Source organism: Enterococcus sp. DIV0436a, assembly GCF_051711605.1.
GTDB classification, from domain to species: domain Bacteria; phylum Bacillota; class Bacilli; order Lactobacillales; family Enterococcaceae; genus Enterococcus_B; species Enterococcus_B faecium.
In genome coordinates, this window is sequence record NZ_JBIONA010000001.1 from 2225001 (window position 1) to 2282671 (window position 57671).

A 57671-nucleotide genomic window follows, 5' to 3' on the forward strand; every position below is an offset into this window, starting at 1 on the left:
TTCAGTTCTCTGCGTCTACCTCGAATGTGCTATGTATTCACACAATCGTAACATCCTATTAAAGATGTTGGGTTCCCCCATTCGGAAATCTCTGGATCATAGCTTACGTACAGCTCCCCAAAGCATATCGGTGTTAGTCCCGTCCTTCATCGGCTCCTAGTGCCAAGGCATCCACCGTGCGCCCTTATTCACTTAACCTTATCAACCTTACGGTTGGGTTTTGATCCTTCTTCTAGCGATAGAAGTTAGATCAAGAAAATAAGCAATTGAACTTATTAAAAAACTCTATCCAGCTCACAAATCAGCCTGTACGGTAAAAAGATCGATCGTCTCATAAAATCAAAGATTTTATGGCCGTCCGCCTATTTTGCTTCAGGCTAAACAATTTGTTCAGCTTTCAAATTCAACGCGGTGTTCTCGGTTTGTATTACTTACATTTACTTCAAATATCCAGTTTTCAATGAACAAAAGTGTTTGAGAGTAAACCTCTCAAAACTGAACAAAGTAAAAACAAATTGTGTAGTCTCCGTAATATTCCTTAGAAAGGAGGTGATCCAGCCGCACCTTCCGATACGGCTACCTTGTTACGACTTCACCCCAATCATCTATCCCACCTTAGGCGGCTGGCTCCAAAAGGTTACCTCACCGACTTCGGGTGTTACAAACTCTCGTGGTGTGACGGGCGGTGTGTACAAGGCCCGGGAACGTATTCACCGCGGCGTGCTGATCCGCGATTACTAGCGATTCCGGCTTCATGCAGGCGAGTTGCAGCCTGCAATCCGAACTGAGAGAAGCTTTAAGAGATTAGCTTAGCCTCGCGACTTCGCAACTCGTTGTACTTCCCATTGTAGCACGTGTGTAGCCCAGGTCATAAGGGGCATGATGATTTGACGTCATCCCCACCTTCCTCCGGTTTGTCACCGGCAGTCTTGCTAGAGTGCCCAACTGAATGATGGCAACTAACAATAAGGGTTGCGCTCGTTGCGGGACTTAACCCAACATCTCACGACACGAGCTGACGACAACCATGCACCACCTGTCACTTTGCCCCCGAAGGGGAAGCTCTATCTCTAGAGTGGTCAAAGGATGTCAAGACCTGGTAAGGTTCTTCGCGTTGCTTCGAATTAAACCACATGCTCCACCGCTTGTGCGGGCCCCCGTCAATTCCTTTGAGTTTCAACCTTGCGGTCGTACTCCCCAGGCGGAGTGCTTAATGCGTTAGCTGCAGCACTGAAGGGCGGAAACCCTCCAACACTTAGCACTCATCGTTTACGGCGTGGACTACCAGGGTATCTAATCCTGTTTGCTCCCCACGCTTTCGAGCCTCAGCGTCAGTTACAGACCAGAGAGCCGCCTTCGCCACTGGTGTTCCTCCATATATCTACGCATTTCACCGCTACACATGGAATTCCACTCTCCTCTTCTGCACTCAAGTCTCCCAGTTTCCAATGACCCTCCCCGGTTGAGCCGGGGGCTTTCACATCAGACTTAAGAAACCGCCTGCGCTCGCTTTACGCCCAATAAATCCGGACAACGCTTGCCACCTACGTATTACCGCGGCTGCTGGCACGTAGTTAGCCGTGGCTTTCTGGTTAGATACCGTCAAGGGATGAACAGTTACTCTCATCCTTGTTCTTCTCTAACAACAGAGTTTTACGATCCGAAAACCTTCTTCACTCACGCGGCGTTGCTCGGTCAGACTTTCGTCCATTGCCGAAGATTCCCTACTGCTGCCTCCCGTAGGAGTTTGGGCCGTGTCTCAGTCCCAATGTGGCCGATCACCCTCTCAGGTCGGCTATGCATCGTGGCCTTGGTGAGCCGTTACCTCACCAACTAGCTAATGCACCGCGGGTCCATCCATCAGCGACACCCGAAAGCGCCTTTCAAATCAAAACCATGCGGTTTCGATTGTTATACGGTATTAGCACCTGTTTCCAAGTGTTATCCCCTTCTGATGGGCAGGTTACCCACGTGTTACTCACCCGTTCGCCACTCTTCTTTTTCCGGTGGAGCAAGCTCCGGTGGAAAAAGAAGCGTTCGACTTGCATGTATTAGGCACGCCGCCAGCGTTCGTCCTGAGCCAGGATCAAACTCTCATAAAAAGTTCGAACAATCTTGCGATTGTTAAGCTCAATTTGTTTGCTAGCATATTGCTTGCTTGTTAAAAATGTTTGTTGTCTTGAATTGAATCAAGACGCCCTACACATTTGGTTTATCTTACTTTGTTCAGTTTTCAAAGGTCTACTTCATCGGGAGTATTTCCCGATTCGTTTTTGGCTGCCGTAGCAACTTTTATATCATATCAGAGAGACAAGCGATTGTCAACTCTTTTTTAAAAGTTTTTTTCGATTTCGTTTTTCGAAATCTTTCAGCAACTCATTTATCATAACTTATCGTTTGTTATTTGTCAAGAACTTTTTTGAAGTTTTTTTCGATAGAATCAAGCTTCGCAAGTGGTTCTTTTTTAACGACTCAGTTATCTTATCATGTCGTTAGTAACATGTCAATAACTATTTTTTAAATTTTTTAGAAATGTGATATAACATCCACTTCAGAATCAACGCTGTTAAATTTATCATGTATTTCTTCCTTGGTCAACTATAAATTAAGCATTACTTTGTGAAATGATTTTTCGATCAATTATTATTATTCGTTATACAACCGTTTTCAACATATTTTGAAAATAAAATGCACTAAAAAACTATCTTTAGCAGAACATTTCATTGTATTTTTTGGACCAAACAATAAAAAAAGAAGTTTGAAAAAAATTCAAACTTCTTTGTTCGCTTAATCTGTATTTTAGAAGAAAGGCACTCCCTCTACTTCGTAAGTTCCAAGAACAGAGCGCATTTGACCTGGTTCTTCCCAAATATATCCTTCGCCTAATTCTTCTCTTTGATTCTTTTGTTCAGTTTCAAAGACAAACAACGGAACATTTTCCTCTTTAATATGTGTATTTGTCAATTCCATCAAACTAATCTTGCTAACATCGATATGAACTATTTCTTTTAAGAAATTAAGTATATTCGCTAAACCAGTCTTTCCTTCAGAAAGTTCCGCTAACGCAAATTCCAACTTGTCATCAATTGAATGGACCAAAAATTTTTTAGTACCATCCTCCAAATGCAACATAATTGTACCAGCAACTCTTTTGCTTGCCAAAATTTCCACCTCGATCAACTTGTTCTATGGCTTACATAAAAATTCTAGCACATTTTCAGAAAAAATACACTTTTTATTTCTTATTTTCTTTCCGTTCTAGTTCAGATAATGCTTCTTCTATCCAAATAGGTAACTGCTCCGCAATAGTGGTAAATCCGATCTTACGATTTTTATTCGTGAAATACCTTTTTCTGCGATATGGAACAGCTGGATTTGTTTTTTCTAACGTTCTTAAAGATAAACTGATTTTTTTGGAATATTCATCAATGTCGATGATCTGAACTGTTACTGGCTGTCCGACTTTTAACAATGAATGGATATTTTTCGTATAACCGGATTGTACTTCTGAAACATGAATAAGTCCTTGCGTCTCGTTATCAAGAGAAACGAATGCGCCATAAGGCTGTATCCCTGTCACTTTTCCTTCAATTATTTGTCCAATTTTATAAGTCATCTACTTCCCTCTCTTCGCATTTATCATTATACTGTAAATAGCTCAAAAAAAGAAGCGACGAAAATGACTGGAGGTCTTAAGATGATCGAATTTGATAAACAGATTTCAAGAAAAGATACAGAAAGTGTAAAATGGGACGCAATTGCTGAGACATATCAAATGGATGACTTACTTCCTTTGTGGGTAGCAGATATGGACTTCTTGTCTCCCGGTGGGGTAGCTAAAGCGTTTAGTGAATACATCAAACATGGAATCTTTGGTTATGCCACTCTGTCTGATAAACTATATCAGGCTATCATTCATTGGGAACGCCAACACCATGCTGTGGAGTTGACGAAAGAAAATATCGTTTTTACAAGTGGTGTGTTAACTAGTTTAGCTGCAGCAGTACAAACTTTTACAAAACCAGGCGATTCTATTTTGATTCATGACCCAGTTTATCCTCCATTTTCCTCTATTATAGAAACAAATCAACGTCACATCGTTCGAAGCTCTTTGCTAGAAAAAAATAATCATTTCATCATGGACTTGTCTGACATGGAGAAAAAAATCGAAGAAAACAATGTAAAAGCAATGATTTTATGCAATCCTCACAATCCTGGAGGGCGTGTTTGGAGCAAAGAAGAATTGAAACAGTTAAGCGAATTGTGTTTAAAACATCAAGTGATTCTGTTTAGTGACGAGATCCATCAAGATTTAACTTTATTCGATCATACATTTACTTCCATGCTAACGATTGATCCTAATTTAGATGATCTACTAGTTGCTTTTACTTCCGCAACCAAGACTTTCAATCTAGCTGCAATCAAAAATTCAATGGTATTTATCAAAAATCCAGAGATGAAAGCTGATTTTGAAAAACATTTAGTGATGAACCAACAGCACGAAATCAACACTTTTGGACTGATTGGAACCCAAGCGGCTTATGAGACGGGTGGAGAATGGTTAAGCCAACTGATTCCTTATCTAGAAAAAAATGTTCAAACAGTTAATCAGTTTTTTGAACAGTATCTTCCGAAAGTGAGAATAATGAACCCTGAAGGAACTTACTTAATGTGGTTAGATTTTACCGCCTATATTTCAGACGACCAAGAATTGGAGAACACTCTTGTTCGGAAAGGAAAAGTCGTATTAAATCCTGGCATCACGTTTGGTCCTTCCGGTCATGGGCATATGCGCTTGAATATTGCTTGTCCAGAAGAAACTTTACTGGAAGGACTTAATCGAATCAAGTATGCTTTAGAGACAATCGATTAAATCATTTATTCAAAATAAAAGGACGAGACCTTACTAGGTTTCGTCCTTTTTCATAATTACTCCGTACCATACCAAACTATTCTGAAATTTCAATTGTTTCAATCACTACATCATGTACAGGTCGGTCTTGTGGACCACGTTGTACATTTGCGATTTCATCTACTGTGTCCATCCCTTCTAGTACATGTCCAAAGACTGTATGTCGGAAATCTAGCCAAGGAGTTCCGCCACCTTTATACGCTTCAATGATTTCTGATGGGAATCCAGCACCTTCTAGTTGTCCAAGCATATTAGCTGGCACATTTGTGTTATTTACAATAAAGAATTGGCTTCCGTTTGTGTTTGGACCTGAATTTGCCATAGATAAAGCTCCGCGAAGGTTGAACAGTTCACGACTGAATTCATCTTCAAAACTTTCGCCATAAATACTTTCGCCACCCATTCCTGTTCCAGTTGGATCGCCGCCTTGGATCATGAAATCAGGAATAACGCGGTGAAAAATCACGCCATCATAATAACCTTTTTTGGAAAGTTCAATGAAATTTTGAACCGTCTTCGGTGCTAGTTCAGGGAATAATTGAACAGTAATGTCACCACGGTTTGTTTTGATAACAGCTTTTGGTCCTTTTTCACTTTTTAAATCTAGTTGTGGGAATGCCATATTGTTTCCTCCTAATATTTGCATACTTCATAATAATAATAACATAATACCTAACCTCTCGTAAAAATACTAGATTTGTTTTCTTTTATTTTTCATCACTAGATACATTCTATAACTTACCGTTTCGATTTCGAATTCAAACATTTTTGAGAAGCATTCTCAATTAAATTCTGCTATAGTGTGAAAAGGGAGGAATTTTTATGGAAATCTATGACATTACAATCATCGGTGCAGGTCCTGTAGGGATGTTTGCCGCTTTTTACGCAGGAATGCGCCAAGCTAAAACAAAAATCATTGACAGTCTACCTCAACTTGGTGGTCAATTAGCAACTTTGTATCCCGAAAAATATATTTACGATATTCCTGGGTATCCAGCAATAAAAGCAAGTGAATTAATCGATCAATTAGAAAAACAATTAACTACTTTTAACCATACATTCCATTTAAAAGAAGAAGTTCTCTCGCTTACTCGTGAAGACGAAGTTATCGAGATTACTACAAATAAAGGCATCCATTATTCCAAAGCAGTCATTTTAGCTTTAGGAAATGGTTCATTCCAGCCAAGAAAATTGAATTTAGATAATGCTGAATCATTTGAAAACCACGGATTGGATTATTTCGTGAATGATTTGATGAAGTATGCTGGAAAAAAAGTCGCTATTGCTGGAGGTGGTGATTCTGCTATCGATTGGGCGTTGATGTTAGAGCCTATTGCAAGCGAAGTTTACTTGATTCATCGTCGCCCGGAATTTCGTGCGCACGAACATAGTGTATCACGCTTGAAATCTTCATCTGTCAACTTGCTTACTCCCTATCTCATCGATGGATTATCAGGCAATAATGGGGAACTGACAGATATCCGGTTAAAAAAAGTGAAAAGTGACGAGACGATTGATTTGATGATTGATTCTCTGATCGTCAATTATGGATTCTCTTCTAATTTAGAACATCTTTCTTCTTGGGGACTTGATAGTACCAGAAATGCCATTACTGTAAAATCAGATATGTCTACTTCTATTCCAGGCGTTTATGCAGCTGGTGACATCTGTACCTATGAAGGAAAAGTGAAACTGATTGCTACTGGGCTCGGTGAAGCACCTACTGCAGTGAACAACGCTTTACACTATATTAATCCAAAGGAACGAACTCAGCCTGGTCACAGCACAAGCTTATACGATAAAAATCTTCGTCCTAGTTGATTTTTTATATCTCTTTGCATTTCAAGTTAAACCCGAAAGCAGTTTCTTGCATTTTTTTCATGTTCCGTTAACATGAAATAGAGAAAGAAAAAATAAAGGGGGAGCAATAATATGGTCGTCAAAACTGAGACTTTAGAAGAAAAGGCAAGAGAACTATTGAAGGAACGTGGCGTAACTGTAGAAGATATCGCACAACTTGTCATGTTTTTACAAAAAGACTATATTTCTGATTTGACTTTGGCGGATTGTACTGAAAGTGTCAACAGCGTGCTAACAAAGCGTGAAGTACATAACGCCATTATCACTGGAATCCAATTAGATATATTAGCAGAAAAGAAAAAATTGATGAGTCCGTTGCAACATATTATCGAAGATGACGAAGGCCTTTACGGTATCGATGAGATCCTAGCCTTGTCAATCGTGAATGTTTACGGTACGATCGGCTTTACGAATTATGGTTATATCGACAAGGTGAAACCTGGTATTTTAAAAGAACTAAACAGCCACGATGGCGTTCATGTCCATACCTTCTTAGATGATATCGTCGGAGCGATCGCCGCTGCTGCTGCCAGTCGATTAGCACACAAAGAACCAGAAAAAAGAAGTCGCCTTACTCAATAATTCAACAAAAAAAGAAAGAAAACGTCTATTTAGACGAGTTCTTTCTTTTTTGTTTGTTTCAAGCTATTTTTTCCTAAGAAAAGAAAAACAGCAAAAAATAATTCTAATAATACAAAAAATAAGATAAAGCTATGCATGAAAAATTCTTCTGGAAGTACATTGATGATTGGATCAGTAACGGGATCGAATAACCAGTCATCGTTGTTGAAAAACGTTTCATGAAAAAGGATAAAAAAGCGATCAAATCCTATCATCATGAAAAAACCGAAAACAACTGGCAGTAACATGCCGATTTGAAACGGACGAATCAACCGCCAAAGCCGATCATTCTTTTGCAAATATTTGATAAACAAAATACTCGGGATCAAAGTGATGAAAAACACAGCATAATCCACTAAAAACAAAATTTTCACTTCATAAAAGTGATGGGCTCCGCTAGCAGAAACTGGGAAATCTGGCAAGCTGAGGATGGTTTTGAAGGGATTATTGAGATAATTCATTAGGTGATCAAAATTTTTCAGTAACGTCTCTTGATCTAAAGAAGTATAATCCAAAATTTGCAAATGTCCGATATCAAATACGTATAGTGGTCGAAAGTTGATCGTCACACCAACTGCCAGACTGATCAGTGTCAGAAATAGGCTGAACAATCCAGCATATTCCATCCACTGCCATCTCGAATTTTTCATATTAGAAGCTCCATTCATCCAGTGATTGTTTCACATAGGTAGCTGGGATAGGCAACCCAGGTACATCTTCTTCTTTTGTAAAACCTGATAAAACGAGCAAAGTATCTATATTATTGCGTATCCCAGCTTGGATATCTGTTTCATAGTTATCTCCAACCATGATTACTTCTTCTTTTTGCAGCCCTAATACTTCAACGGCTTTATCCATAATGATGGCTTCTGGTTTTCCGATGTAGATCGGCGGCGTTTGGGTTGCTGTCTCTACAAAAGAGATGACTGACCCTGCTCCAGGAAGAAGGCCGCGTTCAGTAGGTATATTCTTATCTGGGTTCGTTCCAATGAAAGTAGCACCTTTTTGAATAGCAAGTGTTGCTTTAACTACTTTTTCATAGGTCAGATAATTATCTAAGCCTACCACTACATAGTCAGGAGCCTCTTCTTCCCATGTAAATCCGGCAGCTAAAATCAAGTCAATCAATCCTGCTTCTCCGATAACATAGACTTTTTTCCCTTTTCCATCTGCTTTCATAAAATCGATTGTTGCCAAAGTAGCTGTGTAGACTGTCTCTGGAGCTACATGAATGTCAAACTCATCTGCTAGACGATTAGCTACTGTTTCTGGTGACTTAGTCGTGTTATTGGTAACAAACAAGAAAGGTAATTTTCTTTTTTGCAATTCTTCCACAAATCGTTTACCGGCCGGTATGGGTTGTGTCCCACGATAAATCGTTCCGTCTAAATCAATTAAATATCCTTTATAGTCCATTCATCCACTACTCTTCCCTTTTTCTTATCGTAAATGCTGTTTTTGTTTTTTCTACTTGTTTAGGTTGTTCTTGTTTTTTTACTTTTTCAGAGGTTTTTGCTGACTCTGTTTTTCGATTTTTAATAACCGGTTTTTTGCGATTAGATGCGACTGGTCCTTTTTTCTCATCGATATACGCACGATTATGGTTTTTTTTCTTTTTTCGGCGCTGAGTTGTCTTTTCTTTTTTACCGCCGATTCTCTCGATGACAAAATACGCACAACCAAAATTGCAATATTCGTAAAGATAGTCTTCCAAGGAATCGATTCGCTGATCTGGATGCGCCCGTCGATTATCCGCTTGGAAAAATCCTTTTAGGCGTAGTTGTTCATAACCCCAATCTCCTACGATATAATCATATCGGGCTAGTACATCACTGTAACGTTCTCCAAGCTTTTCTGCATTAAATCCTTCACGATAATCGGACACAAGCCGATAATGTCTTTCACCTATCAAAAAATTACTGTCATCTAACAGTGTCACTAGCTCGCCTTTGACTTTTTCTGCTTTAGGCTCCTCAACGATTTCTTCCAAAGCAGCTGTCAGTTCTTCGGTGACTGTTGTTTCCTGTTCAGCTGATGATTTTTTCTTAGCAATTTCTGTTTTATGCTCAACGTTCTGCTGTTCATTTTGTTTTGCAGACATGCGTTCACCACCTATCTTTTTTATTATACCTTGTTTTTATTTGATTGGGTAGTGAGCTTTCAAGTAATCTCCTACCACACTTCGGATAAATTCAGGGAACAAAAATTCATTTTTTCCAGCAATCTCAATCGTTGGAAAAAATGGAACAAACATCAAATGATCTACGGTAGTAAAAGTATAATTTTTATTCAGATCGATTGGCTTGTTCTTCCAAAAGACTTGATGGTTAATAGAATCATATGTGATTCCATTATAGACCATCTGCCCAAAAATCTTACCGCGAAATCCCATTCCCTTCATAGGATAGTTACGTAAAAAGTTACGATTTTTTTCTATTTCTAAAACTAAGCGGATCAGATCATTTCCACCCAATGTGACATTTAACAAGTGCATCGGATGCGGCAACGCAGTGTGAAGCTGATCCTGATTGACCCGCCCTTTTGGAATTTCAGTTAAAAACAGACCACTGTTTAATATTGCTGCTTCCGTCTTTCCTCGTTCTTTCACCGCCTCAAGGGCTACTTGGATAAACGAATGCTCATTGAAGATATCTAGACTCAGAGAAAATGGCAAATCTGCTACTTCTTTTTCTTTTAATAATTCATGCCCACGTTCTAGATAACTATTTATTTCTTGTTCATCTTCTGTAAAAGCTGTCATTGTTTCGGTAGGGATGGCTTTGGCTGAATGCTTAAGGATTTTTTTCTCTTCATCGATGGTTAAATGGACTTCACCGACATACTGCCCGTACTTTCCAGCGGCTGCTATTTGGACATCATTGATTACGTGACCTTCTCTGAATAAATGATGGGTGTGCGATCCTAAAATAACATCAATTGCTGGTATTTCTTTTGCAATTTGGAAATCATCCTGAATCCCGAGATGACTCATCAAAACTAAAACATCCACTTGTGAACGTAAATCTTCGACTAATTCTGGCAAAATATCATAAGGATTCCGTATGTCCCAGCCATTCGGATTATAAGTAAGCGGAAATGGAGCAGTAAATGCAATTAGTCCGATTTTCGTCTGGTGTTTCGTTGTAATGATTTTATATGGTTTCGTCCATGCCGGTGGCTGGAGCGTATTTTTATCGAATAAGTTATCCAGGATGATATCAAACTCAGCATGATCGTATAAATGATTCAACTCTTCTTTGGAATTTCCTACGCCTTCATTGTTTCCTATCGTCGCTGCATCATAACCAACTTCATTCATCAGCAAGATATTTTCCTGTCCATTCGTTGCTTCTGACAATGGATGCCAACGATCCACAAAATCACCTAGATCTACTGCAATCGTTGTCGTTTTTTCTTTCTTTTCGTTTTCTCGTTTACGTTGATCCAAAAACCTTCTGATCCTTGGCCAATTTTCTAAATGAGAATGCAGATCATTCGTATGTAAAATCACTATTTTTTCCATGTACCCTCTCGCCTCTCTTTATCTTTATCATACCATAGGCAGCTTTTTCTTCCATTGAAACAAGCTCTATTTCAGAGTTTTTCCTGCCTTGAAGCAAATTGTATAAGTACAATATTCGATAAATCAGTCTGGCTAAAAAATCAGGAACATTCATTTTTACAGTACTATAAAAATAAAAAAAACAGACCCGAAAGTCTGTTGTCGTTTCATTATAATCAGACACATGGCGGAACCTGCTTAGTGCTGCTTCCTTCCAGACCTGACACGCTTCACAAGCCCACCATTGTCCTAGCCTTTCGGCAAAGAATAGTATACCTTATTTTTCATTCGTTGACCAGTCTTTTTTTAATTTCTTTTTTCGCTGGCGGAGCTTTCGGAAAAAGTCAGTCAAAATCATCCCACATTCGTCTTCTAAAATGCCACCTTCTACATATGCTTGGTGGTTAAACCGCTCGTCCTCCAAAAGATTCATCAAGGTACCGGCTGTTCCGCCTTTTGGATCATACGCGCCGAAATAAACTTCTGCTACACGAGACAAAATCATCGCGCCGCTGCACATAGGACAAGGCTCTAAGGTAACAAAAAGTGCAGCATCTTCCAAGCGCCAGCTTCCCACTTTTTCACAGGCTTCCTTGATTGCAAGCATTTCTGCATGTGTAGTAGCATCTTGCGTGGTTTCTCTAAGGTTATATCCTCTTCCAATCACTTTTCCATCCAATACAACCACTGCTCCAATCGGAACTTCATGAAGCATTTCTGCTTTCTTTGCTTCTGCCAATGCAAGGCGCATCCATTTTTCTTTTTCTACTGCATCAAGATTTGTATTTACCAATTACCCTTCCCTGCCTTTGTTTTTTCTTGTTTTACTTTAGCATATGATAAAAAGGCTGTAACTAACTTTTTTTTCTATGGTAAAATAAATACAAGAGGTGAACAAGATGAAAATGGATAAATTACTTGCTCTTTACCCACAAGCACAGAAAAAAAACTCTCCAGCATCAGAAGCGGATATCCTTTCTTTTGCAATTGATGATGCTTTTATCTGGATCAAACAAGATTCATTATCTCAACAAGAAACCAGCCTTTTGAAAGCGTTATTCCCTGTAATCAACGATCAAAAAAAACACCCATGGTATCACTATCTTTTTAAAGATGCTTCTTGTGTTCAAGAAAAAAGCTTTCGTTTGATCCAGCTTCACGTCGAATCAAAAGGAGAATTCTTAAAAAAAGAATGGCAAGATACTATTTTGGAATTATTTCGCTATTCTGCTGATTTCTTTTTTTATACAGACACAGATGCGCTCTTAGTCGAACAAATAAACCGTGATTATCTTGATGCTACTGAAATCAACGGTATTTTTCTATCTTTAGATGCTGATTTTGATACGACAACGTCTGTATTCGTTGGTTCTTTCCATTCACCTGGCACCGACCTCGTCCCTTTGTTTGCTGAAGAAAGAAAAATTTTTTTAACAGAGCAAAACAATCTTTATACTCACAGCCGTACTTTTTCTATGCAAGATGTGGCTTTACATTACTATACAAAAGATACTGTAAAAGATAGTAAGTTGATCAAAAGTTACATAGAACTGATCAAACAAAATGAAATGGAAGTGATCATTCAAGAATTATGGAATGAATTAGGCAATGTCAGCTCTGCTGCAAAAACACTGTTTCTTCATCGTAATACTCTAAAATATCGAATCGAAAAATTTCAAGAACAGTCTGGTTTCAATCTAAAAAAAGCCAACGATTTACTGTTTTGCTATCTTTTATTGCTTCATGAACATAATTAAAGATAGATTAAAGGGGTTGTGACAATAATTTTGTCACAACCCCTTATTTCGAATGAATAGTGTTCAAAAGCTAGTTTCTCTTACATCATTTTTTCAACAAAATGCATTAGCCGGTCTTTTACATCTTCGGTTGAATCTTTGATTGAATCACCATAAACAGAGATTTTCTTTTTTCCTGATTTGATTTTTGCTAACATTCCCATCAAAGAATCCAAGTCACTATCTGAAAGACCATCTACGATTTCTAGTAATTTTTCATTTCCATCAAATTTGTCATAGACGAATTTTTTTACTTTCATCCGAGTAGTCATATGATGGATCTTTTCCATTACTTTTCCCGATACAACGACTGCTGTCGCTACACTGGCAGCGGCTGCTACGCTTAATCCGATTGTTACTTTTGTTGATGTTTTCATAAGTATCAGCTCCTTTTTATCTATCTCCATCATAGCATAGACAAAAAAATAAACGAACTAATCCACTCAGTGAAATCTCAATCCTTTAGGGAAAAAGTTCTTTACTGTTCCTTTTACTTGTTTCCCAAATCCGACAGGTATCTTATCTAATACTAGCAAAACCCATCCTTGATTCCCATCACGTTGAAATGTTTCTCCTGCTGTGTAAGATTGCCATTCCTTTTGAGTGATCGGCAAGCAAGGTATATTCTCTATCTTTTTTGTAGCAAGCGCTAATGCATAGCTAGGTTCAAATCGATTCTTTTTGAAATCTCCTAAATGCAAACCTGTACGTACGACTTTTAAACCATCGAGAGAAGGGGCTAACTCAGGAACTTCCCAAAGATGGTCGTTGAACACTAAAAGTCTTCCAGTAGCTTCATAATGAAAATCATTTGAAAACTCCGTCCAGAGTTTTTCCTGCTCTTTTGTCATTTGCACTTTACTTTTTTTTCGTGTCTTCTTTTCTTTATGCATCTGATTTTGTCCATGAAAAGTCAGCTTTGCAACAAAATGTCCTTCACCCTGATCTTTATGAGGCCATATACGTATTGTTTTTTCCAAACCAGCTACGCTTCCCCATTCAGAACGTCCTGAACTAACGGATTGAGTCAAAGGAATCTCCTCAATCGTTACTGGATAATTTTCTACAAGCCAGCTAATGATCTCTTCATTTTCTTCTGGTGCAAACGTACAAGTCGAATAAATCAGTTGTCCTTTATTTTTTAGCATTTTTATTGCTGAAGACAAAATCTCTTGCTGACGTTTTTGACAGTATAGCGGAGATTCTTCTGTCCACTCTTTTATTGCATTTGGATCTTTTCGGAACATTCCTTCTCCTGAACAAGGAGCATCAACCACGATCCGATCAAAAAAGCCCGAAAAATGAGGGACAAGTTCTGCGGGTGCATGATTTGTCACTATTGCGTTCGAAACTCCCCATCGTTCTATATTTTCTGATAAAATCTTCGCACGTTTCGGAAAGATCTCATTCGTCACTAATAACCCTTTCCCCTTCATTTGAGCAGCTAATTGGGTTGATTTACCACCGGGAGCCGCACACAAATCCAAAACTTTTTCACCGGGTTTTGCTGCAGCAGCTGTTCCAACGATCATTGCACTTGGTTCTTGGCTATATTCATACCCAGCTTGATGGAGGAAAGACTTTCCATTGACAGTGCCAAGAAATCCCTCATTGCTGTAGGGAGCGGGTTGTAATTCTTCGCTATGGTAAGTTTGGACCATGTCCAATCCTGCCGGTTTTAGTGGATTCCACCGAAATCCTTTTTTCACGCTTCCTTGTTCAAGCGCAGAAAAAAAATCGGATGCTTCTTCGCCTAAAAGAAGACGATATTTTTTGATAAATTGCTGTGGTAACGTTGTCGCTTCCTCCTTCATTCCAATGTTTCGTTAGACATTTTACAATCTTTTTTACGAAAAATAAAGGTGGCTGATCTACTTTTTCATGTTGCTGCCTAAGGTGACTGTTCCTTTAAGATATTTTCCAAGTATTCATCCGTCACCTCGTTTTTATCCCAAACAGCGTTCATCATTTCAAGAAAATCTTGAGAAGAATCATCTGAGCGCAAACTTCCCAATGCATTAAGCCATACCAATTCAAGCGACTTTTCTTCTTTGATCTTCGTGTGACCTTTGACATATGAGAAAAATGGCCGCTTAAATAGCGAATCCATGTCTAAATCAGATTTTGCAATGATTTCACGAATACTTTCATGGATAGAAAAAAAATCTTTCAATAAGTAGACAATGCTTAAAACATCATCGGAACTGCATTCAGCTAAGTAGTTTTCAAAATAAACAGTGATTTCTTCTAATATCTTCTCTTTTAACCCGCTGATTGATTTGAAATGTGTATAAATCGGGTATGTAGAACAACCGCAGAACTCTGCTAACTCTCTTGCAGTAATTGACTTCATTCCATATTCTTCCACGTATACCATACTTTTGAACAGCAAATATTCTTTACTATAATTTGTTACTCTCCCCATCATTCTTACCTCCGTCTCTTTTCATCTACCCATAAATAAATAACATAAATAATTCTAAAAATATTATTGATAATTATCAAAACATATTTAGTTATATCCATTAAAAATCAATTTTTCCGCCTTAAAAACAAGAATATCTTGACAAAATACCCTAGGAAATAAACAATAGAATAAACAAGGTAACAAAAAAATTAAATAACGTTATATAAAAAAGAAGGCGACACTCTGTGAGAATAACACAGACTGAAATGACTTTCCACTCACAGTTTTTGTCTAACTATATACAAAAACAGAATAAAAAGGAGGTATTTATGCTAATTGAAGCAAGAAAAAAAGAGTTACTTGTTCTACAAATGGTCATTCAAAAAAATAATTGTTCTTTACAAGAATTATCCAATGACTTACATATTCCAAAACGGACAATCAAAGAACTGATCCGAAAAATAAATGTATCACTCAAGCAATTTTTATTGATTGATGAATTTATTTATTCTAATCATAAAGGAGAGATCCAAACCAAAGAAACCGATCAAACTAAAAAGTTAGCTGTTTTTTCTAAGTTAAAATTATGCTACCTAAAAGAATCCAATCGTTTTAACTATTTGATGTTACTAATCAATTATCCACAAACTGCTGTACCAAAAAAATATTTACTTGAACAACTTTATATATCGCCCTCCTATCTCGAAAAACTGACAAAACAGCTCAATCATTCCTTAAAAAAATTCCATTTACGGATCCTATCTGTAAAAAATTGCTGTACTCTTGAAGGAAATGAGTTATCTATCCGTCTCTATCTTTACTTTTTTCTTTCAGATACATTTGGAGGTAACGATTGGCCATTTTCCTCACTTGAATTAAATGCACTAAAAATGAACAGTACAGATGAGCAAATAGAAAAAATTTCAAAACAAGAAAAAAATATCTACTTGCTGTTAACTTTATTCATATTACGAAACAAACAACAGGCATATTTTCCAAAAACTTCTTCTGAAATCACTGAATTGATGGACTTATTGCAGCATACACATGATTATTCAGAATACTTTACTTCTTTTTCAGTGAGTCGCCCTTGTGAAGAGACAGAAACAGAGAGAGCCTACTTTAATTATTTTTTCTATTGTTTTTTTCCAAATCAAATCTCTTTTCGACAAAAACAGGAGATTGGTTTTTTATTTTCCACAAGCAAAAACCTTATTTGTCGACAAGTCGGTCAATTGATGACTTACTTAACTCAACAGTTTCCTCTCAACCATTTAGAAAATAAAATACCAATTTATTTTTATTTTCTTGTGTTGGCAGTTGTTTTTTTCGAACTGTTGGGTGAATCCAGCAGTAGTTTTTCTACACTTTGCTTTCCAGAAGCCACGTCCAATCATTCTAGTTCTTTTATACAGGAAAAGAAATTAAGAGAAAAAATCGATACAATTTTTTCAAAAAATGGGGAAAGAAACCAAATCAGTCAATACCTTAGTCAATTGATCCAACACTTACTACAAACAGAAACGAAAGAGCAGTTACTCATCCATTTACAGATAACCAAACAGTTTACAGGAAATTATCATCTTCAAAGCCATTTGCAGGAGTTATTTCGCAAAGATGCTGTTAAAATTACCGCATATTCAGAACATGCTGATTTGATCATTACAGATCAGCATGAGAAAATTTCAGATGAAACGGAGACTTTCTATCTGGATACAACGCACAATACAGTGTTATTTGGCGAGTTAATAAAAGCGGTTCATGAACTGTATATGAAAAAAGGTTATGAGAACAAAACAAAGAGGATGTGACAAAATTCTTGTCACATCCTCTTATTCCAAATAAACGGTATTCAATCAGCTAACTCTCGGTATTAGCTCAGATCAAAGCACTGATTTCACAACTTCTTTATTTTAATCTCTTCGGTTGCCGCCGAACAATAAGATCAAGCGCAACAGCTGCAGGAATGTCGAAAGTGCTGCTGCAACATAAGTCAGTGCTGCTGCAAATAATACGTGTCTTGCCATCGGTACTTCTTCTTCCGTCAGTAGTCCGCCTTCACTCAAAATTTGGATTGCTCGCCGAGACGCGTTAAATTCGACTGGTAATGTCACCAATTGGAAAAGTAACGCTAAAGAAAAAGCGAAAATCCCGATATTGATTAACGTAGAGTTCCAGCTAAGCAATACACCTACCATAATCAAGGGGAACGAAATCATCGAACCAAAGTTAGCTGCTGGAACAAGTGCCGCACGAATCTTCAATGGGACATAACCCGAAGCATCTTGCACCGCATGTCCGCATTCATGAGCTGCTACACCTATCGCAGCAACTGAAGTAGACTGTGCAGTTGCTTGAGACAAACTCAACATCTTATTACCTGAATTGTAGTTATCTGTGAGATCTCCGGCAATTTGTTGAACACCGACATTATTTATCTGTTGACTTTGTAATATATATTGTGCTGCTTGTGTACCAGTCACATTGTTTTTGCTTCTCACTTGATCGTATTTTCGGAAAGTACTATTGACGTACGCTGACGCAATTCCGGAAATAACTAATCCAAGAATGACCAAAAGAAATGTCGGATCTAAAAAACCATAAATTCCATAACCATACATTGTCGTTTCACTCCTTTTCGTTTACTTTATTTTATCATTAGTAGTAGGAAAAGAATGTGAAAAGACCTTGAATATTCTTTAATTCTTTTTCACAAATTCCGATTTCAGTTTCATCGGTCCAAATCCTTCTACCTTGCAATCGATATTATGATCGCCTTCTACTAAACGGATGTTCTTGACTTTTGTTCCTTGTTTAATGGCACCTGACGCACCTTTTACTTTCAAGTCTTTAATCACTGTCACGCTATCGCCCTCTAACAGACGGTTTCCATTTGCATCTAATACCACTAATCCGTCTTCTATGACAGTTTCTTGTTCTTCTTTGTTCCATTCGTTCCCGCATTCTGGGCAAATCAACAAGCCTCGATCTTCATATGTGTACTCTGAGCCACATTCTGGGCAATTTGGTAATGTCATCTTCTTTCTCCTTTAAAATCTTTAGTGAGCACTATTGTAACGGAAAAAGAAGATCTTGAAAAGATACATTTGTGATTTTTACTACAAAAGGCACGTTTTCGAACGAAGTATCATTCTGTTTTTCTGCTCTTATACGATTGGCATATATCTTGGATCTCTTTATAGATTTCCTCTACTTCTGCTAAATCTTTTGCATTCGCACCACTTGCTAATGGATGGCCTCCTCCATGATGGCGTTTAGCCAATTCATTGATGATCGGCCCCTTAGAACGTAAGCGTACGCGGTAATACCCTGAAGGCTGCTGAACAAAAATCCCCCAAGCCAGCACTTCGTCAATCACTCCAGGAAGTGAAACGATCGAAGCTGTCTCTGAATCATCGATTCCATATTTATCAAGAATTTCTTGCGGAAGGATAATTCTTCCTGCACCATTTTCATCCACCTGGATATTTTGATAAAGATAACCAGAAAGTTTAGCGACTTTCATCGGCATTTGTTCAATCTCTCTGTTCAAAGCACTTGCATCAAATGGATAATTTCTCAATATCGAAGCAATCTCTAATGTACGGGACGTCGTGGAGGGATACAAAAAGCGCCCTGTATCTCCGACGATTCCTGCATAAAGTAACCGTGCAGCCTTAACGTTCATCTTTAAAGATTCAGGAAACATCAAAGCAAATTCTGCAATCATCTCACTACAGCTACTTGCTTTTGTATTTACCCACACAAGATCTCCATAAGGGTCATCATTGGGATGATGGTCGATTTTGATCAGTTTTTCTGCCAACTGATATCTTTGATCACTGATTCTGGGTGAATTAGCTGTATCAGTCACGATGACTAGCGCTCCTTGGTAGAAGACATCTTCAACTTCTTGCATTTCTGCTAAAAAGCGAAGCCCTTCAATCGTTTCACCTACTTGACGTATTTCTTTTTCTGGGAAACTTTCCCGTAATAGTTCTGCTAATCCTACTTGTGATCCTAATGCATCAGGATCAGGGCGCAAATGCCTGTGGATAATGATTTTATCGTATTTTTTTATTGTATCTACTATTTCTTGCTGTACTGTCATTTCACTCCTGCTTTCTAAGAACGTTCCATTACTTGACAAACAACGATTGCTTTGGAAACGATGGTGTTTTCAATAAACACTTCGATATCCAGTTTAGCGGAACGTCTGCCGATTTCCAATACACGTGGACGAATGTCTAATTCGCTTTCCAATTGGATCAGCCGCAAATAATGTAGGTTCACTTGTTCAATCAAGATATTTCGTTTTTGGTTCATCACCATTGTTTTTTGTGCGACATCAGAAATGATTTCGCTAAGTACGCCAAAAGAAATTGTTCCAACGCCATTGACCATTTGTGGTGCTACTACGAATTTGAACTTAGGGTTTTCCAAACGATTTCCTTCACGGTCAGTATCAATCGTATGGATATTTCCAGATATCTGATCCGAAATCGTATCTGCAATCTGCGGTTGTCGCTGGACAAGCTGCATCGCTTTCATTACATCTTGCCGGGTAATCAAGCCTTCCAATGTCAAGTCATCGGAAACGACCGGCATGACTTCTAGCCCATCCCAGATCATTTGATGGCTAACAGAGGCAATACTCATTGTTTTCTTTACACTGATTGGTTCTTTCGTCATCACCCGATCGATGATCTGGTTTGGCGATTTCCCTAAAACATCTTTTGCCGTAACAATCCCCATCAAACGATGATGGCGGTTGACGACTGGAAAACGCGAATGGTGCGTTTCTTCTGACAAACGCTGATAATCAGAAATCGTATCTGTCTGCTGCAAATAATGAGTCTTTTCAGCTGGCATATAGATATCACTGACAAGCATGATATCTTTTTTGATCAATTGGTCGCTTAACGCTCGGTTGATCATGGTTGCGACTGTAAATGTATCATAAGAGGTGCGTAAGATCGGCATTTCAAGATCATCAGCTAGCTTTGCAATCTCAGCAGTCGTATTGAATCCTCCTGTGATCAATACTGCGGCGCCATCTTCCAATGCTAATTTTTGGACTTCCGCCCGGTTGCCGACGATCATTAGTGATCCTGGCGTAATATAGCGTTCCATGGCATGTTTAGTCATCGCGCCGATGACGAATTTATTCAAGACCTTGTCTAATCCTGCCGCCCCGCCTAAAACGTCCCCTTCAATGATCCTGACGACCTCGCCAAATGTCAAACGTTCAATATGTTTTTTTAATTTGCGTTCGATACGGATGGTCCCTACTCGTTGAATTGTTGAAACTAGTCCGACATTTTCCGCATCTTTGATTGCACGGTACGCTGTTCCTTCACTGACATTCAATTCTTTTGCGATGCTTCTTACAGAAATTCGATTGCCAACAGGTAAACTTTCAATATATTCTAAAATCAAATCATGTTTTGTCGCCATTTTCTGCCTACACTTCCAGCGTTTCCGAGACGCTCATTATTTTTCCTTCACTATCTTCCAGTAACTCTACAAAAGATTCGGGATCTTGTTCAATGACAGGGAAAGTATTGTAATGGATTGGAACTACTTTCTTGGCACGAATTGTTTGCGCAGCCTTTGCTGCATCTTCTGGCCCCATCGTATAGTTATCGCCAATCGGCAAGAAAGCGACATCAATATCGAATTCTTCTGCAAGCAATCCTAGATCACTGAAATAAGCAGTATCCCCTGCATGATAAATCGTTTTTCCTTCTGCTTGAATAATAATTCCGCTAGGCTCGCCCATATACTGAACGATACCGTCTACTTCATAGCTTGAACTATGCTGTGCATGTACGAATTTTACCACGCCGAATGGAAACGCATGTTTTCCACCGATATTCATACCGAATGAATCTACTCCTCTGCTGTTCGCATAATCAGCAATCTCAACAATACTGATAATTGTGGCTTGATTTTCTTTTGCAATAGGAATCATATCTCCTATGTGGTCACTATGACCATGAGTAATCAGCAACCAATCTGTCTTTACTTCTTCTGCAGTTAAGTCTGTCAATGGATTTCCTGTAATAAACGGGTCAATCATCACGCGTTGGCCATTTTCCATTTCAATTGTTAAACAGGAATGTCCATGATACGTAATTTTCATATTTTACACCTCGCGTTTTCTCTGTATCTTTTTTATTAAAAACGATTTCATCACTTGCACATCAATGAAAAAATATAGCTGCTAAATATATTTTCATTGGATTGATAGTACAGTATGTACAAAGCAATTGTAACAGATAATACAGGATGCACCAAGTACCAAGCAGATATAATCTCAAGTTTGAGGTCTCTGCTCTGCTTAGCTTCTCTTCTCGTCCCTTAACTAATTAAATCAGCGTAAATAGGATGGACGATCTTTTCTAAATCGGCTACTTTTATCCGAAGGCTTCTCCCGATTTCACCGCTTGACACAATTACTTCTTCTTTTTCTTTTAAAGAACTATCTGCTAAAAAACAATAATCAGGATGTGCGAGTTTTATTCCAATAGGGGTGTTTGCTCCGTGGGGATATCCTGTATGCATTAATACAAAATCCATTCCAGGAAAACCAACTTTACGATCTTTCGTCACTTGTCTCGTTTTTTTGTAATCTAAGTGATCGTTCAAAGGAATCAATGCGATGATCACCCCAGTTTTGTTTCCTTTCACTACGAGAGTTTTACATATCAAAGCTGGATCAATCCCTCTTTTTTGTAGTTCTTCTGTGAAAGATTCTTCTACCACATGACTAAAATCAAGTGGTTGATAGCTGATCTTTTGTTCTTCTAAATAACGTTCGACTTTTGTTTGACTCATCATTGATTCACTCCCTTTATTCTATCGTTTATTATAAAGCGAGGGATGCTGTATTCAAAAATTATTTGTTTTTCGCAAAAAAAGAGCAAGACGAGCACTCTATAGAGAGGTTCATCTTACTCTTTTTGTTTATTTTTTATTTCGACGTTGAGTAGCTTCCATAATGACTGGCAAGATCACTGGGCGGCGTTTTGTTTGTTCAAATAAGTAACGGCCTAATTGATCTCGGATGTCTTGCTTTAATTTGCTCCACTCAAAATCATTGCTTTCTAAATGTTTCTCAACGATTGTTTCAATCATATTGCTGCTTTCTTTCATCAGATCACGGCTAGCTTTTACGTAAACGAATCCCCGTGAAGTAATTTGAGGTTTTGAAATGATTTTCTTTTCTCGCCGACTGATAGTGACAACCGCTACGAAAATCCCGTCTTCTGACAAGATTTTTCGATCACGTAAAACAATGTTTCCGATATCACCTATGCCTAATCCATCAATCATTACATTTTCTGCACTTGTAGTTCCTGCAACACTCATACGCTTGTTCTTATATTCCAGCACGTCTCCGCGTCCAGTAATATAGATATTTTTGTATGGCATCCCTACTGCATGAGCCAAATCTGCATGAGCAGCTAATTCACGATACTCTCCTTGAACTGGCACAAAATATGTTGGTTTCATCAAATTGATCATTAATTGCAAGTCATTAGGATTGGCATGGCCAGAAACGCGCATATTCTCAGAGATCAACTTCACTGTTCCACCAGCTCGATAAATGATATCTTCCGTTTTCGCCACGATGGTTTCCATCGCGATGCTTGGCGTAGTAGTGATATAAACCAAATCCCCTTCTTCAATCTTGACATTACGGTGTGTACCGTTTGCCATTTTTTGCAGAGACTTGATGGGTTCACCCATTCGGCCAGTTTCTAAAATGATCAGTTCTTCTGGATCATAGTTTTTCATGTCTTTCAACGTAACAAGCAGATCTTCACTTGGTAATTGAAGTTTTTCTAAACGCATCGCTGTGCGAATAATTCGTTCGAAATCTTGACCAGTCAAGACAACTTTTCGTTGTGCTTTTTCTGCTGCATCCAATACTTGTTGCACTCGTTGCAAATTACTTGCTACACAAGCGACGATGATACGCCCTTCCCAATATTTGATCGTATCAAATACTTCATCTGCTATTTGGGCTTCAGAAGCTACAGGCTGAGGATTTTCTGCATTTGCCGATTCACTTAGTAAGGCTAAGACTCCTTCTTTGCCGATTTCCGCCAATCGTGCATAATCTGTTTGATACATTGGGATAGCCGTTTGGTCAAATTTAAAATCTCCCGTATAAACGATACTACCTTCTTTTGTTTTCAGATTGATCCCCACTGAATCTGGTATCGTATGAGTGGTACGGAAAAAGCTCACTACTGTTTCACCAAAGTCGATTTCTGTATGCTCATCTACCACATGGAAATCCTTAAATCCTTTGGCTGCTTCATTACGACTGACATTCAATTTTGCTAACTCGATCGTCAACTCCGTTCCAAATACTGGTACAGAAATTTTCGACAACAAGTAAGGAAGCGCCCCGATCGCATCTGCATGTCCATGTGTTAAAAAGACACCAGCTACACGATCAATGTTTTCTTCTAAATACGTAAAATCAGGGATTACGACGTCGATCCCCAACAACTCATTTTCAGGATATTTTAGCCCACAATCTAAAATAAAAATATCCTCGCCCACTTCTGCGACATACATGTTTTTTCCATTTTCACGAACGCCGCCTAATGGGATAATTTTAATGGTACTCACAAACTTCACCTCTTCTTATGACATCCAAGTTTAAAGATGTCGATTTTCTTCTTTATCTAAATATATGAGCCATTCCAATGAAGCATATGCAAAATTACTATTTCTCAACTTATGGAGAATCAGCAGGAAAATTACCATCACATCCGCGTTCTGACAGTTGGATGGGCATTTTATTTTGGATATACTTCTTTAACAAAATGGATCTTTTGCGAAACGCTATAGCCAAAATACTTATATAAGTATTCAGCTGTTCCCCATTATTATACAACAAATAAACTAAATCGCTAGTATCAGCAATTGTTAGAACAACTATGCACGTAAAAATCCCTCTGTAGCATCTAGGATTTCTTTTGCTATTCCTCTTTCATTTCTTCTTCGTCGGTTTGAAACATACTTTTTTCATTTTACCACATTTTTTGCAATAACTATAGTGACTTTTGATATATACAGAACCTCATGTTGATGGTGTGCAAACAGCATAAGATTTAAGCTAGCTTTAAGATAGGTTATCTATTATCAAATGCATCTACTAGGAGGGATGCAAAATATGAATTTTATGAAACGTGCATGGAAAAGTACAAAAGTAAAATGGGGACGTTCATTGTTATTGTTTGCCGTGTTCACAGCCATTCTTATTTTTGTGCTAGCTGGCCTTACGATTCGAAGCGCTGCAGAAGAAGCAGCGAATCAAGCACAAAAAGAAGTTGGAGCAACAGTGACTTTAAGTGCCAATCGAGAAGCTTCATTTAAAAAACAGGAACAAACTTCTTCAAGCGGTTCTACCACTGAAGAACGTCCAGATCCAGGCAGTTTTTCTCTTACACTAGTTTCCTTAACGGACGCGGAAAAAATAGCTGAATTAGATAATGTAAAGAGTTATTCCTTTGAAAGTTCCGCCTCAGCTATGGCAAAAGATGGAATAACTGCCATCACTAGTTCTGATTCAAGTGAAGACAGTTCAGAAACTACTGATGCAGACGGTGAACCTGCTGGAGGAATGGGCGGGAATCCGCAAATGACTCAAGCAGACTTTCAAATCAGTGGTGTGTCAGCAACTGCACAAAATAGTAATTTTTCTGATGGAACAGCAAAAATCACGGATGGTGAAGGAATAGATGACAGCGACAAAGGCACAAACAATGTAGTCATTGATTCTACTCTAGCAGAAACAAATGACCTGGCAGTCGGAGATACTTTCACAATCACGAGTACTGAAGATGAAGATACCACTTATGAAATGACGATCAAAGGAATTTATGAATCCAGCGAAACAAGCGGCAGTATGGGTATGAAATTCAACTTCATGAATCCGTCGAATACACTTTACACTTCTTACACTTTTGCAAATGAACTAAATGGGACATCTGACGATAACACGATAGATTCTGCTGTTTACACTCTATCTGATCCAGATAAAATGGATGAGTTTCTCAAAGAAGCTGAGAAGCTGATCGACACAGATACATTTAGCTTACAATCAAATGATTCCATGTATCAGTCAATGTTGGAACCTTTAAACAACGTGGCAAGTTTTTCTAAAAATGTTGTTTTACTAGTGGCTGTAGCCGGTATTATCATACTTACTCTGATCATTATGATTACCATTCGGGAGCGTCGGCATGAGTTAGGCGTCTTGCTATCTTTAGGAGAATCCAGAAGTAAAATCATTCTCCAATTGTTTACCGAAGTGGCTATTTGTATGATTCTTGCATTAGGAGTTGCTTCGATTAGCGGAAACGTCGTCGCGAATGCCGTGGGACAGCAGCTACTTGACCAACAGACAGAAACCACGACACAAAACCAGCAAGCTCCTGGCGGTGGACAAATGCCAGGTAACAGACAAGAACAAGGCGGTCAACGCGGTGGTCAACAAGGAAACACGAATAATCCATTTGCCGTTTCTGATCAAGTCAGCGAATTGGAAATCAATGTCAAACCTGCACAATTGGGACTATTAGCCGGAGTAGCATTTGGAATCAGCCTGTTTTCTGTCTTTTTAGCTTCTATAGGGATATTAAGATTAAATCCAAGAAAAATCCTATTAAACTAAAGGAGGAATTTGATGTTACGGACAGAACAATTGGGATTTTGGTATCAAGATCCGCAAGATGCGCTTTACAAAGATGTAGAACTGAATTTCGAAGCTGGAAAAATGTACGCTATTTTAGGAGCAAGTGGTTCTGGAAAAACGACTTTTCTTTCGCTTATTTCTGGACTAGATGCACCAAAAGAAGGAAAGGTATACTATCAAGATCGTTCACTGAACAAAATCGGGTTAAGAAGTTATCGTAAAAATGATGTCTCGATTATTTTCCAAGCTTACAACTTGCTTCCTTATTTATCGGCTCTAGACAACGTCATAGCAGCAATGGAAATCACTAAGACCAAGCAAGAGAATTATCGACAAGTTGCTTTAGATCGACTGGCTCGTGTAGGAATTGATGAAATATTAGCAAAAAAACAGGTGACCAAACTTTCGGGAGGTCAGCAGCAGCGAGTCGCTATCGTTCGTGCTATCTGCTGCGAACATCAACTAATCGTAGCGGATGAGCCTACTGGAAATCTAGATGAAACAACTTCACAAGATATCGTCAAACTTTTCCAAGAAATCGCCCATGAACAAAATCGCTGTATTATCATCGTGACTCATGAGATTGAAGTAGCAAAAAGCTGTGATGAAGTCTTTGAACTAAAAAATAAAAAATTTCAAAAAATCGAAGTTTAAAAAACAGGATAATGATCAAATAAAAAATCCGAAGCATATCTGCGAGACAGATATGCTTCGGATTTTTTATTTGCTTGATTCAATTAGTAATAAGTGGTTTTTATTTTTTTTCGTCTTTTCGAGAAAACTTGTCTTTGACTTCGTCGCCTAAATTTCGAGCTTTTTCTTTGATGTCAGCACCTAGTGATTGTGCTTTCCCTTCTGTTTCTTTGCTCTTGTCGTCTGTTGCTTTGCCGTATGCTTCTTTTCCTTCACCGACTACTTTATCTTTCATATCTTTAGAACGTCCTTTTAAATCTGCCATTGTGCTTCCTCCTCTTAGTTTGTTTATTGATCTACCTTCAGGGTAACATCAACAACAGATACAGACAAACAGAACGCTCGTTTTCTAAAAAAGATAGTTAGAGCTGTTGATTAAAAACTTTTTTCGAAAGTCCCCCATACTTTGACTTCTTTTTCTTGGACCATTATTTCTCCTTTAGCGATAACTGTATCAATATCAAGCGTTTCTTTATCCAAGATACACAGATCTGCATCAGCACCAATTTCGATTTTTCCTTTTTTATCCAATTTCAATATACGTGCTGGATTACTAGTTATAGCTCGTAAGGCGATTTCCAAAGGGATACTTTCTTTTTGCACAGCTTCTTTGATCCCTACTAGCAATGCCTTGGCACTTCCTACTCCTAACCCTAGGAAATGATTGTTTTCATCAAAATAAGGCAAGCTTCCTTGTCCATCTGAGGTCATCGTGAAATTATCTAAAGAAACATCTTCCTCGATCAATCGTTTCAGTGCTTTGCTGAAGCGAACTTCACCATCTGTCTTCTCCCAAAAATCAGGATCTTCGCTAGCAGTGAAGTCAATCGTGCCACCACGTTTGGCAAATGCCACGCAAGCTTCAAATAATTCTGGTGTGCGATTTGCATGAGTAGGCAAAAATTGTGTGATCGGAATTTCTGTTTCTTCTACGATTCGTGTCAATAGCTCTAGCTTTCTTTTTCCTCCGCCTAAGTGGACATTGATGATCCCAGCTTTTCCGGATAACATGCCTCCTACACGAGCATCTGCTACTGCACGAGCGAACTCTTCAAAACTTGGCTGAGAAGAACGGTGATCGGATACTGCGATTTCTCCGATTCCGATAATTTTATCAATTGTCAAAAAGTCTTTGATGATAGAATCTGTTACTGTTTTTACCGGCAATCGGTACGAACCTTCGTATACATAAGTGGAGATTCCTTCTGCTTCCAGACCTTTCGCTTTGCTGATCAACGCAGTCATATCTCTACCTTCTCCGTCTGTTCCCAAACAACCGACAACTGTCGTTACACCAGCTGTAGTCAATTGGCTCAATGTGACTTCTGGCGTTCGATTTTGATAACCGCCTTCTCCTCCTCCACCTAAAATATGGAAATGACAGTCAATGAAACCCGGGGTTAGTACTTTTCCCTCACCTGAAAGTTCTTCTACTTCCACTCCTTCGTAGCCGCCTTCTAGCTGTTCTTCTACAGCCAAAATCTTCCCACCGGCAATCAGTACATCCATTTTTCCTAAGTAATCTGGTGCAAACACTTCAATTTGTCGAATGATTTTCATACATTTTTCCTCTTTCTTTAAGTATAACTGATGATAGGATCTTAAAAAATAATCCAAACGATAGAATCTTTACTCCTTTGATTTTACCGTAAAATGACGGTTCTTGGAGTCCTTATCTACTGTTTGGATTACTTTTTTATTTACAGGTCTCCAGTACTACTGCAGACCTATTGCAATGGCAATCATGATGAAAATAGTTCCTAAAACAAACAGGAATCCTTGCATCTTGATTTGGAATCTTGCCCATTTTGCCCATTCGATCCGTGCAACACCTAGCACACCAATCAAGCTGGCTGATACTGGTGTAAAAGCGTCCATAAAACCTGAACCAAGCTGATAAGCAAGAACTGCTACTTGTCTGGATACACCTACTAAATCTGCCAGTGGAGCCATGATCGGCATAGTCAAAGCTGCTTGTCCTGAATTTGATGTAACAACCAAGTTGAACAAACTTTGGAAGATGTACATCGCCCAAGCACCAATGACAGCTGGAACACCGGTCAACGCAGTCCCGATCCCATGCAAAATCGTATTCAAAGCTGAAGGAACAGATGCATCAGATCCTCCCAAGACAAGAAGAATCCCTTTGGCCATACCTACTACGATTGCTGTACCAGCTAAATCAGCTGCACCAGATTGGAAAGAAGAAGCGATGTCATTGACTTTCATTCCATCTAATTTGAAAAGAACAGCAATGATTCCAGCAACTAATCCCATCACAAAGAATTGAGAAGCGATTTCTGGAATGTAATAGCCTTTTTGAGTCACGCCCCAAACGATCCAGACAAGGACAACTAACATCTCTAATAAGATCAGTTTATGCCCAAGCATGAATTTTTTATTTTCATCAGATGTCTTTTTGATATGAGAACGGAAATAATCATCTGATTTGTAAGTCAACGAACTTTCTGGTTTTTTACGGATTTTTTCTGCATATATCATCATATAACCAGCGGCTAATGCAGTAACAACTACCCACATAATCAATCGGAATGTCGCACCAGACAACACGGGGATTCCAGCAATCCCTTGAGCCACCGCTACGCTAAACGGGCTCATCCAAGAGGTCGCATTTCCGACTTGAGATGCGACATAAGTCACGGTTACTGCTACGATCGAGTCATATCCTAACGCAATGACAAATGGAACCATCACCATTGAGAATGGAATTACCTCTTCTGCCATCCCGAATGTAGCGCCACCGAATGAAAAAGCAAAGAATAATAGCGGTAAAGCTAAACGCTCCAGTCCCTTAGTTTTACTGATAAACGCATAGATACCTGCGTCGATCGCTCCGGTACGCATAATAATACCAAAAGCACCTCCAACAACAAGGATCAATGCAGCGATCCCTACAGCAGATCCATACTTATCTCCAGATACTAGTCCTTCAAAAACAAAATTTAAGAAACCAAAGCCGCCAAAATCATCTGTTCCCCATATTTTGGCTGTTTTATGCAATTTTTTAGAAGTATCATAGATATTTTCGCCGTACTGATCGTAAAGCACATCATCTGTCAAGGAGATTTCATCTAGCTTTTCCTGCGTAAGATTTTTTTCTCCGTCAGCAATGACTTTTTCCAATCCTTTTTCCGGAACATCCAGTTTTTCACGTTCTGCTGGATGATCTTGCAGTTCTTCTAATTGATCAAACACATACGACTTATCCAGCTCGTAAGCATAACGGAAGGAATCTTGACGTAAAACAGTACGAGTACTTGTTTCGCCATTTGCATCTTTGTATTCAATATCTTGCGTGCTGAACTTTCCTGCTGGAACGACAAAAGTCAGTATCCATGCAAAGATGACTACACCAAAAATAATGACATACGTATGCGGTGTCGATAATTTAGTGAAGTCGCGTTTCGGTTTTCCTGAAGAATTTGTTTTCTTCAAATTTATTTCTTCCTTTCTTTTTTCAGTAATTTTGATGAATAAAAAATGGATAATCAAATGAATTATACAGTAAAAATGACATTTCCACATGAATAATTTATTAGAAAATCACTTTTTTCTATTTTGCTTTTTTTCTCCTATGTATGATTATTTTTTTCTCTTTCCATTTATATTAAGTATTTCATTTCTCTGTTTTTCCTTAAAATTCTTTTTTTATTTTTAGATTAGAGAAAATCTCGTCCTGTTTTTTTCATTTTACAATCATTGAAAAATTGAATTTCATTGCAAAAAAAATAATAAACACTTATAAATATCCATTATTTATCCTTCAATTTTTGTGTATTTTATTTCTATTAGAAAAAGGTATCCTGTTGGACAATTTTGTTATATCAGGTAAACTTCATTGCAATAATGATAACAAATGTACTATAATTACTTTGTAAAGAGTTTTGGGGAAGACTCTTTCATCAACGTGTATTAAGAGACAAGAAAGAATCCATATGGATTCTTTCTTGTCTCTTTTTCCATTACTTTTTATTTTTCTGACACTACATATTCTTATAACTCATTTCTCCTAACTGTGAAACAACTTATAAAAATAACAAACTTTAAACAAAACAAGCTTAAAATCAAAGATGATCCATCTTAAAATAACTAAAACAAAAAAAGTAGTCGTTGTTAATCCTCATTAATAATCGTTTTCTTTTTTTCAAACGCTCCATTTTTATGTGGAACATTATTTTTTTAAGGAACTTTGTCAACATGTGGATAACTATTTTCCACTTGTGTCCTGGACTAGCTGTTTTGCTGTAAAATACAAAACTTGCTGCAGCAAAAAGATCGTTGCAAGAGAGGCTGTTCCGCAGATCGCTGGATCTAGATTTGGCAAAGTCAAGACTGCATCATGTAAATTGGCGTGGTTGTCCAAAACCAAATCAGCAAATTCAAATAATCGCAAACCACTGCTATGTTGCGATTTGATACTTCGTGACAAATCAAATCCAGTAACAATGATTAATGGATGACCATTTTCTTTGATCCACTGAGCTAGTTCGATGATTGCCGGGTTTCTTCCTTCATTCGAAAGAAGAAGAAAAATGTCTTCTGATTTGACAGAAAGCTGATCAATAATTGCCTGTCCTGCACCTTCTAGCGTTTCATAGACACCTCCGGCTGGATTTTCAATCAATATACTTGGAACAAGATCCGGGGTTTGATCCCAAAATTCAAATGCTACACCACTTAGTGTGCGGCTAGCATATATCTGCAATCTACCACCTTGATTAATTTGTTTCGCGATCCAAGTGCCAGCTTGAAGCATCAGCGGCTCTTCTATCCTTAATTTCTCTTCCAATTGGTGATAATAGTCAAAATAACATAAACTCATTTATCTCTCCCGCCTAGCTATACTTGACATGAATAGAAACAGCTGCCTAATCTAAGGAAGTACATAAAAAAACAGTAGTTAGACAGTAACACATGTGGTCTTTGCTGTTTCAAACACAAAAAAGGCATTGAACGAATACGCCCAATACCTTGACATAGCAAATAAAACAACGTGCAGACCATGGAAAATATCTACATAGGGGTAGAATTTTCACCCTAGATTAGGTACAATAAATTAGGTCGATGCACTGCATTGACTATGGCAAAATGATCGGTCAGGGTGTATGTGTGTGACTGGTCATTCCCTGATTCTTAGCGCCAACTAAGGGTCAGGGAGCCTTTTTTTATTCAGCTGTTTCTATCTGAATTTATTGTAAGTAATCTCTTATCCAAGTGCAAGCACGAAAATACAAAAAAACATTGGTATGATTTATATATATATAAATAACATAAAAAAAGGAATGGCTTATCCCGATACAACAAGCATTCCTTTAAAAAAGATTCTTTTATATAAGTGAAAAAAGCTTTTTTTCACCAATTAAATAAATCTCTCATCTCAATAGTTTATCCATTATTTTATCTTTTTTTTGCGTACACCTACTAAATATTACCGTCTTCTTCTCGTTCTTCTACTTTGTTCGAGAGAATCTGTACTAGAAAAAGTAGTTGTATGTCTACCTTTTCTGCCTATCCGAGACTTTCTTTTCATATATGGGATATAAATGATTAGATACAGTACAGCAAAAAATAAAGCAAATACGCAAGCTTCCCAACTACCTAACGCCAATTCAACCATCAAGGTAGCAACCCCAACGGATGCTGCATACCAGATAAAAATCAGAAACGTTTCTTTTTTTCTGACCATGCGAAACATGATAAATAGACTAATAAGCAATAGTGGCAACACAAATATCCAATTGCTTCCTTCCATCAGCCACTTGAGTATATCAAGCAGCGACTGTGCAACAGCGACTAATTTTCCCATAGTGAACACACACCTTTTTTTATAATTAAAAAATTCGCCTTTTTATTCTACTATGAATCTTCTGGCTTGGCTTTCATTTCTCTTATGTAATCATTTTCTTTTATACAACTTAAAAAAAAATTAAACCATTAGCAGAATATTTTCTGAATCTATTCACGAAAGTCTTTTTCTATCTTTCGTTTTCCACGACTCAACTGATTTAGAGTCAAAAAACTAAAACGACAGTTGCGCAAATGACGCACAAGCTGCCGCTTTAATAACAAATAGCCTTTCATTCTCAGCAGGCCACTTATTTCCAGTTAACTTTCTGTTCTTAGCTTTTTACTCAACTGGATAATATATGCACTTAATGAAGTCCCAATTTCCGAATGTTGAAGTCCATATTCAATATTTGTCTTCATATATCCTAACTTATCGCCTACGTCGTATCTTTTTCCTTTAAACTCTCTCGCATAGACCGCCTCTGTCTGGTTAAGAGTCTGAAGTGCATCCGTTAGCTGTATCTCGTTTCCTGCTCCTGGTTCTTGAGTTTCTAATATCTCAAATATTTTAGGAGTCAGTAGATAACGTCCGATAATGGCTAAATTACTTGGTGCTTTTCCCATTTCAGGTTTTTCTACAAACCCTTTTACTCTGCAACGACCCTTTTCGCTATCTGTTTTAGGATCAATAATTCCGTATTTAGATGTTTCATTTTCTGGTACACGCATGACGGCAACAGCGGAAGCTTGTGTTTCTTCATAATCCATCATCAATTGTTGAGTCAATGGGATATCATCTTTCATCAAATCATCCCCCAGCATGACGACAAACGGTTCATTTCCTATAAATGCTTTTGCTTGAAGCACGGCATCCCCCAGTCCTCTTGGATGAGATTGACGGATGAAGTGAAGATTGACTTGAGTCGTTTCTTCAACTAAAGCGAGTAATTCTGTTTTTTCCTTTTCCCGCAAATTGTTTTCCAATTCGATATTTGCATCAAAGTGATCTTCAATGGGTCTTTTTTCTTTTCCCGTTACGATCAAGATGTCTTCGATTCCCGAATCCAATGCTTCTTCCACAATAAACTGGATCGTTGGTTTATCCACGATTGGAAGCATTTCTTTTGCCATGGCTTTTGTTGCCGGCAAAAAACGTGTTCCTAGCCCAGCGGCAGGAATGACTGCTTTTTTGACCTTCACTTGCTGTTCCTCCTAAACGACGATTAACTATTGATCATCTATTTAACGAAGAGAAAATTCATTCTCCATTTTTCCGTCACGTAACATGATTTCTTTTGCTGCTTTTTTGATATCTTCTCCATTATACAAAACATTATAGATTGTTTGAGTAATTGGCATCTCAACACCTAGCTGTTGAGCTAGCTCTACTGCTGCTTTTGTCGTTGCCACACCCTCAACGACCATTCCCATGTTTTCTAGAACTTCTTCCAGCTTATGTCCCTGTCCTAACAAGTTACCGGCACGCCAATTGCGAGAATGAACACTTGTACAAGTAACGATCAAGTCCCCCACACCACTCAAACCGATAAATGTCAGAGGATTGGCACCCATCGCGACACCAAGACGGCTGATTTCTGCCAATCCTCGAGTCATGATTGCTGCTTTTGCATCATCTCCGAATCCTAATCCATGGATAGCGCCGGCACCAATTGCAATGATATTTTTCAGTGCTGCACCAGTTTCTACGCCAATCACATCATTATTTGTATAAATCCTGAAATAATCATTCATGAACAGTTTTTGTACATAGGCTGCTGCTTTTTGATCAATACTTGCAGCTGTAATTGTTGTGATATCATGTACTGCCACTTCCTCAGCATGGCTAGGACCAGATAATACAACAATTGCCTGTCTTTTTTCTTCTGGAATTTCTTCAGCCAAAACTTCTGAGATTCGTTTATGCGTATCTTGTTCTAGTCCTTTACTTGCATGTATAATGATTGGCTTAGTATTCATTTTACCAATAAGTTCCTGTGCGACTGAACGAATCGCTTTTGTTGGAACAACAAATAAAATAGCATCTGCGTTATCCACTGCTTCTGCCAATTCTTTATATCCGATAATCGATTCTGGGATCGTCAAATCAGGTAAAAAATGCTGATTTGTATGATACGTATTGATTTCATCAATCTGTTCAGGTACATTTCCCCAAATACGGACATCATGCCCGTTTTCTGCCAATGTTTGTGCTAAAGCAGTGCCCCAAGATCCAGGACCAAGAACTGCGATTTTTTGTTTCATGGATATTCCTCCAAATAAATAATTGATAATTTCCATTATAGTATACATTTCTTAAAGTTGGGACTAATTTCCATTGTTTTTAAGTGTTTGTTTACTTCTTTTATCGTTTTTACTTGAAATAATCAATGATATGTTACAATAGTCTACATTTTATTTTTACACTCGTTATGCTTTGCTTGTTCCTAAGAGGAAGCAGTTTTGACAATGTTACTACCAGCATTACTATTAGGAGGTTAGGAAACTTCTCCTAGTGAGTATTGATTTAAAATACATAAGAGACAGGTTGAACATTTCTAAATCTGTCAGGTCCTGCAACGGACAGATTGTCTCTGTTGACGGTTGACATAGGAACTTTTGTTTTAGTCAACATTCTGGATACAAAACGCTATGTAAACTGGCGCAACTCGTTGTACTTGGACTTTTACTACGGATCCATGCAACAACAAAATAGTACTATTGCATAACAAAAAATGGTTGGCACCCACATGTCCCATTAAACAGATTATAAGTTGAACTGTAGATAATGCAAAAAATGTGTTTTATAACGTAATTGATGCCAATATTTTAAAAAAATAAAGGGAGCAGTTATCGCTGCTCTCTTTATTTTTTATATTCTTTTTATCCAGTCTATCCTAATAATCAAACTGACGATAGTAGCGGCGTATCTCTAATGGATGGCAGTTCAACTGCTCCACATGAGCATCGATGCGTTGTGTCACTACATGCATCAATAAGAAAGACAAAACACGTCCGCGATATTTTTCACTGATACCTTCTACTGGATAGTCTTTTGTGTCTATCAATGTATAATTGCTGCAAATTTTTGGCAAAAGTTTAGCCACACGTTCAGATAACACTCTCTGTTCATCTTCGCCTAAAAATAATGTGACTGGGGTTGTTTCTTCTACGATCTCTAACGTCCCGTGAAGAAACTCGGCAGCATGGATAGATTTCGATGGAAGCCAGCTTTGTTCTTCCCAGTAACACATGGCATATGAATAAACAGCTCCCCATTGATTCCCTGCTCCAATAAAATAATGCATACTATCACGTCGATGTTTTTCTGCAAATGATAAGCCAAATGCATCTGCTTTTTTCTCTGCTTCCACTAACCCTGTTGGTAAATAACGTTCGAGCTGTTCATAGTATTCTGAATAAGCTTCGAATTCTCCATTCAAATACATCAATCGATCTGCTGCCATAAAAAATTTGATTTGTTCTGTTCCAGGAGCTGGATAAGTGACCACAAAATCGCATAGCTGAGACAACTTACTGTTCGCTTTATCGATAAATCCAATCAGTGTCGCTCCTACTTTCTTGATTTGTTCTACTGCTTTCACTACTTCTTGAGTTGTACCGGTAACAGAGGACAAAATAACGATAGAATCTTTTGTTAATCTTTTGTTTCCAGTAGTGTAATATTCTGCAGCATGCTGTACAAAGACAGGCAAGTTGCTTTTCCCATTCATATAAGTGACAGCTTGCATCGAGGAAGCATACGTTCCACCGATTCCTAGATAATAGACAGCGTCAAATTTTTCCGCATAAAGTTTATCGATGATTTCTTCTACTTGCGGACGTAAAGCTAGTGCGCCTTTTATTGCTTTGATTTGTTCTTCTTCATTGAATTTCAGCATGATTTCCACCTCTTATAATTTACTTTTCAAGACTGTATCAAAGTCTTCAAAAATCTTTTTGTTCAAGTCAATACCTTTAGCTACTGCGGTTTTATAAGCGAATAGTTGAAACGGAACGACAAGCGCTAATACAGACAGATATTCATCACATTCTATTGCTAATCCAAGTGTTTTCTCGTTTCTTGCTTTTTTTGTGGTAATGGTGAGAGTCTCTCCAACGTACCGACTCATATATCTTTGCAACTTTTGCGAACGTTCCTTATTTACACTTTCCCCTTCAATAAAGAATAGCAAATGCGAAGCATCTGCCTCCAGGTATGGGCCGTGCATATAAGCTTCTAACTCAAATCCTTGTGACGGAACGCGGATTGTTTCAGTCAATTTCGTCTCTGCTTCTTTAGCTGTTCCCCAGTTTGGACCATATCCAATGGTGACGAAACGCTGTGCTAAACGAAATAAACTTTGATATCCATCAAAAAATTCTTCCGTTTTTTGAATAATCGCTGGTAAATGGTTGATTATTTTGCGCAACTGTTGCATGTAGTCTTGTTCTATTTTTTTGCTGATTTTATTTTTACTTATTCCAATTCCTATCCCTAAGAGTAGTAACTGTAAAACAGTCGCAGAATAGCCTTTTGTAACGAAGCCTACTGACTCTACCCCGGCACCTAAATCAATAATTTGTGCAGCTTCTAAAGCAAGTGGACTTTGCACGTCATTTGTGATAGCAACAACAGGTAACCCTTGTTTTTGTATCATTTTTACTGCTTCAACAGTAGAAGCACTTTTCCCGCTTTGTGACACAGCAATCACAGTATCGATTGAAGGAGAAAGTTTTCCATAATGGGAAAAATAAAAAGGTTCTTGAATATCGACAGTAAGATCACCATAAGATTCCAATGCTGGCTTCGCTGCTAAACAAGCGTTATAAGATGAACCCGTTGCTAAGATCAGTAAATTCACTGTTTTTTTCATATGTTCTCTTGTCGAAAAATCATTCTTTTTCAAGATCGTACTTAGTACTTCCTTTTCTTCATAGATATAATCTTGCATCGTAAACATTTTCTCTGCTCCTTTTTTAAAAAATCCCTATCCACGAACCAAAAATTCCAAAGAAAGCTAGTCCGATCAAGATCGTTAATGGTTTCACTTCTTTCTTCAATAGATAAAACACTATGCCAAATGCTCCAAGACATAAGATATTTGGAACGATATCATCAAAAATACTTTGAACAGTCACAGCATTTTCTCCTGAACCGATTTTTAAAGGAATATTGATGGTGATCATCGTGGCAGTCATTGCTCCAACGACCATCAGTCCAATAATAGACGCGCCTAATGTCAAACTTTCCATCATACCGTTTGCCTGGATCTTTTTCAAAAAACCCGTTCCTAAGCGATATCCCCAACCTGTTGCTAGATAGCGAAACAGAATGTGCGGAATATTGAAAATCAAAATGAACAAGATAGGGCCTAAAATATTTCCTTGCATGGCTAAAGAGGTACCCACACCTGTGGCAATCAATCGCAAAGTTCCCCAAAAGAAAGAATCTCCTAACCCTGCAAGAGGTCCCATCAAAGATGTTTTGATACTATCGATCGCAGTCACATCAAATTCAGGATCATCCTTATTTTCTTCCTCCATTGCAGCCGTGATTCCTAAAATCAGTGTAACGATATGTGGGGTCGTGTTAAAAAACTCTAGATGCCGTTTCAAAGCTGCTGCCATTTCTTCTTTCGACTGATATAACTTTTTCAAAATCGGGATCATTGCATAAACATAAGCCATATTCATCTGACGTTCATAATTCCAAGAAAACTCCATTTGAAAAGAACGCCAAAATACGTGATTCAGCTCTTTTTTCGTTATTTTGCTGTTTTTGATCTCAGAATTCTTCATCTTCTTCTACCTCCCCTGCAGTTGTTTGAAGTAGTAGTTGACGGACATTCATAATATTGACTACCACAACTGCTAAAATCGCACCAAAAATAGCTACTCCGGTCACAGGAATCTCTAAGTAAGAAGCTATAGCAAAACCTAAGAAAAAATATGGTGCAACTTGTTTGTTGATCAGCAAACGAGCAAGCATCGCAAAACCAAGAGCTGGAATCAACCCTGTAGCTACTGACAACCCCTTTTGAACGAAGTCAGGAATCATATTTAATAGATTTCCGATCGTATTGCTTCCCACCATATAAGAAACCATTACCACAACACCAAGCATCAAGGAAAGACCGATACCGGCAAGCAAGTGCATATGCTCGACTCCTTTATAATTTCCTTCTTCTGCATAACTGTCTGCTTTATGGTTCATAATTGGAATCAAAAGCCCTAAGTAAATATTTTTCAATATCAATGTCAACGTAGCAATCGGCAAACCTAGTAAAAGCGCGGTTTCTGTACCGGCTCCAGCTGTAATAGCAAAAGCCGTCCCTAAAATCCCACCGGTCACAACATCAGGTGGAATCGAAGCACCTACTGAGAACGATCCGATAAATGCTAACTCTAAAGTTGCGCCCATAATGATCCCAGTTTTTACATCACCTAACACGATTCCTGTAAACAGCCCCGTCACAATCGGACGAGAAAGCAACGATGTCCCTAGTGCATATTCTGATTGTGCGACAAATGCAACAATTCCTAATAAGACTGCTTGTACAATCATTGAGGTTCTTCCTTTCTTACAAAACTTCTCTTACATCCACTTTTTTATCTGCTGGTACTTGACGGATTTCTACTTCTATTTGTTTGTCAATTAATCGTTTCAAGCGTTCCTCCTCTTCTGGTAAAATATTTACCGCTTTTCCGATGCTGCGAGTACCAGGTTTTGCCTTGATCCCTCCTAAGTTGATGGTTTTGATTTCTGGATACGCTTCTGCCAGCTTATATGCATCCTCGATCGATTCCACTACGATGAATAACTTATATTTATCTGTCACCCCGCTTTTCAACGCGGCAATCGAGTCATCAATTGATTTGATCACTAGTTTGACTCCTTGTGGCTTGGCTAATTTGATCGTTGTCTTTCGTATCTCATTCGTAGGTACATCATCATTAGCAATCAAAATACAGTCTGCGCCTATTGTTTGTGTCCATGAAAAAGCTACTTGTCCGTGTAATAACCGATGGTCGACTCTTGTCAATACAATCATTTTTCTTCCTCCTAAAATTCGTCTTCTTCTATTTTCTGATTGAGCCGCTCGTTACAAAACTGGATCATTTTTTTTGAATCAGTTAGCACCTGCTGGATCAAAACAGTTGTCTCTACTTCAGCGTCCAACTGAGATACTAGCTCAATCAAGAGTGGCAAATTCAATCCGGCAACGAGATAGACATGATCCTGATTGATATATTGTAAGAATTCGTTGTTGACACTTCCGCCAAAAAGATCCGTCAGAACAATGATTTCTTTATCTTTGTACCTCATAAAAAGCTGGCTTACTGTTTCCGCTAAATCAAAATTCTCATCAGTATAGCAATCCAATACAGTAATAGAATGATTTTTCCCATAGATCAGCTCTAATGAATCTAATATCCCTGAAGCAAATTTTCCATGGGAAGCTAAGATAATTTCTCTATCCACTTTTTCATCTCCTCTTTTCACTTACACATACTAAAAAAGCAAGTTGCATGCCAAAATTAGTGGCAACAACTTGCTTATGTTCAAAATTCTTCTTCTATCGAGAGAAACTCTGTATCTTCACTCAAAATATCATAGATATAGGCAATCTCAGAATTGGGGATCATGACACTATAATGCTCTTCAATGACACTAAACGCAGATTTAATAGCAGATAATCCTTCTTTTTGACACTGCTTCCATTTCTCTAATCCTTGATAGGTTTCGATTGGCATTTGTCGGATCAATCGTTCAATGAGACAGCTCACATGGACATACAACGCTAATTTTTTGGGATTGCTGATGCTTCGATTCAACTGCACCTCTAATTCTCTCATAAAATGATCGATTTCTCCCATCACCTTCTCTGTATCTAGAATAGTCACGGAATCCAGTACTTTTTCCAATGAAAAATTACGAATGATGCGCTGATTGAATATTTCCTTCTCTGAAGCATTCATAGTAGTGTCCAACCATTCAGCTAGTACAGACATCTTTTCCCCCGAGATGAGGTCTTCTAATGAAAGATATTCGATATTGGTGATATCAGGATCTGTGGTGCCAATCATTCCTACGACTTCGTATATGGAAAATAATGGGTCACTGTTTTTCTTATCTTTTAATTGCTGATATTCATATGGGATGATTTTCAACTGACAAGCCGTAGGTAAGCTTTTTTCTAGCAGTTCACTTAAGTGGACCGCCGTACCGATTCCAGTGAAGCAAGTAGTAATGAGTGCTTTGGGTTTGTTTTCCTCTGGATAGAGCAGTCGCCATTCTGGCTGGATCTGTCGAACAGTCTCTTCTGCTATCTCTTCTAATGATACATTTTTTTGCAGGCATTCCCCTACTGTGATTGCTAAAGGTGTCGTCACATTATTCAAAATCAAAAGCGGTACGGATAACTGTTTTTTAAAAAACTGATGGATTTCTTTCAGAGATCCCATGTCTACTAATATGATCAATCCATTTGAAACATCGCTGTTTTCGCAATAATCAAGGATTTCTGAAGCAATCTGCTGTGGTGTGACATCTAGTGGCATATCAAATGATTCAAATAGATCCTCTTGTAATAAACGATTTACTACATTTGCCATACTGCTAGCAGTTGCATAACCGTGAGCAGCAATCATCGCTTTTGGCAGTCGTTTTTCTTTTGACCATTTCGCTTTTTTTAGATAGATCGTCAGTAAAATCCGATCCATACTTGTGTCTTCAATATCTAATTTGATCTTACTTAATTCCAGAATTCGTTGGACATAGTGATAACTAGATGGATAAGACTGAGAAACTTGTTGTTCTAATTCTTTGATTAGTTGGATAATATCATGTTCTTCCGGTAACCATTTGATAGTGCTTCGCTGATAGAGATAGTAACTCAAGGCATAGACACTGTTTCCATCGAATTTGATTTGATAGGCAGTTTCCATTTGTCGAAAGGTCTCTCGGATAGATTGTGTCCAATAAACCAGCAGCTCGTGTTTTTCTTGTCTACTGGTCTCAAACAGCAAAAAATCAAATAATTGAATCACTTCTTGCTTTAATTTTCCTTCGCAAGAATATAGCAGACAGTTATTTTTCTTGAAATCAATTAGGATTTGCTCAAAACTTTTAACGATTCGCTGCTGTTCGGGCTGTTGCTTCTCCATTAATTGCTCTAAGGTCTGGTCTTGCGTAATATAGATTCCTTGCTGTGCTGTATTTTTAGTAATAGGCTGCGCAAGTAGTTCTTTTTGCAAATGATGGATCGTGACATGGATTTCAGGCTGTTCACGCTGTTCAGCATATGCTTTTGCTGCTGAAACTTTGACGATATTTTTCAGCTCTCCTATGTTTCCGGATAATTTCTGACTTGTTAAAAGTGACAAAGCTGGTCCACTGACTGACAAAGGGCTCCCCATTTTTCTTTGTTCTTCGAGAAAAAAAGAGTAAATCAGTTCTAGCCGTTCATTACGACTACGCTGATTAAGTGCAGGTAGTTCGATTCGGATAGGTATTCTTCGAATGAAAGTTGTTAAGAAATGACTAGTAATCTCTTCAGTCGTAGCAAAAAAGAGACGTGTTTTGATCCGGCGTGACAAATTAGGTTCTCCCATACGATAAATCACACCTTGATCAAGATAGGTGAACAGTTTTTCCTGACCTTCTGGTGTTAAGCGATGTACCTCGTCTAAAAACAAGATCCCACCATCTGCTGCTTCAAAAGCCCCTTTTTTATTTTCTTCTGCACCAGTGTACGCTCCCTTAACATGTCCAAACAAATTGCTAGTCAAAAGTTCAGGATTATCTGCATATTGTGCACAATTAAAAGTGATGAATGGTGCAGAATCTTCTAGCAGATCATGAAGCAGACAATACTGATAGACCAAATTAACTAAATAACTTTTACCTGTGCCACTTTCGCCTGTAATCAAAAGTGGTAATCCGCCATCTGGATAGTAAAGAGCTGTTTTGATTTGTTCGATACTTTCTTTCAAACTGGCGTCGTATCCGATCATAAAAGAGAATAAGTCTTTTGGTTGCGCGAAAAAAGGCTGTTCCTCTTTGAGATCATCGATAGAAAAATAAAAATTCGTGCGTAACTTAAAAAATTGTTTTTCAAAAGCTTCTTTGTGGAAATAAATCACTGGTCGAGAATTGATTTTGACTAGTAGTTGCTCATCATTTAACTGGTTCAAATAATGACTGACTGTGTTTCTTTTTACCCCAAAATGATCAGCTAACCTTTGTGCTGTAAAGACCTCGTTCATATGTTCTAAATCGAAAAAGGCTGTCTGGTTCTCTAAGTAACATAAAATTTCCTTCTTCAACAACTTATTCACCCCTCCTCCATCATAGAAAACGGATTCATTTTGTCAATAAAATCTTTAATAAAGAATTGAAAAATATATCTTATTATAGACAGCAGCCTACTTATCCCTTATAATTTTTATTCTAAAAAACGTACAGTTCCTTCCAGTTTTTATACTGGAATTTCAACATATGAAAGAATAAGGAGGCTATGACTATTCAATGAAATCGGATAAATATAAAAACAGGAAACATACTTCCTGGAAAACTTTTCGAGAAATCATCGGATCTTATCTCGCTGTAGTTGTATTTTTGCCTTTGCTTTATATGGCTATGACAGAACAAACTCGTTTTATTGGCGTAGATACGCAATATATAGCCGAAACAGGATTTTTATTCATCTTTATCTTGATTTTTGCGTTCTATAAATCCTTCCATACAAAATAAGATTCACAGATTTCAACTTTCCTGTCTGTTTTTAGCTATTACAAATCCTTATATGTGGTATAACAACAATTTATTGGCATAATGAGGAAAAACGAGTTATGATGCTTTCAGAGAGTAAAGAGGTACTGTTGTCACCATCCTTTTTATTGATTACGTACACCACTCTTAGTTTTTTCCCATTGATTACGAAAACAAGGTAGAAACATTGATGTTCCTACCTTGTTTTCTTTTTTTATTTTCAGATCAAAATCTCAAGTAGCTTTTGACTTGATGTCGGGAGGTTGTCTTCGTTCCATCAAACCTGATAGAATCTGCGCCAAACCATAGTTTTCTCCACTATTATTTATTCCTCTAAGATAGTACCCACAATAAACGAATAAATATTTTTCTCATTTTCATACTCCTTCTTTGAAAATCAATTAGATTTCTCTCAACCCACTTTTTTACAAAAATTACGTAGCAAAAAAGATTGCAAGAACAAATTAAAAAAGAAGTAAATAGAGTTTCGTCTATAAACATTTACTTGATATATTTTTTATGCAGAATTCATTTATAGAAAAATTAAGTAAAATAGACGTTCCTATGAATGAAGAGACTGGCATGTTTTCTCATTTTCTTTTTTTTAAAAAAAATAGTCTATTCACTTTCTAAAGCTTCTTCATAATAAAACTTTCATTTATGAAAAGGCTTGTTCTCTTTTCATTCTAAATTTCCTAAGCTACAATGTGGTAGTACTTGTTTTTTCAATTGTGGACAAATAAATAATAGGAGGAATCATATGATTCAGTTATTACGTTATGCAAAAGACTATCGTAAGCAAATCATTTTGGGCCCGTTCTTCAAATTTCTTGAAGCTGTCTTCGAACTTGTCCTGCCTTTAATGATGGCTTCCTTGATCGATAATGGACTAAAAATGAATGACCGAGGAAAAATCATTGAAATGGGCTTATGGATGGTCGCTATGTCTGTGATTGGTCTGATTTGTGCTATCATTTGCCAATACTATGCTTCAGTAGCTTCACAAGGATTTGGTACAGAGTTACGTAATCAGCTAATCAAAAAAATCAATACTTTCTCTCACAACGAGTTGAATCATTTTGGAACAGATACCTTGATCACCCGAATGACAAACGACATCAATCAGCTTCAGCTAGCTTTAGCAATGGTCATTCGTTTATTGATCAGAGCACCGTTTTTAAGTATCGGGTCAGTGGTCATGGCTTTTGTGATCGACTGGGAAGTAGGTCTGTTTTTCTTAGCATTATTGCCTATTTTCTCAATCATTTTATTTTTTATCATCAAAAAAACCGTTCCTCTCTACCAAAAAGTGCAAGAAAAACTAGATCAGCTCAATGAACACGTTAGTCAGAATCTTAGCGGTGTTCGTGTCATCCGCGCATTTGCGCAGACAAAAAAAGAAACAGAGAAGTTCGATAAAAGCACAAATGATCTAGCGAACAATTATTTACGTGTTTCCAATATCTCTGCCCTATTATCACCTGCTACGACCTTGATCATGAATATCGGGATCATCTGTTTGCTGACAGTTGGCGGGATCAAAGTAAATATTGGTAGCTTGCAACAAGGACAAGTTCTTGCTTTGATCAATTATATGAATCAAATGCTTTTGGCACTGATCGTTATTTCAAACCTCGTCGTGATCTTCACACGTGCCGAAGCTTCAGGAAATCGGGTGAAAGAGGTGCTAGACACAGAAAATTCGATTCTTGAAGCTGAGGTCAGTACTACTCCCGATTTTTCTTCTGAAGCAATTATCGCTTTTGACCATGTTGACTTCCGTTATACTCCTGATTCTGGTCTTTCTCTCCAAAATATTACATTTCAGCTGAAGCGAAATACAGTCCTTGGAATCATTGGTCCAACCGGAAGCGGGAAAACGACTTTGACACAATTGATTCCGCGTTTCTATGATGTCAGTTCCGGTACAGTTATAATGGACGGAATGGATGTTCGTTCTTGGCAGCTGGATCATCTCCGTCAGCAAATTGCTCTTGTTCCCCAAACTTCTGTACTATTTACCGGGACTATTCGTGAAAACCTTCAATGGGGTAAGAAAGACGCCACAGAAAAAGAATGTTGGGAAGCTCTGAAAATCGCTCAGGCAGAAGAATTTGTCCGTCAGCTTCCAAATGGTTTAGATACAAAAGTCATGGAAAATGGGAAAAATTTCTCTGGCGGACAAAAACAGCGACTGACGATTGCAAGAGCTTTGATTGCCAAGCCAGCATTACTGATTTTAGATGACTCTTTAAGTGCGTTGGATTATCAAACAGACTTGGATTTGCGTAAGGCGCTACAGACTTATCTTGGCAGTACAGTGATTATTATCTCCCAACGTGTCCGCTCTATTCAAGAAGCACATCATATCTTAGTGATGGATCAAGGTAAGATTGCTGCTCAGGGTACCCATGAAGAATTACTTGCTCAATCAGCAGAATATCAGGAAATCGTCGCATCACAGGAGGAAGAATAGTTATGAAAGTAAAAAAATTATCCTTGCAGACGCTCCGCCGATTCATTCCTTACCTTACTGCCTATGCAAAAGACATTTGGCTAGCTGTGATACTAGGAATCATCAATGGGATTGCAACAGTTGTGATGACGTTACAAATTGGTCAAAGTATCGATCAAATGATTGGAGAAGGACAGGTCCGCTTCAATCGACTGTTCCATTTACTTATTCTATTCGGTGGTATCGTTTTAATCAACGTAGTCAGTCAATGGCTCATCCAAGTGTTAAGCAATCGGTTAGCTTACTTATCCGTTGCAAAATTAAGAAAAGATGCATTTGCTCATCTGAATCGATTGCCACTTCGTTATTATGATCAAAACTCCCACGGAAATATCGTCAGTCGATTTACAAATGATATGGACAATATTTCCATTGCAATTTCTGCGGCCTTCAATCAATTATTTTCTGGAGTGGCAATCATCATTCTTTCGTTTATTTTTATGATGCGTCTAAGTCCACTTCTGACATTGGTCGTTCTTTGTTCCACACCAATTATTTTCCTTGTGAGTTGGATCGTTGCTCGTGCTTCACAAACAAATTTCGATAGACAGCAAAGGATTATTGGGGATATCTCGGGCTTTGTGACCGAACGAATCGGTAACCAGAAAATCGTGAAAGCTTTTCAGCAAGAAGAAGCTAGTCAACAGCAATTTGAACTGCTAAATGCTGATCTATATGAAAAAGGACAACGGGCACAATTTTCTTCTTCCTTGACAAACCCGTCTTCTCGTTTTGTAGATCACCTTGCTTATTTATCGATTGGTTTAGTTGGCGGCCTATTGGCATTGAAGAGTGGTTCGTCAATCACTGTTGGTGTGATTTCCAGCTTTACGATCTACTCAAGTCAGTTTTCTAAACCATTTATCGAACTTTCTGGAATCACGACACAACTGCAAACCGCTTTTTCTGGTCTAGAACGAGCATTTGATTTGATCGATCAGCCAGAAGAAAAGCCTGATTTGCCAGATGCCTATGCCTTGGAACCCAAAAATATCAAAGGAAAAGTCTCTTTTGATCATGTTTCTTTTTCTTATGACCCCCAACAGCGTTTGATCGAAGATTTCAATTTTACTGCTTATCCAGGTCAAACCATTGCTATAGTAGGAAAAACAGGGGCCGGAAAATCCACACTTGTTAATTTGCTGATGCGTTTTTATGACACAACAAAAGGAACAATTACAGTCGATGACCATGACATCCGCTCTATCCAACGTGATACATTACGTAAAAGTTTTGGAATGGTGTTACAAGATACTTGGCTATTTGACAGTACATTGCGAGAAAATCTTCGTTTTGGGAATCCGGAAGCAAGTGACGCAGAAATCAATGATGCCCTAAAAGCCTCTTACATGTATGAATTTATAGAACGTTTGCCGGAAAAATTAGATACTAAGATTGGCGGTCAAGGGTTAAAGATATCAGATGGACAACGCCAACTGTTGACGATTGCTCGAACGATGATCAGTAATCCCCCTATGTTGATCTTAGATGAAGCTACTAGCTCAGTCGATACATTGACAGAGAAAAAAATCCAACAAGCCTTCTTAGCAATGATGGAAGGAAAAACCAGTTTTGTGATTGCCCATCGCCTGTCCACAATCAAAAATGCGGACCAGATATTAGTGATGGATCAGGGAGCCATTGTCGAAATGGGCACCCATGATGAGCTGCTTCAAAAAGATGGTTATTACCGACGGCTCTATCAAGCACAATTCACAGCACAATAAAAACAAGCAGTCTTCTGGGATGGGAAGACTGCTTGTTTTTTATTTAGCGTGGATCGCTAAACTTCTTAAAATTTTTTTGTAAGGAATACTACGTCCTACGTAATAAATGGCAATTGATTGAATCGGTAACCATATTACTGTTTTTAACAGGCGGGGCGCCCAAACGACCCAGCTGAACAATGGCACATGGTACATCAACGCAAGCCATAATGGTGTCAAAAATAAGTTGATGATCAGCGTGACACTAAGCGTAGCCAGAATGGCATTTTTCCAAGTGATCTCTTTTCGATAGAAAAAGAATCCGTAGATTGCTCCTTCAATAAATGCATTCAATGTAAATCCAATAAAGAATGCAGATTTCGAGAAGAGGGCCATTCCTACTAAATCAGCTAAAACTGCGCCTATCCCTGACCAAAAAGGACCAAAAAGAATGCCCATGATCACTTGTGGAATAAATGTGACACTGATTTTAATAAATGGGGTCTCGATTGCTACCAGTCGGGACAAAGTGACCATCAATGCAATCAATAAGCCCATAATAGCAATCATACGTGCGTCTAACCGGTGTTTCTTCATTTTTAGCATCTCCTTTAAGAGCTGCTACATCGTATCATGCAGCGAATGCGAAAATAAAACCGCGAACATTACGTCCTTCGTCCAAGAGGCAACATCCCATCCTCTTAGCACTTAACGCTTTATTTTCTACTCTGTATTATTTTTGGGATCTTTTCCCACAGAAACTATAGCATATTTTCACATTTACTGCAAATACGAAAAACTAATATTATTGTTTATATTATCCAATACGTTCGTATTATATCGCATATTATCAGTTTGTTTAGCTTTTATAGCTACATATAGGCGAACATTAAACGTTATTTTTCCATACCCTTATCCATCAAAATGAAAGTGGACGCTTGTCTATTTCATGGACGATTCTTCGAAAATCTAGGAAGCCGGCTTCCAGTCCTCTTAGTAGCACCTCAGCTGTTCCGATATTCGTAGCTAACGGAATCTCATAGACATCAGATAAACGGATAAGTGCTGTTACATCTGGTTCATGGGGCTGTGCAGCCAGCGGGTCTCGAAGAAAAATCACCAAATCTAACTGATCCTCCGAAATCATGGCTCCAATTTGCTGATCCCCGCCTAACGGTCCGGATTTAAACCGATGGATCGGCAAGCCGGTTGCTTCCGTGATCCTCTGCCCAGTCGTCCCGGTAGCAAAAAGTTCATGTTTTTCCAATATTGTTTTATACGCTGTTGCTAATTTCACCATCATAGGTTTTTTTCGGTCATGAGCGATCAAAGCGATTTTCATAAGAGACACTCCTTTTGATATTGTTAACATACTTATTTACTCCAGTGTATCAGTTTTTATTTCTTATGGATATTTATTAAAGCTTAAAACTAGCACATTGACAAAAAAAAGAAAAAATTCTTGTTCAACATGACATTGAAGTTAGTTAACGCTTTCATTTATACTTTAAATAGTTAATAAAACTAAAAAAGAAAGTGTGGAACGTATTATGGTAGAAATGGCTCTGAAAAACGTATATAAAAAATATGACAATGCAGAAAATTATTCTGTAACTGATTTTAATCTATCAATCAAAGACCGTGAATTTATCGTTTTTGTTGGTCCTTCCGGTTGTGGAAAGTCAACTACTTTGCGAATGATCGCGGGACTGGAAGATATCTCTGAAGGAGAACTAAATATCGGCGGAAAAATCATGAATGACGTGGCACCTAAAGACCGTGATATTGCCATGGTTTTCCAAAACTACGCATTGTATCCTCATATGACTGTTTTTGATAATATGGCTTTTGGCTTGAAATTACGTAAATATGATAAAGCAGACATCAAAAAACGTGTGGACAATGCAGCAGAGATCTTAGGTCTGACAGAATACTTGAAACGAAAACCAGCTGCTTTATCTGGTGGACAACGCCAACGTGTGGCATTGGGACGGGCAATCGTTCGGGATGCAAAAGTCTTCTTAATGGATGAGCCATTATCAAATTTAGATGCTAAATTACGTGTAGCCATGCGTGCTGAGATTGCCAAACTTCACCAGCGTCTTGAAACAACGACCATCTATGTTACTCACGATCAGACAGAAGCAATGACTATGGCTGACCGAATCGTTATCATGAAAGACGGATTTATCCAACAAATCGGTACACCGAAAGAAGTTTATGATACACCCGTCAATATGTTCGTTGCCGGCTTTATTGGATCTCCTGCCATGAATTTCTTTAATGTGACATTGAAAAATGGTGTTATCACAGATGGACATGGGCTTAAGCTTCGTATTCCTGAAGGGAAAAACAAAGTATTAGTTGAAAAAGGTTATGAAGGAAAAGAAGTTATCTTCGGTATTCGTCCAGAAGACATCCACAGTGAACAAGTAGCCCTTGAAGCTTCACCTGAAGCCGTAGTCAAATCAGAAGTTGTCGTTTCCGAATTACTTGGAGCTGAAACGATGCTTTACACAAAAACTGGTTCTACTGAGTTCATCTCAAAAGTAGATGCAAGAGATTTCCATAAACCAGGCGAAATAGTCGACCTTGCCTTCAACATCAGCAAGGGCCACTTCTTTGATAAAGAAACAGAACAAGTCATCAAACTTCCATAAATTGCCCCCTGTTAGAGCTGTGCCAGAAGATGTTGGTGCAGCTCTTTTTAGGACAAAAAACTCTCATCTTAGAGGATTTATTATCCATTACTAGATGAGAGTTTTTTTTTGAGAGATCATGTCTAATATGTCGTTTTCTTCGCGTACCCTTGAATCGACTCTTTCCGATTTTCTTTTTTTGCTGCCGTGAATACGGGGATATCAAAATATTTGCTGAGTGTTCCTGCTATAAAATAAGCAATATTATAATCAACTAAACTGTGGATGAGCCCACCAATCCCCATCAAGATGAATACTGTATAAAAATATCCTTGAGAATAATATGTTTCAGGCATATTACCAATAAAGTAAAAGATGCTGACTACTAGCATTTCTGCTAAAGAATGAATCACACCGATCACAAAATTGAACCCTTGGAAACGCCAATTAGCAAAAGTAAACTGTCCATTTTTTAAAACGATACTCGGATGCTTTTGCAAGTACCAAGCCCCAATCAACGCAAACACAAGATGTGACAATGCTCGCAATGCGATGATAACCGGCGTTGTTAAAAAGAAACCAAATGTCGTACCTAGCGCAACAGCCACTGCAACTCCTGGTGTAAAAAACATCGCAATAAATAATGGCACATGAGACGCCAAAGTAAAGGAAGCTGGTGGAATCATGATTTTAGGCATGACCATTGGGATAATGACCCCCATCCCAATCAATAAAGCAGAAATCGTTAGTTTTCGAACTGAATTTTTTCTCATTTTTTCTCTCTCCTAATATGTCTTGACACATAAATGTCGACTTAGTATAACTCACTTACTAATAACTGTCAAGACACATATTCTTTTCTAAATCCATACAAAATGAGTGTGAGTATCAAGTATAAGAATTTTTTGATTAAGAAACAAAAATAGGAGATGTGACAAAATTTGTGTCACATCTCCTTGTTCGGCATAATAGTGGTCAAAAGCTTGTATCAAGTAATAAGACCAACTAACTCAAAAACATGAGAAGCTGTTTTTTGAAATTGTTCCTTGTGACTTAGAGTTAAACGGCAGGCCCACAACCTCTTTCTTAAACGGTGTTCAATCAGTTGAACCTCGGTATTAGCTCAAAAAACGGCAAAATATGAGGAACTATTTTGCCGTTTGTTTCTCTAATACTCAGGTCAAAGCGCTGATTTCACAACCTCTTGGTAAACGGTGTTCAAAAGCTTGCATCTGCGGTAATAAGCCCAAACAAACGAAAAACATGAGGAACTATTTTTGTTTGGCTGTTCTTATTACTTGATGCAGGACAGCTTTTTCACAACCTTCCACTAAACGGTGTTCAAAAGCTTGCATCTGCGGTAATAAGCCCAAACAAACGAAAAACATGAGGAACTATTTTTGTTTGGTTGTTCTTATTACTTGATGCAGGACAGCTTTTTCACAACTTCTGTCACAACCTCTTTTTTTACTGCATATTTTCTGACATCGCATTGCTTAATGCGGCGAATTCTTGTAATGACAAAGTCTCCCCACGACGTTTTGGATCGATTCCAGCTGTTTCCAAGCTTTTTGCTAACCATGCTTTTGTCTGGTCATCTTTGCCATACGAATGCTGCAAGTTATTCCAAAGCGTTTTTCTTCTTTGCTGAAATGCCGCTTTTGTCAATCGGAAAAATGCTTTTTCGTCTGTCACTTCGACTGCCGGTATATCTCTTCTTGTCAGTTTCAAAATCGCTGAATCTACATTTGGCTGAGGGACAAATACTGTTTTTGGTACGATGAATGCTAAACTGGCTTCCATATAATATTGAACAGCAATCGATAATGAACCATAAGCTTTCGTTCCTGGTTCAGCAGAGATACGATCAGCTACTTCTTTTTGCATCATGACGACTAGTTCATCCACAACCAAATCTGATTCAAGAAAATGCATCATGATCGGTGTCGTAATATAGTAAGGTAAATTCGCTACGACTTTTAACGGAAGCTCCTCATGAAATGTTTCTCTAACAGCTGTTGACAAATCGGTCTTTAAAATATCTTGATGTACAATAGTCACATTGTCATAGGGTTGCATCGTATCAGCCAATACAGGGATCAAACGATCATCGATCTCAAATGCTACGACTTGTTTTGCATGCTTGGCTAATTGTTCCGTCAATGCACCGATTCCTGGTCCAACTTCGATCACGTTCGTATGTTCATCTATTTGCGCAGTTTCTACGATTTTCCTTAAAATATTTGGTTCAGTCAGAAAATTTTGTCCTAAACTTTTTTTAAATGAAAAACCATGTTTCAATAAAATCTCTTTTGTTCTAGAGGGTGTCGCAATTTCACGATATTCACTCATGTTGTTCCTCCACTATTTTCATTGCTTGGGCGAGTTCTTTCGGCGTAATACGAAACATCTTCAAACGTTTTTCCAATTGTTTGCCGTTCGTGTAACCGATGCGCAACTCGTCACCTAGTTTTTCTCGTTTTTCTTTTGCTTGTGCCCCAGCTATTAAACCATAGTCTAAAAGGTCTTGTCTAGTGATTTCAGAAACAGCCGTTTGGGAAATGTCTGGCGTCACGACCTTTTTCAATGCTTCTAAAATAGCAGCATCACTTGCATGCTCGACACCAAGGCTTCCCTTTTTCTTTGGTTTAGCTTGTGTGCGCGGCAAAAAAGCATGTTTTGCCTGAGGAACAGCTTCCATAATGATTTTTCTTATTTTTTCTCCCGAAAAATCAGGATCGGTAAAAACGATCACTCCACGAGTCTCTTGGGCATGTTCAATTTGCATCAGAATCTCTTCATTGATTGCAGACCCTATTGTTTCTATCGTATCTGCATCAACTACTTCCCGCAGCCTTCTTGTATCGTCTTTTCCTTCAACGACTATAATCTCTTGGATCTTCATCTTATCCATGTTCGCTTAGACCAAATAATCGGTGCGTATTTGTCCATGTTTGGGCAGCCACTTCTTCTGTCGGAAGATTCCGAAGTTCAGCAATCTTTTCTACTGTATAACGAGTATAGCCTGGTTCATTCCGCTTTCCTCTAAAAGGAACTGGTGCCAGATAAGGGGCATCTGTTTCCACAAGTAATCGTTCGATTGGTACATTTGCTGCAGCCTCTTGGACGTCTAATGCTTTTTTGAAAGTGACGACACCGCTAAATGAAATATGCATCCCTAAGTCAAGAAATCGTTTTGCCCATTCATAATCACCACTGAAACTATGCATGATTCCACCGATATCTCGAACATCTTCTTCTTTTAGGATTTGATACGTGTCTTCAAGTGCTTCTCTAGTATGAATACTGATTGGTAGGTTCATTTCTTTTGCGATAGCAATCTGTCTGCGAAATACTTTATCTTGGACTTCTTTCGGGTCTTCCATCCAATGATAATCCAAGCCAATTTCCCCTAATGCTACAACCTTTGGTAAAGTCAATTGTTCTTGTAATTTATTTTCGATTTCTTTCGTATAACTGCCAGCCTCTGTCGGATGCCAGCCGATAATACTGTATATATTTGGATAGTCATGGCTTAATTGCAAAGACTTTTCAATCGTTGGCGTATCGAAGCCCACGACCGCCATTTTCGTTACCCCCATTTCTTGTGCTCGCTGAATCGTTTCTGGAATATCTTCATTGAACTGTTCAGCATTTAAATGGGTATGAGAATCAAATATCATGTTTATCTCTCCTTTTCATTCTTACTTTAGCACATAAGCACTACTTGCAGAAGTAGCAAAAATCAAAATAGAAGAACTTGTTTTATTGAAATAGAAAAAGCACGAAGATCTAGAGGACCTAGTTCGTACTTTTTCTGTCTGTTGTTGAAATATTTTACTCTTCTGAGCGTTTTTTCTTTTTTTGATAATAGACTGGGATACCTATCAAGGTAACACCTATACCGATCAATGCTAATTTCGTTTGCGTCATCATCGTCATACCTAAAATGAAAATAGCGCCGAGAATCGCAATAATCGGAACGATTGGATAAAGTGGTACTTTATATGGACGTGGCAATTCCGGCGCTTTTTTTCTTAAAATAAAGACACCGATAAAAATCAGTAAACTGAATAGCCACATCACAAAAATCAACATATCTGTTAAAAAGTCGAAAGAACCAAGGCTCATCATAATACAAGCTACTGCTAACTGGAAAATCGCAGGAACATAAGGAACCGTAAACTTCTTTGAAAGCTTTGTCAGCTGTTTACTGAAAGGTAGCTCGTCTTCTAAAGCCATCGCATAAGGCACACGGATCCCAGTTAGTGTATAACCGTTCAATGCACCGTATACCGAGATCAAGATCCCAATAGTGACCAGCTTTCCACCGATTCCCCCAAAAATGACGTCTGATGCTTCAGAAGCTGCATTCAAATTACCGGCAAGATGATCAATCGGCAAAGTTTTCAAAAAAACAAAATTGATCAATAGATAAACGACTGTTACAAAACTCAAACCAAGAATAATTGCTTTAGGCAAATCTTTTTCCGGCCGTTTCATTTCCCCTGCCATTGCACCGACACCTAACCAGCCGTCATAAGCAAACAACGTTGCTAACAACGCACTGCTCAATCCTTCGACAAAAGTAACATCTTTTCCAGCTTCGATTGGAAATAACTGGACAGTTCCTTGTCCTGGGGTCAATAATCCCCATATGACAATCACAGCAATTGGTATTAATTTAACAATCAACGTCACTGATTGTACAGAAGCACCGACTTTTGTCCCTAACAAATTCAACCCTGTCACAGAAACAGCGGTGATCACTGCAATCAACAAAAGATAATCGGTAGATAATTGTAATAAGTTCGTCAATTGTGTCGCAAAGATAATCGATAATGCAGCAATATTAGCAGGAAAGTAAATCAAGCTTTGCGCCCATCCTAATAAAAAGCTGGGCAATTTTCCATACGCAGCTTCAATATATTTTACAGCTCCACCAGTTTCCGGGATTGCTGTAGCTAATTCAGCCACTGTCAATCCAGCACAGATCGTTAAGAAACCACCCAAAAGCCAAGCTAGCAATGTCAAACTTGTAGACTGAGTACTAGCAGTAACAGCAGCAGTTTTGAAGAAGACGCCTGCACCGATCACGGTTCCCATAACGGTAGCTAATGCGCCAAACAGATTGATTTCTCGTTTTAGTTTGCCTTTCATTCCCATCCTCTTTCTTCTTTGAAATTTGGTATAATTTTCAGTATAACTGAGAATATTTTAATTTACCATTCTTTTTTCTCCACTTTCAGTGAAAAACTCCCTCTTAAGACGGATGTATTTCTTTTTTATTTTTCGTATACTAAACCTACCTTTTCCACGAAGGAGGAACAGTTTATGGATTTTAAGCGTTCTTATCCGAAATTAGCAGATTATTTATCCAACCGGGTCGATTTTTCCCGTAAAGAACAACAGCAGTCCCGTTGGCATTGGTTCACATTAATTTTATTTGGATTAATGACTGTTGCAACGTTATCACAAAAACTAATATTGCTAACTTTGTTCATCGCAATCGTTGCATTGATCAAAGGTCCTGTGATGATCTTGTGGGGGATGTTGTATTCCTTTTTGGTTGGGCTTTTTCCGCCTATCGGTATTTTGCTTTCAGCGATTTTCTTTTTATTGAATATCGGAACATTTACAAAGAACTGGCGGATGACCTTAGTCGGGATCTATTTTTATTTCTATCCTTTTGGAGTGATGGCACTTAGTGAAGTCATGCATTGGGATAATCATTGGTTTATAGCTGGCTCCTTGCTTTTAGGGTTGATCTTGTTACACGTGATGTTGACAAAGCTCTATCAACATTATGGTATCGGACGTACGATTTTCTGGTATGTCTTTTCGATCCCATTTGCACTGCTTACTGCTCTCTTACCAAGCCGTTTGAAGACAAAAATAAAAGGTTACCATAAAATCAAGTGATAGGATTTTTACAAAATAAAGAAAACAATCATCGAAGTCAAAGCCGATGATTGTTTTTTTATCTATATTTTCAATCACACATATAAGAACACAAACTAATTGAACATAAAGTGATAGAACTTAGAATTAACACATCAACGCTACTGTTAGATATAAATATAGATGTAATAAAGTCATTGCATTCAAACTTTATGAATGTAAGGACAATAAAAAAGAGTACCAGATGAATCAATTAAAATCTGTCCGACCCTTTATCATTATGCTTTTTTTCTGTTTTTACGATTCCTATCCTATTAGTATTATTCTAAATTAACAAAAATCAGCGAAGCTCGTACTTCTTTTTCTAGGATTTATTTTGGATAGTTCTCTGTTTCTGTATTATATGATTGGCTTCAAGTAATAAGAAGGAATTTACGAAAATTGCTTCTCAAATTTCGGAAAAAGGGGGTATGACACAACTAGTGTCATACCCCCTTTGAATTTCTATGCGATTTCTGAGCCATTTGGCATGGATTTTGGTGCTTCGATCACTTGTAAAGAGCCATCTGGTGCTTCTGCAGATAGGATCATTCCTTGACTGATTTGTCCACGCATCTTTCGTGGTTTCAGATTTGCTACAATGACGACTTTTTTCCCGATCAATTCGCTTGGATCAGGATAAAATTCAGCGATTCCTGACAAGATTTGACGGTCTTGGCTGTCTCCAGCATCTAGTCGGAATTGCAGCAACTTATCTGCCCCTTCTACTTTTTGACAGTTGATGACTTCTGCTACTTTTAGTTCTACTTTTTCAAATACATCAAATTTGATTTGTTTTTCTTTCGTTGAAACAAGTTCTGTTTCTTCTGGATCCCATTTGACTGTATCTTCGTTTGTTTGAGTACCTTCAGACATTTTTTCTTGAATAAAAGCAACTTCTTCTTCCATATCTAAACGTGGGAAGATTGGTGTACCTTTTGCAACTACTTTTGTTCCTGAAGGAAATTCGCCAAAGTGTAATCCTTCAAGATTCATTGTTTCAGAGTCCAATCCTAGTTGATTGAAGATCTTCTCTGGCGTTTCTGTCATGATTGGCTGAAGTAATATCGCTGCGATACGCAAAGATTCAGCTAAATGGATCATGACACTATTCAATTCAGCTTTCTTTTCTTCGTCTTTTGCTAATACCCATGGTTCTGTTTCATCAATGTATTTATTTGCACGAGAAATCAGCACCCAGATTTCAGCCAACGCTGTATTGAATTCCATTTTTTCCATTGCATCATGGTAACGTCCGACAACGTTAGCAGCCGTCGTAGACAGTTCACTGTCAAATGGAGTGACAAGTGAAGCATAGTCAGGAACGAGTCCATCACAATATTTGTTGATCATAGCAATCGTTCGATTCAATAAGTTCCCTAGATCATTTGCCAGATCATAATTGACACGGGAAACAAAATCTTCTGGCGTAAAGACACCATCTGACCCAAACGGAACAGCACGAAGCAAATAATAACGAAGTGCATCTAAACCATAACGTTCCACAAGCATTTCAGGATAAACGACATTTCCTTTTGATTTAGACATTTTTCCGTCTTTCATCAATAGCCAGCCATGCCCAAATACTTTTTTAGGTAGAGGCAAATCAAGAGCCATCAACATGATTGGCCAATAGATCGTATGGAAGCGAACGATTTCTTTACCGACCATCTGAACATCTGCAGGCCAGTATTTTTCGAATAGACTTTCATCTTCGG

52 protein-coding genes, 2 rRNA genes, 1 other RNA gene and 1 riboswitch (2 of these 56 cut by a window edge) are annotated in these 57671 nt (G+C 38.1%); of the genes, 12 read left to right on the forward strand and 43 right to left on the reverse strand.

Translation table 11 applies throughout. From position 1 onward, the window contains the following. From IGL15_RS11005 to IGL15_RS11020, 4 genes are all read right to left on the reverse strand, one after another. Nucleotides 1-198 (reverse strand): 23S ribosomal RNA (locus tag IGL15_RS11005) (it extends 2717 nt beyond the left edge of the window). Nucleotides 199-542: 344 nt separating this feature from the next. Next, nucleotides 543-2102 (reverse strand): 16S ribosomal RNA (locus tag IGL15_RS11010). The 16S and 23S rRNA genes sit together here, the layout of an rRNA operon. A gap of 697 nt (nt 2103-2799) precedes the next feature. Next, nucleotides 2800-3162 carry a hypothetical protein gene (locus tag IGL15_RS11015; RefSeq protein WP_002287172.1) on the reverse strand — a complete coding sequence of 121 codons (363 nt, stop codon included), beginning with the start codon at nt 3160-3162 and terminating at the stop codon, nt 2800-2802. A 73-nt stretch (nt 3163-3235) separates the two neighbouring features. Further along, entirely contained in the window at nt 3236-3616 is a 381-nt protein-coding gene (locus IGL15_RS11020; protein WP_002287231.1) for a CvfD/Ygs/GSP13 family RNA-binding post-transcriptional regulator, read from the reverse strand. A gap of 81 nt (nt 3617-3697) precedes the next feature. Here IGL15_RS11020 and IGL15_RS11025 point away from each other — a divergent pair, with 81 nt between their 5' ends. After that, nucleotides 3698-4873, forward strand: a complete 1176-nt coding sequence (locus tag IGL15_RS11025) for a MalY/PatB family protein (RefSeq protein WP_002296072.1) — start codon at nt 3698-3700, stop codon at nt 4871-4873. Nucleotides 4874-4949: 76 nt separating this feature from the next. Here IGL15_RS11025 and IGL15_RS11030 read toward each other — a convergent pair whose 3' ends face one another. Next, nucleotides 4950-5534: a peptidylprolyl isomerase gene (locus IGL15_RS11030; RefSeq protein WP_002287167.1), complete on the reverse strand. Its 585-nt coding sequence runs from the start codon at nt 5532-5534 to the stop codon at nt 4950-4952. Between the two features lie 200 nt (nt 5535-5734). Here IGL15_RS11030 and IGL15_RS11035 point away from each other — a divergent pair, with 200 nt between their 5' ends. Beyond that, the gene (locus IGL15_RS11035; RefSeq protein WP_002296073.1) at nt 5735-6733 is read left to right on the forward strand and encodes an NAD(P)/FAD-dependent oxidoreductase; all 999 of its coding nucleotides are present in this window, start codon (nt 5735-5737) and stop codon (nt 6731-6733) included. Between the two features lie 111 nt (nt 6734-6844). Next, nucleotides 6845-7354: a phosphatidylglycerophosphatase A family protein gene (locus tag IGL15_RS11040; protein ID WP_002287163.1), complete on the forward strand. Its 510-nt coding sequence runs from the start codon at nt 6845-6847 to the stop codon at nt 7352-7354. Between the two features lie 29 nt (nt 7355-7383). Here the strand turns inward: IGL15_RS11040 and IGL15_RS11045 are convergent, their stop codons facing one another. The 6 genes from IGL15_RS11045 to tadA form a co-directional block, all read right to left on the reverse strand. After that, complete coding sequence (locus IGL15_RS11045; protein ID WP_002287161.1) at nt 7384-8043, reverse strand: TIGR01906 family membrane protein; 660 nt, start codon at nt 8041-8043, stop codon at nt 7384-7386. Between the two features lies 1 nt (nt 8044). Next, nucleotides 8045-8809 (reverse strand): TIGR01457 family HAD-type hydrolase, encoded by a 765-nt coding sequence (locus IGL15_RS11050; RefSeq protein ID WP_002287159.1) that lies wholly within the window; start codon nt 8807-8809, stop codon nt 8045-8047. A gap of 7 nt (nt 8810-8816) precedes the next feature. Beyond that, entirely contained in the window at nt 8817-9494 is a 678-nt protein-coding gene (locus tag IGL15_RS11055; protein ID WP_002287156.1) for a YutD family protein, read from the reverse strand. 36 nt (nt 9495-9530) lie between these two features. Then, nucleotides 9531-10916: a bifunctional metallophosphatase/5'-nucleotidase gene (locus IGL15_RS11060; protein ID WP_002307275.1), complete on the reverse strand. Its 1386-nt coding sequence runs from the start codon at nt 10914-10916 to the stop codon at nt 9531-9533. Between the two features lie 208 nt (nt 10917-11124). After that, an RNA gene (gene ffs / locus IGL15_RS11065) (signal recognition particle sRNA small type) lies at nt 11125-11211 on the reverse strand. A gap of 21 nt (nt 11212-11232) precedes the next feature. Further along, on the reverse strand, nt 11233-11748 hold the full coding sequence (gene tadA, locus IGL15_RS11070; protein ID WP_002287154.1) for a tRNA adenosine(34) deaminase TadA: 516 nt from the start codon (nt 11746-11748) through the stop codon (nt 11233-11235). Nucleotides 11749-11854: 106 nt separating this feature from the next. Between tadA and IGL15_RS11075 the strand changes: the two genes are divergently transcribed. Continuing rightward, on the forward strand, nt 11855-12712 hold the full coding sequence (locus tag IGL15_RS11075; RefSeq protein WP_002287150.1) for a helix-turn-helix domain-containing protein: 858 nt from the start codon (nt 11855-11857) through the stop codon (nt 12710-12712). 80 nt (nt 12713-12792) lie between these two features. Here the strand turns inward: IGL15_RS11075 and IGL15_RS11080 are convergent, their stop codons facing one another. From IGL15_RS11080 to IGL15_RS11090, 3 genes are all read right to left on the reverse strand, one after another. Next, nucleotides 12793-13128 (reverse strand): hypothetical protein, encoded by a 336-nt coding sequence (locus IGL15_RS11080; protein ID WP_104765451.1) that lies wholly within the window; start codon nt 13126-13128, stop codon nt 12793-12795. Nucleotides 13129-13194: 66 nt separating this feature from the next. After that, complete coding sequence (locus tag IGL15_RS11085) at nt 13195-14565, reverse strand: RsmF rRNA methyltransferase first C-terminal domain-containing protein (protein ID WP_002287145.1); 1371 nt, start codon at nt 14563-14565, stop codon at nt 13195-13197. 77 nt (nt 14566-14642) lie between these two features. Further along, entirely contained in the window at nt 14643-15179 is a 537-nt protein-coding gene (locus tag IGL15_RS11090; protein ID WP_002287143.1) for a TetR/AcrR family transcriptional regulator, read from the reverse strand. Between the two features lie 308 nt (nt 15180-15487). On the opposite strand from IGL15_RS11090, the gene IGL15_RS11095 reads away from it, so the two are divergent. Then, entirely contained in the window at nt 15488-16969 is a 1482-nt protein-coding gene (locus tag IGL15_RS11095) for a helix-turn-helix domain-containing protein (RefSeq protein WP_086300287.1), read from the forward strand. A 102-nt stretch (nt 16970-17071) separates the two neighbouring features. Here IGL15_RS11095 and IGL15_RS11100 read toward each other — a convergent pair whose 3' ends face one another. The 7 genes from IGL15_RS11100 to IGL15_RS11130 form a co-directional block, all read right to left on the reverse strand. Next, nucleotides 17072-17779: a zinc metallopeptidase gene (locus IGL15_RS11100; RefSeq protein ID WP_104765450.1), complete on the reverse strand. Its 708-nt coding sequence runs from the start codon at nt 17777-17779 to the stop codon at nt 17072-17074. A 78-nt stretch (nt 17780-17857) separates the two neighbouring features. Further along, the gene (locus IGL15_RS11105) at nt 17858-18196 is read right to left on the reverse strand and encodes a zinc ribbon domain-containing protein YjdM (protein WP_002287137.1); all 339 of its coding nucleotides are present in this window, start codon (nt 18194-18196) and stop codon (nt 17858-17860) included. A gap of 110 nt (nt 18197-18306) precedes the next feature. Further along, nucleotides 18307-19269 (reverse strand): DHH family phosphoesterase, encoded by a 963-nt coding sequence (locus IGL15_RS11110; protein WP_002287135.1) that lies wholly within the window; start codon nt 19267-19269, stop codon nt 18307-18309. A 14-nt stretch (nt 19270-19283) separates the two neighbouring features. After that, a complete protein-coding gene (locus tag IGL15_RS11115; protein ID WP_104765449.1) occupies nt 19284-20615 on the reverse strand; it encodes a DRTGG domain-containing protein in 1332 nt (443 codons plus the stop codon). A 7-nt stretch (nt 20616-20622) separates the two neighbouring features. Beyond that, a complete protein-coding gene (locus IGL15_RS11120; protein ID WP_002287133.1) occupies nt 20623-21303 on the reverse strand; it encodes a metal-dependent hydrolase in 681 nt (226 codons plus the stop codon). A 218-nt stretch (nt 21304-21521) separates the two neighbouring features. Continuing rightward, nucleotides 21522-22001, reverse strand: coding sequence for an aminoacyl-tRNA deacylase (locus tag IGL15_RS11125; RefSeq protein ID WP_002287132.1), 480 nt, complete (start codon nt 21999-22001; stop codon nt 21522-21524). Between the two features lie 126 nt (nt 22002-22127). Beyond that, nucleotides 22128-23807: a ribonuclease J gene (locus tag IGL15_RS11130; RefSeq protein ID WP_002287130.1), complete on the reverse strand. Its 1680-nt coding sequence runs from the start codon at nt 23805-23807 to the stop codon at nt 22128-22130. 547 nt (nt 23808-24354) lie between these two features. On the opposite strand from IGL15_RS11130, the gene IGL15_RS11135 reads away from it, so the two are divergent. Further along, entirely contained in the window at nt 24355-25857 is a 1503-nt protein-coding gene (locus tag IGL15_RS11135; protein ID WP_104765448.1) for an ABC transporter permease, read from the forward strand. 12 nt (nt 25858-25869) lie between these two features. Next, a complete protein-coding gene (locus tag IGL15_RS11140; RefSeq protein WP_002287128.1) occupies nt 25870-26532 on the forward strand; it encodes an ABC transporter ATP-binding protein in 663 nt (220 codons plus the stop codon). Between the two features lie 100 nt (nt 26533-26632). Here IGL15_RS11140 and IGL15_RS11145 read toward each other — a convergent pair whose 3' ends face one another. From IGL15_RS11145 to IGL15_RS11210, 14 genes are all read right to left on the reverse strand, one after another. Beyond that, nucleotides 26633-26836, reverse strand: coding sequence for a CsbD family protein (locus IGL15_RS11145; protein WP_002287127.1), 204 nt, complete (start codon nt 26834-26836; stop codon nt 26633-26635). Nucleotides 26837-26946: 110 nt separating this feature from the next. Continuing rightward, nucleotides 26947-28131 (reverse strand): beta-aspartyl-peptidase, encoded by a 1185-nt coding sequence (iadA, locus tag IGL15_RS11150; RefSeq protein WP_002287126.1) that lies wholly within the window; start codon nt 28129-28131, stop codon nt 26947-26949. A gap of 156 nt (nt 28132-28287) precedes the next feature. After that, nucleotides 28288-30027, reverse strand: a complete 1740-nt coding sequence (gene yfcC / locus IGL15_RS11155; RefSeq protein ID WP_002294022.1) for a putative basic amino acid antiporter YfcC — start codon at nt 30025-30027, stop codon at nt 28288-28290. A 772-nt stretch (nt 30028-30799) separates the two neighbouring features. Next, a complete protein-coding gene (locus tag IGL15_RS11160; RefSeq protein ID WP_002287124.1) occupies nt 30800-31414 on the reverse strand; it encodes an SIS domain-containing protein in 615 nt (204 codons plus the stop codon). A gap of 606 nt (nt 31415-32020) precedes the next feature. After that, nucleotides 32021-32398, reverse strand: coding sequence for a hypothetical protein (locus tag IGL15_RS11165; protein ID WP_002294021.1), 378 nt, complete (start codon nt 32396-32398; stop codon nt 32021-32023). A 299-nt stretch (nt 32399-32697) separates the two neighbouring features. Continuing rightward, nucleotides 32698-33579 (reverse strand): UTP--glucose-1-phosphate uridylyltransferase GalU, encoded by an 882-nt coding sequence (galU, locus tag IGL15_RS11170; protein ID WP_002287122.1) that lies wholly within the window; start codon nt 33577-33579, stop codon nt 32698-32700. A gap of 42 nt (nt 33580-33621) precedes the next feature. Beyond that, nucleotides 33622-34641, reverse strand: a complete 1020-nt coding sequence (locus IGL15_RS11175; protein ID WP_104765556.1) for an NAD(P)H-dependent glycerol-3-phosphate dehydrogenase — start codon at nt 34639-34641, stop codon at nt 33622-33624. Between the two features lie 632 nt (nt 34642-35273). Next, the gene (locus IGL15_RS11180; protein ID WP_002287119.1) at nt 35274-36278 is read right to left on the reverse strand and encodes an SIS domain-containing protein; all 1005 of its coding nucleotides are present in this window, start codon (nt 36276-36278) and stop codon (nt 35274-35276) included. Between the two features lie 12 nt (nt 36279-36290). Next, nucleotides 36291-37340 (reverse strand): SIS domain-containing protein, encoded by a 1050-nt coding sequence (locus IGL15_RS11185; RefSeq protein ID WP_002299093.1) that lies wholly within the window; start codon nt 37338-37340, stop codon nt 36291-36293. Between the two features lie 16 nt (nt 37341-37356). Then, entirely contained in the window at nt 37357-38178 is an 822-nt protein-coding gene (locus IGL15_RS11190) for a PTS system mannose/fructose/sorbose family transporter subunit IID (RefSeq protein ID WP_002287116.1), read from the reverse strand. Then, entirely contained in the window at nt 38165-38944 is a 780-nt protein-coding gene (locus IGL15_RS11195) for a PTS mannose/fructose/sorbose/N-acetylgalactosamine transporter subunit IIC (RefSeq protein ID WP_104765555.1), read from the reverse strand. The genes IGL15_RS11190 and IGL15_RS11195 overlap by 14 nt, the downstream gene beginning before the upstream one ends. 16 nt (nt 38945-38960) lie before the next feature. After that, the gene (locus tag IGL15_RS11200) at nt 38961-39431 is read right to left on the reverse strand and encodes a PTS sugar transporter subunit IIB (RefSeq protein ID WP_002287114.1); all 471 of its coding nucleotides are present in this window, start codon (nt 39429-39431) and stop codon (nt 38961-38963) included. 11 nt (nt 39432-39442) lie between these two features. Further along, nucleotides 39443-39862 carry a PTS sugar transporter subunit IIA gene (locus IGL15_RS11205; protein WP_002299098.1) on the reverse strand — a complete coding sequence of 140 codons (420 nt, stop codon included), beginning with the start codon at nt 39860-39862 and terminating at the stop codon, nt 39443-39445. 80 nt (nt 39863-39942) lie between these two features. Then, nucleotides 39943-42720, reverse strand: coding sequence for a sigma 54-interacting transcriptional regulator (locus IGL15_RS11210; protein ID WP_181045229.1), 2778 nt, complete (start codon nt 42718-42720; stop codon nt 39943-39945). 190 nt (nt 42721-42910) lie between these two features. Here IGL15_RS11210 and IGL15_RS11215 point away from each other — a divergent pair, with 190 nt between their 5' ends. From IGL15_RS11215 to IGL15_RS11225, 3 genes are all read left to right on the forward strand, one after another. Continuing rightward, a complete protein-coding gene (locus IGL15_RS11215) occupies nt 42911-43135 on the forward strand; it encodes a hypothetical protein (protein WP_002294014.1) in 225 nt (74 codons plus the stop codon). 778 nt (nt 43136-43913) lie between these two features. Beyond that, entirely contained in the window at nt 43914-45629 is a 1716-nt protein-coding gene (locus IGL15_RS11220) for an ABC transporter ATP-binding protein (RefSeq protein WP_002300496.1), read from the forward strand. A 2-nt stretch (nt 45630-45631) separates the two neighbouring features. Then, entirely contained in the window at nt 45632-47395 is a 1764-nt protein-coding gene (locus tag IGL15_RS11225) for an ABC transporter ATP-binding protein (protein ID WP_104765553.1), read from the forward strand. Nucleotides 47396-47434: 39 nt separating this feature from the next. On the opposite strand, the gene IGL15_RS11230 is transcribed toward IGL15_RS11225, so the two are convergent. Both IGL15_RS11230 and mgsA read right to left on the reverse strand, forming a co-directional pair. Beyond that, nucleotides 47435-47971: a folate family ECF transporter S component gene (locus tag IGL15_RS11230; RefSeq protein WP_002289509.1), complete on the reverse strand. Its 537-nt coding sequence runs from the start codon at nt 47969-47971 to the stop codon at nt 47435-47437. 37 nt (nt 47972-48008) lie between these two features. Then, nucleotides 48009-48107, reverse strand: a riboswitch (THF riboswitch). A gap of 186 nt (nt 48108-48293) precedes the next feature. Continuing rightward, the gene (gene mgsA, locus IGL15_RS11235) at nt 48294-48716 is read right to left on the reverse strand and encodes a methylglyoxal synthase (protein WP_002291069.1); all 423 of its coding nucleotides are present in this window, start codon (nt 48714-48716) and stop codon (nt 48294-48296) included. Nucleotides 48717-48924: 208 nt separating this feature from the next. Here mgsA and IGL15_RS11240 point away from each other — a divergent pair, with 208 nt between their 5' ends. Beyond that, the gene (locus IGL15_RS11240; RefSeq protein ID WP_104765552.1) at nt 48925-50034 is read left to right on the forward strand and encodes an ABC transporter ATP-binding protein; all 1110 of its coding nucleotides are present in this window, start codon (nt 48925-48927) and stop codon (nt 50032-50034) included. A gap of 122 nt (nt 50035-50156) precedes the next feature. On the opposite strand, the gene IGL15_RS11245 is transcribed toward IGL15_RS11240, so the two are convergent. The 5 genes from IGL15_RS11245 to IGL15_RS11265 all read right to left on the reverse strand — a co-directional run bounded on the left by IGL15_RS11245 (nt 50157) and on the right by IGL15_RS11265 (nt 55173). Continuing rightward, a complete protein-coding gene (locus tag IGL15_RS11245) occupies nt 50157-50786 on the reverse strand; it encodes a hypothetical protein (RefSeq protein ID WP_002294011.1) in 630 nt (209 codons plus the stop codon). Between the two features lie 694 nt (nt 50787-51480). Beyond that, the gene (gene rsmA / locus IGL15_RS11250; protein ID WP_002294004.1) at nt 51481-52365 is read right to left on the reverse strand and encodes a 16S rRNA (adenine(1518)-N(6)/adenine(1519)-N(6))-dimethyltransferase RsmA; all 885 of its coding nucleotides are present in this window, start codon (nt 52363-52365) and stop codon (nt 51481-51483) included. Further along, entirely contained in the window at nt 52358-52927 is a 570-nt protein-coding gene (gene rnmV / locus IGL15_RS11255; protein ID WP_002305490.1) for a ribonuclease M5, read from the reverse strand. The genes rsmA and rnmV overlap by 8 nt, the downstream gene beginning before the upstream one ends. After that, nucleotides 52920-53696, reverse strand: coding sequence for a TatD family hydrolase (locus tag IGL15_RS11260; RefSeq protein ID WP_002324188.1), 777 nt, complete (start codon nt 53694-53696; stop codon nt 52920-52922). The genes rnmV and IGL15_RS11260 overlap by 8 nt, the downstream gene beginning before the upstream one ends. Before the next feature lie 154 nt (nt 53697-53850). Further along, the gene (locus IGL15_RS11265) at nt 53851-55173 is read right to left on the reverse strand and encodes an APC family permease (RefSeq protein WP_002319648.1); all 1323 of its coding nucleotides are present in this window, start codon (nt 55171-55173) and stop codon (nt 53851-53853) included. A gap of 174 nt (nt 55174-55347) precedes the next feature. On the opposite strand from IGL15_RS11265, the gene IGL15_RS11270 reads away from it, so the two are divergent. Beyond that, a complete protein-coding gene (locus tag IGL15_RS11270; RefSeq protein WP_002325419.1) occupies nt 55348-55935 on the forward strand; it encodes a hypothetical protein in 588 nt (195 codons plus the stop codon). A gap of 483 nt (nt 55936-56418) precedes the next feature. Here IGL15_RS11270 and metG read toward each other — a convergent pair whose 3' ends face one another. Then, nucleotides 56419-57671 carry the 3' portion of a methionine--tRNA ligase gene (gene metG, locus IGL15_RS11275; protein ID WP_002289325.1) on the reverse strand. The gene runs 757 nt beyond the window's last position, so the window shows 1253 of its 2010 coding nt (coding positions 758-2010); its start codon lies off the right edge, out of view — the gene reads right to left on this strand; its stop codon occupies nt 56419-56421.

Coding starts and splice junctions, on each gene's coding strand:
- IGL15_RS11020 (WP_002287231.1), bottom strand. CDS start 3,616: ATGACTTATAAAATTGGACAAATAATTGAAGGAAAAGTGACAGGGATA.
- IGL15_RS11025 (WP_002296072.1), top strand. CDS start 3,698: ATGATCGAATTTGATAAACAGATTTCAAGAAAAGATACAGAAAGTGTA.
- IGL15_RS11030 (WP_002287167.1), bottom strand. CDS start 5,534: ATGGCATTCCCACAACTAGATTTAAAAAGTGAAAAAGGACCAAAAGCT.
- IGL15_RS11035 (WP_002296073.1), top strand. CDS start 5,735: ATGGAAATCTATGACATTACAATCATCGGTGCAGGTCCTGTAGGGATG.
- IGL15_RS11040 (WP_002287163.1), top strand. CDS start 6,845: ATGGTCGTCAAAACTGAGACTTTAGAAGAAAAGGCAAGAGAACTATTG.
- IGL15_RS11045 (WP_002287161.1), bottom strand. CDS start 8,043: ATGAAAAATTCGAGATGGCAGTGGATGGAATATGCTGGATTGTTCAGC.
- IGL15_RS11050 (WP_002287159.1), bottom strand. CDS start 8,809: ATGGACTATAAAGGATATTTAATTGATTTAGACGGAACGATTTATCGT.
- IGL15_RS11055 (WP_002287156.1), bottom strand. CDS start 9,494: ATGTCTGCAAAACAAAATGAACAGCAGAACGTTGAGCATAAAACAGAA.
- IGL15_RS11060 (WP_002307275.1), bottom strand. CDS start 10,916: ATGGAAAAAATAGTGATTTTACATACGAATGATCTGCATTCTCATTTA.
- IGL15_RS11075 (WP_002287150.1), top strand. CDS start 11,855: ATGAAAATGGATAAATTACTTGCTCTTTACCCACAAGCACAGAAAAAA.
- IGL15_RS11080 (WP_104765451.1), bottom strand. CDS start 13,128: ATGAAAACATCAACAAAAGTAACAATCGGATTAAGCGTAGCAGCCGCT.
- IGL15_RS11085 (WP_002287145.1), bottom strand. CDS start 14,565: ATGAAGGAGGAAGCGACAACGTTACCACAGCAATTTATCAAAAAATAT.
- IGL15_RS11090 (WP_002287143.1), bottom strand. CDS start 15,179: ATGATGGGGAGAGTAACAAATTATAGTAAAGAATATTTGCTGTTCAAA.
- IGL15_RS11095 (WP_086300287.1), top strand. CDS start 15,488: ATGCTAATTGAAGCAAGAAAAAAAGAGTTACTTGTTCTACAAATGGTC.
- IGL15_RS11100 (WP_104765450.1), bottom strand. CDS start 17,779: ATGTATGGTTATGGAATTTATGGTTTTTTAGATCCGACATTTCTTTTG.
- IGL15_RS11105 (WP_002287137.1), bottom strand. CDS start 18,196: ATGACATTACCAAATTGCCCAGAATGTGGCTCAGAGTACACATATGAA.
- IGL15_RS11110 (WP_002287135.1), bottom strand. CDS start 19,269: ATGACAGTACAGCAAGAAATAGTAGATACAATAAAAAAATACGATAAA.
- IGL15_RS11115 (WP_104765449.1), bottom strand. CDS start 20,615: ATGGCGACAAAACATGATTTGATTTTAGAATATATTGAAAGTTTACCT.
- IGL15_RS11120 (WP_002287133.1), bottom strand. CDS start 21,303: ATGAAAATTACGTATCATGGACATTCCTGTTTAACAATTGAAATGGAA.
- IGL15_RS11125 (WP_002287132.1), bottom strand. CDS start 22,001: ATGATGAGTCAAACAAAAGTCGAACGTTATTTAGAAGAACAAAAGATC.
- IGL15_RS11135 (WP_104765448.1), top strand. CDS start 24,355: ATGAATTTTATGAAACGTGCATGGAAAAGTACAAAAGTAAAATGGGGA.
- IGL15_RS11140 (WP_002287128.1), top strand. CDS start 25,870: ATGTTACGGACAGAACAATTGGGATTTTGGTATCAAGATCCGCAAGAT.
- IGL15_RS11145 (WP_002287127.1), bottom strand. CDS start 26,836: ATGGCAGATTTAAAAGGACGTTCTAAAGATATGAAAGATAAAGTAGTC.
- iadA (WP_002287126.1), bottom strand. CDS start 28,131: ATGAAAATCATTCGACAAATTGAAGTGTTTGCACCAGATTACTTAGGA.
- IGL15_RS11160 (WP_002287124.1), bottom strand. CDS start 31,414: ATGAGTTTATGTTATTTTGACTATTATCACCAATTGGAAGAGAAATTA.
- IGL15_RS11165 (WP_002294021.1), bottom strand. CDS start 32,398: ATGGGAAAATTAGTCGCTGTTGCACAGTCGCTGCTTGATATACTCAAG.
- IGL15_RS11175 (WP_104765556.1), bottom strand. CDS start 34,641: ATGAAACAAAAAATCGCAGTTCTTGGTCCTGGATCTTGGGGCACTGCT.
- IGL15_RS11180 (WP_002287119.1), bottom strand. CDS start 36,278: ATGCTGAAATTCAATGAAGAAGAACAAATCAAAGCAATAAAAGGCGCA.
- IGL15_RS11185 (WP_002299093.1), bottom strand. CDS start 37,340: ATGTTTACGATGCAAGATTATATCTATGAAGAAAAGGAAGTACTAAGT.
- IGL15_RS11190 (WP_002287116.1), bottom strand. CDS start 38,178: ATGAAGAATTCTGAGATCAAAAACAGCAAAATAACGAAAAAAGAGCTG.
- IGL15_RS11195 (WP_104765555.1), bottom strand. CDS start 38,944: ATGATTGTACAAGCAGTCTTATTAGGAATTGTTGCATTTGTCGCACAA.
- IGL15_RS11200 (WP_002287114.1), bottom strand. CDS start 39,431: ATGATTGTATTGACAAGAGTCGACCATCGGTTATTACACGGACAAGTA.
- IGL15_RS11215 (WP_002294014.1), top strand. CDS start 42,911: ATGAAATCGGATAAATATAAAAACAGGAAACATACTTCCTGGAAAACT.
- IGL15_RS11220 (WP_002300496.1), top strand. CDS start 43,914: ATGATTCAGTTATTACGTTATGCAAAAGACTATCGTAAGCAAATCATT.
- IGL15_RS11225 (WP_104765553.1), top strand. CDS start 45,632: ATGAAAGTAAAAAAATTATCCTTGCAGACGCTCCGCCGATTCATTCCT.
- IGL15_RS11230 (WP_002289509.1), bottom strand. CDS start 47,971: ATGAAGAAACACCGGTTAGACGCACGTATGATTGCTATTATGGGCTTA.
- mgsA (WP_002291069.1), bottom strand. CDS start 48,716: ATGAAAATCGCTTTGATCGCTCATGACCGAAAAAAACCTATGATGGTG.
- IGL15_RS11240 (WP_104765552.1), top strand. CDS start 48,925: ATGGTAGAAATGGCTCTGAAAAACGTATATAAAAAATATGACAATGCA.
- IGL15_RS11245 (WP_002294011.1), bottom strand. CDS start 50,786: ATGAGAAAAAATTCAGTTCGAAAACTAACGATTTCTGCTTTATTGATT.
- rsmA (WP_002294004.1), bottom strand. CDS start 52,365: ATGAGTGAATATCGTGAAATTGCGACACCCTCTAGAACAAAAGAGATT.
- rnmV (WP_002305490.1), bottom strand. CDS start 52,927: ATGGATAAGATGAAGATCCAAGAGATTATAGTCGTTGAAGGAAAAGAC.
- IGL15_RS11260 (WP_002324188.1), bottom strand. CDS start 53,696: ATGATATTTGATTCTCATACCCATTTAAATGCTGAACAGTTCAATGAA.
- IGL15_RS11265 (WP_002319648.1), bottom strand. CDS start 55,173: ATGAAAGGCAAACTAAAACGAGAAATCAATCTGTTTGGCGCATTAGCT.
- IGL15_RS11270 (WP_002325419.1), top strand. CDS start 55,348: ATGGATTTTAAGCGTTCTTATCCGAAATTAGCAGATTATTTATCCAAC.